Annotated in this window: 53 protein-coding genes, 1 tRNA gene, 1 other RNA gene and 2 pseudogenes (1 of these 57 only partly in view); 37 read left to right on the top strand and 20 right to left on the bottom strand. The window is 56.4% G+C overall.

The annotated features are described in order from the left end of the window. From FYJ44_RS15015 to metG, 5 genes and pseudogenes are all read left to right on the top strand, one after another. Positions 1-6 (top strand): annotated as a pseudogene (locus FYJ44_RS15015) (glycosyltransferase family protein) (its annotated part extends 603 nt beyond the left edge of the window); the annotation flags it as partial. 21 nt (positions 7-27) lie between these two features. After that, positions 28-930 (top strand): hypothetical protein, encoded by a 903-nt coding sequence (locus tag FYJ44_RS14635; protein ID WP_229772558.1) that lies wholly within the window; start codon positions 28-30, stop codon positions 928-930. 9 nt (positions 931-939) lie between these two features. Continuing rightward, entirely contained in the window at positions 940-1,566 is a 627-nt protein-coding gene (locus tag FYJ44_RS06400; RefSeq protein WP_154510327.1) for a hypothetical protein, read from the top strand. 159 nt (positions 1,567-1,725) lie between these two features. Continuing rightward, on the top strand, positions 1,726-2,817 hold the full coding sequence (locus FYJ44_RS06395) for a PSP1 domain-containing protein (protein WP_154510324.1): 1,092 nt from the start codon (positions 1,726-1,728) through the stop codon (positions 2,815-2,817). Between the two features lie 174 nt (positions 2,818-2,991). Continuing rightward, complete coding sequence (gene metG, locus FYJ44_RS06390; RefSeq protein ID WP_288229272.1) at positions 2,992-4,986, top strand: methionine--tRNA ligase; 1,995 nt, start codon at positions 2,992-2,994, stop codon at positions 4,984-4,986. 42 nt (positions 4,987-5,028) lie between these two features. Here the strand turns inward: metG and FYJ44_RS06385 are convergent, their stop codons facing one another. Next, on the bottom strand, positions 5,029-5,217 hold the full coding sequence (locus FYJ44_RS06385) for a hypothetical protein (protein ID WP_154510321.1): 189 nt from the start codon (positions 5,215-5,217) through the stop codon (positions 5,029-5,031). A 136-nt stretch (positions 5,218-5,353) separates the two neighbouring features. On the opposite strand from FYJ44_RS06385, the gene FYJ44_RS06380 reads away from it, so the two are divergent. From FYJ44_RS06380 to FYJ44_RS06340, 9 genes are all read left to right on the top strand, one after another. Beyond that, the gene (locus FYJ44_RS06380; RefSeq protein WP_154510319.1) at positions 5,354-6,151 is read left to right on the top strand and encodes an undecaprenyl-diphosphate phosphatase; all 798 of its coding nucleotides are present in this window, start codon (positions 5,354-5,356) and stop codon (positions 6,149-6,151) included. A gap of 77 nt (positions 6,152-6,228) precedes the next feature. Then, positions 6,229-6,305, top strand: a tRNA-Met gene (locus FYJ44_RS06375). A 377-nt stretch (positions 6,306-6,682) separates the two neighbouring features. After that, positions 6,683-6,997 (top strand): helix-turn-helix domain-containing protein, encoded by a 315-nt coding sequence (locus FYJ44_RS06370; protein WP_154510316.1) that lies wholly within the window; start codon positions 6,683-6,685, stop codon positions 6,995-6,997. Positions 6,998-7,175: 178 nt separating this feature from the next. Then, positions 7,176-8,357 (top strand): MFS transporter, encoded by a 1,182-nt coding sequence (locus FYJ44_RS06365; RefSeq protein ID WP_154510313.1) that lies wholly within the window; start codon positions 7,176-7,178, stop codon positions 8,355-8,357. Positions 8,358-8,688: 331 nt separating this feature from the next. After that, positions 8,689-10,155, top strand: a complete 1,467-nt coding sequence (locus FYJ44_RS06360; RefSeq protein WP_154510310.1) for a 30S ribosomal protein S1 — start codon at positions 8,689-8,691, stop codon at positions 10,153-10,155. Positions 10,156-10,169: 14 nt separating this feature from the next. After that, positions 10,170-11,603 carry a DegQ family serine endoprotease gene (locus FYJ44_RS06355; protein WP_154510307.1) on the top strand — a complete coding sequence of 478 codons (1,434 nt, stop codon included), beginning with the start codon at positions 10,170-10,172 and terminating at the stop codon, positions 11,601-11,603. Positions 11,604-11,662: 59 nt separating this feature from the next. Beyond that, positions 11,663-12,676, top strand: a complete 1,014-nt coding sequence (locus tag FYJ44_RS06350; protein WP_154510304.1) for a glycosyltransferase family protein — start codon at positions 11,663-11,665, stop codon at positions 12,674-12,676. 70 nt (positions 12,677-12,746) lie between these two features. After that, positions 12,747-14,393, top strand: coding sequence for a phosphoglucomutase (locus FYJ44_RS06345; RefSeq protein WP_154510301.1), 1,647 nt, complete (start codon positions 12,747-12,749; stop codon positions 14,391-14,393). Positions 14,394-14,399: 6 nt separating this feature from the next. Continuing rightward, positions 14,400-14,753 carry a hypothetical protein gene (locus FYJ44_RS06340; RefSeq protein WP_154510298.1) on the top strand — a complete coding sequence of 118 codons (354 nt, stop codon included), beginning with the start codon at positions 14,400-14,402 and terminating at the stop codon, positions 14,751-14,753. Positions 14,754-14,858: 105 nt separating this feature from the next. On the opposite strand, the gene FYJ44_RS06335 is transcribed toward FYJ44_RS06340, so the two are convergent. Continuing rightward, on the bottom strand, positions 14,859-15,596 hold the full coding sequence (locus FYJ44_RS06335) for a pseudouridine synthase (protein WP_288229601.1): 738 nt from the start codon (positions 15,594-15,596) through the stop codon (positions 14,859-14,861). A 431-nt stretch (positions 15,597-16,027) separates the two neighbouring features. Between FYJ44_RS06335 and rdgC the strand changes: the two genes are divergently transcribed. The 8 genes from rdgC (at position 16,028) to FYJ44_RS06295 (ending at position 23,416) form a co-directional block, all read left to right on the top strand. Continuing rightward, positions 16,028-16,651, top strand: a complete 624-nt coding sequence (rdgC, locus tag FYJ44_RS06330) for a recombination-associated protein RdgC (RefSeq protein ID WP_154510292.1) — start codon at positions 16,028-16,030, stop codon at positions 16,649-16,651. 16 nt (positions 16,652-16,667) lie between these two features. Beyond that, positions 16,668-17,195, top strand: coding sequence for a hypothetical protein (locus tag FYJ44_RS06325; protein WP_154510289.1), 528 nt, complete (start codon positions 16,668-16,670; stop codon positions 17,193-17,195). A gap of 16 nt (positions 17,196-17,211) precedes the next feature. Further along, entirely contained in the window at positions 17,212-18,246 is a 1,035-nt protein-coding gene (locus tag FYJ44_RS06320) for an ABC transporter permease (RefSeq protein WP_154510286.1), read from the top strand. A 23-nt stretch (positions 18,247-18,269) separates the two neighbouring features. After that, on the top strand, positions 18,270-19,094 hold the full coding sequence (locus FYJ44_RS06315) for an ABC transporter permease (protein WP_374042595.1): 825 nt from the start codon (positions 18,270-18,272) through the stop codon (positions 19,092-19,094). Between the two features lie 108 nt (positions 19,095-19,202). Further along, positions 19,203-20,798, top strand: a complete 1,596-nt coding sequence (locus tag FYJ44_RS06310; protein ID WP_154510280.1) for a DNA repair protein RecN — start codon at positions 19,203-19,205, stop codon at positions 20,796-20,798. A gap of 364 nt (positions 20,799-21,162) precedes the next feature. Then, a complete protein-coding gene (locus FYJ44_RS06305) occupies positions 21,163-21,702 on the top strand; it encodes a hypothetical protein (protein ID WP_288229448.1) in 540 nt (179 codons plus the stop codon). A 49-nt stretch (positions 21,703-21,751) separates the two neighbouring features. Further along, positions 21,752-22,130: a transfer-messenger RNA gene (gene ssrA, locus FYJ44_RS06300) on the top strand. A gap of 425 nt (positions 22,131-22,555) precedes the next feature. Then, positions 22,556-23,416 (top strand): hypothetical protein, encoded by an 861-nt coding sequence (locus tag FYJ44_RS06295; RefSeq protein WP_154510275.1) that lies wholly within the window; start codon positions 22,556-22,558, stop codon positions 23,414-23,416. 2 nt (positions 23,417-23,418) lie between these two features. Here FYJ44_RS06295 and FYJ44_RS06290 read toward each other — a convergent pair. Further along, positions 23,419-24,078 (bottom strand): annotated as a pseudogene (locus tag FYJ44_RS06290) (IS5 family transposase); the annotation flags it as partial. Between the two features lie 161 nt (positions 24,079-24,239). Here FYJ44_RS06290 and FYJ44_RS06285 point away from each other — a divergent pair. Next, a complete protein-coding gene (locus tag FYJ44_RS06285; protein ID WP_154510272.1) occupies positions 24,240-24,923 on the top strand; it encodes a hypothetical protein in 684 nt (227 codons plus the stop codon). A gap of 40 nt (positions 24,924-24,963) precedes the next feature. Here FYJ44_RS06285 and FYJ44_RS06280 read toward each other — a convergent pair whose 3' ends face one another. The 4 genes from FYJ44_RS06280 to FYJ44_RS06265 all read right to left on the bottom strand — a co-directional run bounded on the left by FYJ44_RS06280 (position 24,964) and on the right by FYJ44_RS06265 (position 28,286). After that, positions 24,964-25,311 carry a hypothetical protein gene (locus FYJ44_RS06280; RefSeq protein ID WP_154510269.1) on the bottom strand — a complete coding sequence of 116 codons (348 nt, stop codon included), beginning with the start codon at positions 25,309-25,311 and terminating at the stop codon, positions 24,964-24,966. Between the two features lie 234 nt (positions 25,312-25,545). Next, positions 25,546-26,097, bottom strand: a complete 552-nt coding sequence (locus tag FYJ44_RS06275) for a HEPN domain-containing protein (protein WP_154510267.1) — start codon at positions 26,095-26,097, stop codon at positions 25,546-25,548. Between the two features lie 9 nt (positions 26,098-26,106). Beyond that, entirely contained in the window at positions 26,107-27,267 is a 1,161-nt protein-coding gene (locus FYJ44_RS06270) for a GmrSD restriction endonuclease domain-containing protein (RefSeq protein WP_229772557.1), read from the bottom strand. Positions 27,268-27,710: 443 nt separating this feature from the next. After that, complete coding sequence (locus FYJ44_RS06265; protein ID WP_154510261.1) at positions 27,711-28,286, bottom strand: DNA-3-methyladenine glycosylase I; 576 nt, start codon at positions 28,284-28,286, stop codon at positions 27,711-27,713. A 420-nt stretch (positions 28,287-28,706) separates the two neighbouring features. Between FYJ44_RS06265 and FYJ44_RS06260 the strand changes: the two genes are divergently transcribed. After that, on the top strand, positions 28,707-29,147 hold the full coding sequence (locus FYJ44_RS06260) for an acyl-CoA thioesterase (protein WP_154510259.1): 441 nt from the start codon (positions 28,707-28,709) through the stop codon (positions 29,145-29,147). A gap of 150 nt (positions 29,148-29,297) precedes the next feature. Here the strand turns inward: FYJ44_RS06260 and pdxR are convergent, their stop codons facing one another. Next, a complete protein-coding gene (gene pdxR, locus FYJ44_RS06255) occupies positions 29,298-30,740 on the bottom strand; it encodes a MocR-like pyridoxine biosynthesis transcription factor PdxR (protein WP_154510256.1) in 1,443 nt (480 codons plus the stop codon). A gap of 162 nt (positions 30,741-30,902) precedes the next feature. On the opposite strand from pdxR, the gene FYJ44_RS06250 reads away from it, so the two are divergent. After that, complete coding sequence (locus tag FYJ44_RS06250) at positions 30,903-31,838, top strand: DMT family transporter (protein ID WP_154510253.1); 936 nt, start codon at positions 30,903-30,905, stop codon at positions 31,836-31,838. Positions 31,839-31,899: 61 nt separating this feature from the next. On the opposite strand, the gene FYJ44_RS06245 is transcribed toward FYJ44_RS06250, so the two are convergent. Continuing rightward, a complete protein-coding gene (locus tag FYJ44_RS06245) occupies positions 31,900-32,286 on the bottom strand; it encodes a carboxymuconolactone decarboxylase family protein (RefSeq protein ID WP_154510250.1) in 387 nt (128 codons plus the stop codon). Between the two features lie 148 nt (positions 32,287-32,434). On the opposite strand from FYJ44_RS06245, the gene FYJ44_RS06240 reads away from it, so the two are divergent. Further along, a complete protein-coding gene (locus FYJ44_RS06240) occupies positions 32,435-33,400 on the top strand; it encodes a LysR family transcriptional regulator (protein ID WP_229772556.1) in 966 nt (321 codons plus the stop codon). Positions 33,401-33,423: 23 nt separating this feature from the next. Here the strand turns inward: FYJ44_RS06240 and FYJ44_RS14845 are convergent, their stop codons facing one another. The 3 genes from FYJ44_RS14845 to FYJ44_RS14625 all read right to left on the bottom strand — a co-directional run bounded on the left by FYJ44_RS14845 (position 33,424) and on the right by FYJ44_RS14625 (position 34,526). Further along, positions 33,424-33,546, bottom strand: a complete 123-nt coding sequence (locus tag FYJ44_RS14845; RefSeq protein ID WP_268234066.1) for a hypothetical protein — start codon at positions 33,544-33,546, stop codon at positions 33,424-33,426. Positions 33,547-33,624: 78 nt separating this feature from the next. Beyond that, complete coding sequence (locus FYJ44_RS14630) at positions 33,625-34,281, bottom strand: Rossmann-fold NAD(P)-binding domain-containing protein (RefSeq protein ID WP_229772555.1); 657 nt, start codon at positions 34,279-34,281, stop codon at positions 33,625-33,627. Continuing rightward, the gene (locus FYJ44_RS14625) at positions 34,224-34,526 is read right to left on the bottom strand and encodes an NAD(P)-binding protein (RefSeq protein ID WP_229772554.1); all 303 of its coding nucleotides are present in this window, start codon (positions 34,524-34,526) and stop codon (positions 34,224-34,226) included. Before FYJ44_RS14625 ends, FYJ44_RS14630 begins: the two co-directional genes overlap by 58 nt. A 305-nt stretch (positions 34,527-34,831) precedes the next feature. On the opposite strand from FYJ44_RS14625, the gene FYJ44_RS06230 reads away from it, so the two are divergent. The 3 genes from FYJ44_RS06230 to FYJ44_RS06220 all read left to right on the top strand — a co-directional run bounded on the left by FYJ44_RS06230 (position 34,832) and on the right by FYJ44_RS06220 (position 39,315). Next, a complete protein-coding gene (locus FYJ44_RS06230) occupies positions 34,832-37,897 on the top strand; it encodes a bifunctional diguanylate cyclase/phosphodiesterase (protein ID WP_229772553.1) in 3,066 nt (1,021 codons plus the stop codon). 166 nt (positions 37,898-38,063) lie between these two features. Then, positions 38,064-38,273, top strand: a complete 210-nt coding sequence (gene rpmB, locus FYJ44_RS06225) for a 50S ribosomal protein L28 (protein WP_154510244.1) — start codon at positions 38,064-38,066, stop codon at positions 38,271-38,273. A 61-nt stretch (positions 38,274-38,334) separates the two neighbouring features. Beyond that, positions 38,335-39,315 carry a rhomboid family intramembrane serine protease gene (locus FYJ44_RS06220; RefSeq protein WP_154510241.1) on the top strand — a complete coding sequence of 327 codons (981 nt, stop codon included), beginning with the start codon at positions 38,335-38,337 and terminating at the stop codon, positions 39,313-39,315. A gap of 80 nt (positions 39,316-39,395) precedes the next feature. Here the strand turns inward: FYJ44_RS06220 and FYJ44_RS06215 are convergent, their stop codons facing one another. Further along, the gene (locus tag FYJ44_RS06215) at positions 39,396-40,733 is read right to left on the bottom strand and encodes a UDP-glucose dehydrogenase family protein (protein WP_154510238.1); all 1,338 of its coding nucleotides are present in this window, start codon (positions 40,731-40,733) and stop codon (positions 39,396-39,398) included. Positions 40,734-40,908: 175 nt separating this feature from the next. Between FYJ44_RS06215 and FYJ44_RS06210 the strand changes: the two genes are divergently transcribed. The 5 genes from FYJ44_RS06210 to FYJ44_RS06190 all read left to right on the top strand — a co-directional run bounded on the left by FYJ44_RS06210 (position 40,909) and on the right by FYJ44_RS06190 (position 45,942). Continuing rightward, entirely contained in the window at positions 40,909-41,280 is a 372-nt protein-coding gene (locus FYJ44_RS06210; protein ID WP_154510235.1) for a holo-[acyl-carrier-protein] synthase, read from the top strand. Beyond that, the gene (locus FYJ44_RS06205; protein WP_154510232.1) at positions 41,280-42,902 is read left to right on the top strand and encodes an NAD(P)H-hydrate dehydratase; all 1,623 of its coding nucleotides are present in this window, start codon (positions 41,280-41,282) and stop codon (positions 42,900-42,902) included. Before FYJ44_RS06210 ends, FYJ44_RS06205 begins: the two co-directional genes overlap by 1 nt. Next, positions 42,890-43,372, top strand: a complete 483-nt coding sequence (gene tsaE, locus FYJ44_RS06200) for a tRNA (adenosine(37)-N6)-threonylcarbamoyltransferase complex ATPase subunit type 1 TsaE (protein WP_288229492.1) — start codon at positions 42,890-42,892, stop codon at positions 43,370-43,372. The genes FYJ44_RS06205 and tsaE overlap by 13 nt, the downstream gene beginning before the upstream one ends. A gap of 57 nt (positions 43,373-43,429) precedes the next feature. Next, the gene (locus FYJ44_RS06195) at positions 43,430-44,653 is read left to right on the top strand and encodes an aspartate kinase (RefSeq protein ID WP_154510229.1); all 1,224 of its coding nucleotides are present in this window, start codon (positions 43,430-43,432) and stop codon (positions 44,651-44,653) included. 83 nt (positions 44,654-44,736) lie between these two features. Further along, positions 44,737-45,942, top strand: a complete 1,206-nt coding sequence (locus tag FYJ44_RS06190; protein WP_154510226.1) for a cyclic di-GMP phosphodiesterase — start codon at positions 44,737-44,739, stop codon at positions 45,940-45,942. 78 nt (positions 45,943-46,020) lie between these two features. Here the strand turns inward: FYJ44_RS06190 and FYJ44_RS06185 are convergent, their stop codons facing one another. Next, a complete protein-coding gene (locus FYJ44_RS06185; protein ID WP_154510223.1) occupies positions 46,021-46,671 on the bottom strand; it encodes an HAD-IA family hydrolase in 651 nt (216 codons plus the stop codon). A gap of 209 nt (positions 46,672-46,880) precedes the next feature. Between FYJ44_RS06185 and FYJ44_RS06180 the strand changes: the two genes are divergently transcribed. Continuing rightward, the gene (locus tag FYJ44_RS06180; RefSeq protein ID WP_154510220.1) at positions 46,881-48,035 is read left to right on the top strand and encodes a hypothetical protein; all 1,155 of its coding nucleotides are present in this window, start codon (positions 46,881-46,883) and stop codon (positions 48,033-48,035) included. Between the two features lie 70 nt (positions 48,036-48,105). Here FYJ44_RS06180 and FYJ44_RS06175 read toward each other — a convergent pair whose 3' ends face one another. Next, positions 48,106-49,908 (bottom strand): methyl-accepting chemotaxis protein, encoded by a 1,803-nt coding sequence (locus FYJ44_RS06175; RefSeq protein ID WP_229772552.1) that lies wholly within the window; start codon positions 49,906-49,908, stop codon positions 48,106-48,108. Between the two features lie 1,055 nt (positions 49,909-50,963). Further along, entirely contained in the window at positions 50,964-51,710 is a 747-nt protein-coding gene (locus FYJ44_RS06170) for a polysaccharide deacetylase family protein (RefSeq protein WP_288229498.1), read from the bottom strand. Positions 51,711-52,836: 1,126 nt separating this feature from the next. Here FYJ44_RS06170 and FYJ44_RS06165 point away from each other — a divergent pair. After that, positions 52,837-53,505, top strand: a complete 669-nt coding sequence (locus FYJ44_RS06165; protein WP_195840965.1) for a tyrosine-type recombinase/integrase — start codon at positions 52,837-52,839, stop codon at positions 53,503-53,505. On the opposite strand, the gene FYJ44_RS15010 is transcribed toward FYJ44_RS06165, so the two are convergent. Further along, complete coding sequence (locus tag FYJ44_RS15010; protein WP_154510647.1) at positions 53,441-53,650, bottom strand: helix-turn-helix domain-containing protein; 210 nt, start codon at positions 53,648-53,650, stop codon at positions 53,441-53,443. The two genes, FYJ44_RS06165 and FYJ44_RS15010, sit on opposite strands and share 65 nt — an antisense overlap. Positions 53,651-54,522: 872 nt before the next feature. Here FYJ44_RS15010 and FYJ44_RS06155 point away from each other — a divergent pair. After that, positions 54,523-54,759 (top strand): hypothetical protein, encoded by a 237-nt coding sequence (locus FYJ44_RS06155; RefSeq protein WP_154510211.1) that lies wholly within the window; start codon positions 54,523-54,525, stop codon positions 54,757-54,759. A 354-nt stretch (positions 54,760-55,113) separates the two neighbouring features. Here the strand turns inward: FYJ44_RS06155 and FYJ44_RS06150 are convergent, their stop codons facing one another. The 3 genes from FYJ44_RS06150 to FYJ44_RS14620 all read right to left on the bottom strand — a co-directional run. Continuing rightward, entirely contained in the window at positions 55,114-56,061 is a 948-nt protein-coding gene (locus tag FYJ44_RS06150) for a ketoacyl-ACP synthase III (RefSeq protein WP_154510209.1), read from the bottom strand. A gap of 44 nt (positions 56,062-56,105) precedes the next feature. Beyond that, positions 56,106-56,342 (bottom strand): acyl carrier protein, encoded by a 237-nt coding sequence (locus tag FYJ44_RS06145; RefSeq protein ID WP_154510206.1) that lies wholly within the window; start codon positions 56,340-56,342, stop codon positions 56,106-56,108. Between the two features lie 44 nt (positions 56,343-56,386). Continuing rightward, on the bottom strand, positions 56,387-56,739 hold a 353-nt coding region (locus FYJ44_RS14620), incomplete at its 5' end, for a hypothetical protein (RefSeq protein WP_229772551.1).

Genomic DNA, 56,739 nt, shown 5'->3' with positions numbered 1-56,739 from the left:
GGTCAGGCGGCGCAACGGAGAGTGCAGATGAACCACCTGCCGGAGCACCGTGCTTCCGAACTTATCCGTATATTCCGATCCTTCTCCGCGCGGACCTGCGCCCCCGGCGAATCGGAACGGATTTTCGCTCTGGCTTGCGTCCAGTGGGCGAGAGGCAATCCCGCATACCGAAAGCATCTGCCGTCATTGGCGGCGCTGCTTGAGCGTCAGGACATCCACCACGATGTCACGGCCATGCGCCTGCGCCTGCTCCTTGAGAGCGGTCGCATGGAAGACGCGCGGAATCTGCTTTCAGAGATTCTCGCACCTGAAAGCTGCGGGCCGGATTTTTCCCCTGACGCTGAAGCTTCTCTTGATATCCATACCGTCTGTGCCGTTGCGGCCCTTCGCCTGGGAGACTTGCCCGCGTTTCAGGCCTGCTGGCGGCGTCAGCACGGTAAAAAGACGGAGCTGCCCGCGCCCGCGAATCTTTTTCAGGGTTGTTTGGCCTGGGCGGATATGCTGGCGCGCGCAGGGCGTCTTTGTCAGCCGGGTTTTCAGTTCGATCCGGCGCGAGACTGTCCGGAAAGCGCCTTGGAGATGTTTCTCATGGCGGAGCAATGGATTCCGGATGAGGAAAACCGTCGGCTGTGGGTCCGGAAGATGACTGAATGCTGCGACAAAACCCCTCTTCTTTCTCTTGCGGTCAACTGCAATGCCCGCCGTAGTCTTGATGCTCCGGAAGACTGGCGGGCAAGTCTGGATTATGCCTTGGCTTGCCTGCGCAGCTTCCGCTTGGAGGAAGGCCTTGCTGAGGTTGAGGCGGCATACGGGCTGGCCCGTAACGCCGGACAGGAAGCTGAATTCCGTCTCGCGGCCGACCGGCAGGGCATTCGTTGCACGCGGTTCACAACACCAACGGGCCCGCGTTCTTTCCCGACTTTTTCATAAAAGGAATCCATGCTGCACATCAGCCATATCAAAACCTCCTCGCTGGCCGATTATGTCGAACCCCGCGCCCATGACACTATTATTGTCATGCCGACCACGGATATGAAACTGGCCCGGAGGGCCGCCGAGGTCATGAGCAGGCGCACGGATCGGGAAGGCCTCCTTGTCATTGCTGAAGATGACCTTCGTTTGGGATTCATCGCCACGGCCAACAGCGTTTATAATAAAACGCGGTCCGCCTGCTTCGGCTACGTGGCGCAGGACGCCTTCGCGGGCCAGTACTGGCTGGACTATGGCCTGCATGCATTAGAAAAAAGCCGGGCCGGACTCCTTGCGTTCAATGACGGAAGATTTTTCGGAAAGATCGCGGTGTTCGGGCTGGCAATGCGCCGTTGGCTGAAAAGCGTCTATGGCCAAGGTGTTTTTTACACGGGCTACCACTCGCATTTCGCGGATACGGAACTCTCCGTCATAGCCCTGGCAAGCGGCAACCTTGTATTCAACCCTAACGCCCTGCTGGTGGAGGTGGATTACGAAAAACACCTCCACGGCAATGACCCCGCTGATGAAAGTCTTTACAGAGAGCGGGCGGGGCAAGGCTTTGACGGAAGAATCGAGCCTTTTACTCCTGCCTGAGCCTTGCCGCCGTCTCCGGGTGGAATAGATTGGTAATGTCTTGCCTCCAAATGTGTCGAATGATGCGCTACGGCTGCCCTGTGTTGACAGCAAGGCCGATATGGCCGAAAAGTAATCCTTTGGGCAGACTTTTTTGACGCTTTTACCGCAGTGATGTTTATGTCTATATTCGGTGTTAAATTCCGCGCGCTCGGGCAGACGAACTATTTTTCCGGACCGCCGGAGCTCAGGCGCGGCGACCACGTCCTGATTGAGGCCGATCAGGGCCTGACCCTGGCTGAAGTGGTTTCCGGTCCGCTGGAGAGCCTGCCCGGCTCTGAAGAGCGGGACCTGCCTTCCATTCTGCGGCAGGCGGGGCCCGCGGAAGAAGACACCGGCCGGGAAAACGCGACTCTTGCCCGCGAGGCCACGTTTTTTTGCCGCCAGTGCATCCGCGATCGCCGTCTGGATATGAAGCTGGTGGACGTGGAAGTGTTTTTTGACCGCAGCAAGCTGATTTTTTACTTTACCGCGCCCGCGCGCATCGACTTCCGCGATCTGGTCAAGGATCTGGTGCGCGAATACCGTGCCCGTATCGAGCTGCGCCAGATCGGCGTGCGGCATGAGACCCAGATGGTGGGCGCAGTGGGCAATTGCGGCATGGTCTGCTGCTGTCGGCGCTATCTGCGCAAATTCGCGCCGGTGACCATCCGCATGGCCAAGGAACAGAACCTCTTTCTCAATCCCGCCAAAATTTCCGGCATCTGTGGCCGTCTGCTTTGCTGCCTTTCCTACGAGCAGGAAAATTACGATCATTTCCACCGCAACTGCCCGCGTCTGGGCAAAAAATACCAGACCGACCGGGGCGGCATGAAGGTGTTGCGGGCGAACATGTTTCGCAACTCCCTGTCCGTGCTCACGGAAAACAACGAGGAACTGGAGCTGAGCCTGGACGAATGGCAGGCTCTGGCGCCCCATCGTCCCGAGCCGCAGCAGCAGGGCGGTCAGCCCAAGCAGGCAGCCAAGCCCCGCCAGGGCGATGGCCTGCTGGTGGTTTCCGTAACGCCCGACACGGTGGAAGACCCCGGCCTGTTTGACGATCTCTTGCCCCCCGCCGAAAGCGGGCGGGCTGGGGAGGCGGAGCAGCCGCCTGCGGCCGGTTCGGCGGAAAACCGGGAGGAAAGAGGCGACGCGCCAAGTCCACCCGGCGAGCCCGGCAAAAGCCGCCGCAAGCGTCGGCGCAAGCCGTCACAACGCCCGGAAAACGGGTAGAAGTCATTTCATAACGGACTGCTATCGGCGGCCGAGAGCCTGCCACGGCGGCAACATCCGCCGTGAACGAGCCGAAAACATGGTTTTCGGCGAAGTGATCCTCATAAATCGCCCGAGGGCGATTTTGAAATGAGCTGTAGAGACTGAATTCAAGCCAACAGCACGGAGCCTTGTGTGAAAAGCTTTTTCATCACCACGCCCATTTACTACGTCAATGCCAATCCTCATCTGGGGCACGCCTACACCACGGTGGTGGCGGATTCTCTGGCCCGTTTTCACAAACTCCAGGGGGAGGACACGCTGTTTCTGACCGGCACGGACGAGCACGGCGACAAAATAGTGCAGGCCGCCGAAAAGCAGGGCCAGACCCCCAAGGAATTCGTGGACGCCGTCAGTGCCCGTTTTCAGGCGCTCTGGCCGCAACTGGGCGTTGCCAACGACCGTTTCGTGCGCACCACCGACGAGGCGCACAAGCGCGCGGTGCAGGACTTTCTGCAAAAAGTGTATGACGCCGGCGACATCTATTTCGGCGAGTTCGGTGGCCATTACTGCTACGGCTGCGAACGTTTCTACACCGAAAAAGAGCTGGAAAACGGCCTCTGCCCCCAGCATCTGACCAAGCCGGAATTCATCAGCGAAAAGAACTACTTCTTTCGCATGTCCAAGTATCTGCCCTGGCTGCGGGAGCATATCGCCCGGCATCCGGACTTCATCCGGCCCGAGCGCTACCGGACGGAAGTGCTGGCCATGCTGGAATCCGGCGCGCTGGAGGATCTCTGCATCTCGCGCCCCAAAACGCGCCTGACCTGGGGCATTGAGCTGCCGTTTGACAAGGATTACGTCTGCTACGTCTGGTTCGACGCCCTGATCAACTATATCAGCGCGCTGGGTTGGCCCGACGGGCCGGACTACGCCCGTTACTGGCCCGGCGAACATCTGGTGGCCAAGGATATCCTGAAACCGCACGCCGTGTTCTGGCCCACCATGCTCAAGGCCGCCGGTCTGCCGCTGTACAAGCACCTCAACGTGCACGGCTACTGGCTCTCACGGGACACCAAGATGTCAAAATCCCTGGGCAATGTGGTGGACCCCCTGGAAACGGGGCAGCGCTTCGGGCTGGATGCCTTCCGTTATTTTCTGCTGCGCGAGATGCACTTCGGTTCCGACGCCAGCTTCAGCGAAGAGGCGCTCATCGGCAGGATCAACGCCGATCTGGCCAACGATCTGGGTAATCTTTTCAGCCGGGTGCTTTCCATGACCGCCAAGTATTTCGGCAGCCGCGTGCCGCAGCCCACGCAGCAGGAGCCGGATGACGAGGCCATCGTGGAGCTCTGCGCCACAGCCATGCGCAATTTCTCCCAGTTGTTCGGCAACGTGCAGTTTGCCCAGGCCCTGGAATCCCTGTGGGAACTGGTGCGCGCCCTGAACAAGTACGTGGACAGCCAGGCCCCTTGGGCTTTGCACAAGCAGGGGAATATGGAGCGGCTTGCCACGGTCATGTATATTCTGCTGGCGGCTATGCGCAAAATCGCCATCTGCCTCTGGCCGGTCATGCCCGACGCCTCCCGTCAGATGCTGGAACAGTTGGGCCAGCCCACGGAAAAAAATCTGCCCCCGGTAACCGGCCTGGAAGAAGAAATCACCTGCTTCGGCGGGTTGGGCGCGGGCACGCATGTGGCGGCCGCGTCCAATCTTTTTCCGCGCATCGACGTGAAGAAAAAGACCGAGGCGGAGGACAAGAACGCCGCCGCGCCAAAGGTTCAGGAAAAACATAAAGAAAAAAAGGCGGACAAGTCCGCCGCTGCTGCGGAGGTTCCCGCGCCTTCCACGGAAGCGGGGCGGTCTGAAGTGGATTTTGACCACTTCAAGGCTCTGGATCTGCGGGTGGGCACGGTGCGTGTTGCGGAGCGGCACCCTAACGCGGATCGCATCCTCCGTCTGGAGATTGATTTCGGCGAAGGGCAGCCGCGCCAGATTCTTTCGGGACTGGCAGAATACTACGAACCCGAGAATCTGGTGGGCAGGCAGGTCTGCGCCGTGCTGAATCTCGCGCCGCGCAAAATCCGGGGGCTGATGTCCTACGGCATGGTGCTTACCGCCCAGGGCGGGGACGAACTCAGCCTGCTGGCTGTTGCCAAGCCCGTGCCTGACGGCAGTGAAATCGCGTAAGGTCTGCTGACGCCAAACGTTGACGAAAAAAAGAACGGAACCTCAGTTGAGCTTCTGCTCACTGCGTAAAAGACGCTCCAGGGCTTCCGCGTCCACAGGCGTGAGATTGAAGCGCATGCCCGCTTCGTCCAGCAGGCTGGGCAGGCTTTTGCCGGGGTCGTGTTTGCGTTCCTCCTGCAGATAGGCGAAAGCTCGACGCACAAGTTCACTCTTGGGCATAATGGTCGGCATCGGGGTAGTCCTCACTTTTTTTGTTACATAGCCACGGTACGGCTTTTTGGCAATGCCGCGCCGGCACTGCCGCAACGCGGACGGACAACGAAAAACAGCGGACACCGCGCCACGGCGGCCCGTCCGGAGGCCAGATATGGATAATCTGCTCACCGCTCTTATTCTGAGCATAGTGGAGGGACTGACCGAATTTCTGCCGGTTTCCTCCTCGGGCCACCTGATTCTTGTGGGCGACCTGCTCAACTTTGTGGGCGACCGGGCCGCCACGTTTGAAGTGGTCATCCAGCTCGGGGCCATCATGGCTGTGGTGGTGCTGTACTGGAAGCGCTTCTGGGGCCTGGTCCGGCCCCAGCCCTATGTGCGCTTCGCCGGCATGCGCGGCATCTGGCTGCTGATCCTTACTTCGCTGCCCGCCAGCGTGATGGGCCTGCTGTTCCACTCCATGATCAAGGAATATCTGTTCCGGCCCGCCACCGTGCTCATCGCCCTGGTGGTGGGAGCCGTGTGCATGATCCTGGTAGAGCGGCGCAAGCACAAGCCCACCTGCATCAGCCTAGACGATATGACGCCGCGTCTGGCACTGGGCATCGGCTGTTTTCAGTGTCTGGCCCTCTGGCCCGGCTTTTCGCGCTCGGCGTCCACCATCATGGGCGGCATGCTGCTGGGGGCAAAACGGCCGCTGGCGGCGGAATATTCTTTTATCGCGGCGGTACCCATCATGGTGGCGGCCACGGGTTTTGACATGCTCAAGAATCTCAGCCTGTTCACGGCGGCGGATATTCCCTTTTTCGCCGTGGGCATGGTGGGTTCCTTCATTTCGGCCCTGCTGGCGGTGAAGGCATTCGTGGCCCTGGTGGGGCGGATGACCCTGGTGCCCTTTGCCGTTTACCGCCTGCTGATCGCACCCTTTATCTATTATTTCATGGTTAATTGACGGGCGGCGCAAAAAGCGCTTGCCAAGCAGAGGCAAATTGTATAAACAAATCGACGCGTCGCCACCGGACGCAGTATGGCAAGGTAGCTCAGTTGGTCAGAGCATGCGGTTCATACCCGCAGTGTCGGGGGTTCAAATCCCTCCCTTGCTACCAGAAAAACAAACCCGGACGTTGTGAAAACGCCGGGTTTTTTCTTTTTCTGAAACGAAAATTTCCCATAACAAACCGCCACGCCAAGGCCCCCGCGTTGATTCAGCGCGGGACCTTGGCGTTCATGGGCGCTTTCAACGCCTTTCGGGCATATTCCCCGCAGGTGCTGACTACACCTTACCCAAGGTGGACCGCCGCCGACACGCGCGGGGTATGCTTGCTTCGGTAAGTATGGCTGTCTCTCTGCGTATGCTGTCGGGAGTGCGGTGAATACAAAACTTTCCTCCGGGAAGGGAATAAACCCGCCGTCCTTGGGCGGTAGTCAGCTCCCGGCAATTGCTCCTATCGGCGGTTGCCATCAGCAACGCCGGAGAGCTGACATGACCGAAGACCCTGCCCCCTATGGTTCCCTCCTGTATCAGGCAGACCCCGAAGCCCGCTGGAACCGCCTGCTTGAGGCCGCGGAATGCCATAACCAGTCTGAACTGGCGGCATTTCTGGGGCTGCGGCAATTCGTTGTTTCCGATGCCAGGCGGCGCGGCTCCATTCCGTCGGAGTGGCTGCTCACGCTGCTGCGCGAAAGGTGGATCAATCCTGCCTGGATACTCACCGGCGCAGGCGCGCGCTTTCTGCAAACCGTACCCGTTGCGGGCGGCAGCCTGTCGTGGAGCGGGGCAGGGGGCATGCGGGCCTGAAGCCTGTTCCACGGATGCGCTCATAGCTGAGATTGCGCGGCGGGCGCTCAAGCAACTGCGTTGACGGCTCCGGGGCGTCGTTCGAAAATTTTTCTTGCGGACCGGAATGCGCGCGGCTATGTTCGCCGCGTCATTACGCAGTCCGGATTATCTGCGCAACTCCCGCCTAGGAAAAAACATGCTTTCCCGCGCCCGCTACATCCTGCTCAACGCCTACCATATTCTTATTGACGGGCTTTTCGACGCTGTTCCCATTTTACTGGCCTTCATGGTGCTGTCCTTTGGCGCCGGGAAAGAGGCCGTGGGGCTGATTGTTTCCCTGGGCACAGCCGCGGGCACGGCGGCGGGGCTGGGCACGCTGTTTCTGGCCCGGAAGCTGGGCTTCATGCAAACCATCGCCCTGGTGACCGCCGTGTGCGGAGCCGGTTTCTGCGCGGGCACCTTCTCGGGCAATATCATTGCCGCCGGGCTGTGCTTCATTCTGGCCGTGACGGGGTACAACGTCTTTCACAATATCGCCTTTTCCTATCTCACCCTGCACACCGAAAGACGCCGCCTGGGCCGGGTTATGAGCGACTTCACGGCTATTGGCGATGTGGGCAGGATTCCCCTGGTGTCCCTGGCGGCCTTTGCCGCGGCCTATTCCTTCGCCGGATTTCCGGGCTGGCGGGCCGTCTGCCTGGTTTACGGCGCGGCGGCGCTTTTCGCCGCGCTCTGGCTTGTGCTCTCCTGCCGGGGCGAGCATCCGGAACAACAGGAAGAAGCCGCTCCAGGCAGAAGTTTTCCCTCTTTCGCCATGTTCAGAGAGAGGAATATCTCCCTGTCCATGCTGGCCAGCATTCTGAATGCGTTCAGCAATGACCGCATCTTCACCTTTCTGCCCCTGCTGCTCATCGCCAAGGGGATGGACCCCAAAATCATCGGCTCCTTCGCGCTGGGTTTCTCGGTGGGTTCTTTTCTCGGCAAGATGGCCTGCGGCCGCTTTGTGGACAATTTCGGCCCACGCAAGGTCTTTGTGGCCGCTGAATTGCTGCTGACGGTCCTGCTCTGCGCTTTGATCGCGGTGGACCAGCTTGCGCTTATCGTGGCCATCGCTTTGCTGCTCGGCATTGTGACCAAGGGCACGGTTCCGGTCATCCAGGCCATCATCACCGAGCCGGTGCGCGAGGCTTCGGCCTATGGCGACGTTTTTTCCATCAACTCTTTCCTGCGCGGCATAACCAACATGCTGACGCCGCTGCTTTTCGGCGTTATTGCCTCCACCTGGAGCATGGACAGCATCTATGCGATTATGGCCGTGGTGGCGGCCGTGGCCGTCATTCCGGTATTGATGATGCAACAACCTGATCTTGGGGGATAATCCGGCTTTTAGGTGGGGCTGTAAAAAATATTTCATGTATTGGATGAAGAATATTCGCCAAAAATCAAAATCCACGCCTGCGCCGCTGAGAAAACGGCCGGGCAGAATCAGGAATAATCAGGAATCCCCGGCATCGCTCTGCATAAAAATTATACAGCGTATAAATTTCGACCATTCTTCATAAGCCGCGCGGACGCCCCATACATGCCGGAAACCATATGCCGCGTCGCGCTCCACCCAAAAAGCGGTGTGCTCATTCATTGTCTTCTGTAAAAGGATAGGCTATGATTACCAACTTAAACAAAACGCCCAGTTTGGAGGAGCAGGAAATATGACTGAGGAAAAAACAGAAAGCCCCGCGCAGGAAGAAGGCACTGAAGATTTTGCCGCCATGCTGGCGGCCCACAGCGCTTCTTCCGGCCGTTTGCAGCCGGGCCAGAAGGTCAGCGGCACCGTCATTGCCATCACCGGAGACAGCGTCTTTGTGGATGTGGGCATCAAGGTGGACGGCATCATGGACCGCAAGGACATTCTGGATGCCGAGGGCAAGGAAAGCGCGGGGCCTGGCGACAGCGTGGAAGCTTGGGTCATTGCTGTTTCTCCGCAGGAAATCCGCCTTTCCCGCTCCATGAGCGGCAGCGGCGTGGCCGCGCTCGAAGAGGCGCGCGACGCCGCCCTGCCGGTGGACGGCCGCGTGACCGCCGTGTGCAAGGGCGGGTATACGGTGGAAGTGCTGGGCAAAACCGCCTTCTGTCCCGGCAGCCAGATGGACGCCGCGCCGAGCGACGCCGATTCCATGGTAGGCCGGGGCATGCAGTTCCTGATCATCCGCGTGGAAAACCGGGGCCGCAATATCGTGGTTTCGCGCCGCGCCCTGCTGGACCGCGAACGCCAGGAAAATCTGGACAAGCTGCTGGAAACCCTCAAGGAAGGCGACACCGTGGAAGGGCGGATCACCCGCCTGGCGCCCTTCGGCGCGTTCATGGAGCTGGCTCCGGCGGTGGAAGGCATGATCCACCTCTCCGAGCTGTCCTGGTCCCGCGTGGGTTCGGCGGACGAAGCCGTGTCCCCCGGCGATATGGTCCGGGTCAAGGTGCTCGGCATCAGCAAAAACGACAAAGGCCAGATCCGCATTTCCCTTTCGCGCAAGCAGGCCGAGGGCGACCCCTGGCAGGACGCGCCCGCGCGCCTGAACCCCGGTGACGTGGTGCAGGGCAGGGTGGTGCGCCTGGCGCCTTTCGGTGCGTTCGTAGAACTGTTGCCCGGCGTGGAAGGTTTGATCCATATTTCCGAAATGTCCTGGGCCAAACGGATCAACAAGCCTGAGGAAGTGCTCAGCGCGGGCGAAACGGTTTCCGTCAAGATCAAGGACGTCAACGCCGAAACGCGGCGTATCGCCCTGAGCCTGCGCGACGCCGAGGGCGACCCCTGGCAGGACGCGGCCCAGCGCTTTGCCGTGGGCTCCACGGTGACCGGCACGATTGAAAGCCGCACCCAGTACGGCCTGTTTGTGAGCCTGGCCCCCGGCATCACCGGGCTGCTGCCCGCCGGTGTGATCAAGAACGCCAAAAACGCGGCTCAGTTCAGCAAGCTGGACAAGGGCGACAGTGTGACCCTGATTGTTCAAAATCTGGACAGTACCGCCCGGCGCATCAGTCTGGCCCCGGAAGGTTCCGAAGCGGCCTCGGCCGCCGACGATAAAGCCTGGAAACAGCATGCCGCGGCCGGCGCCTCCTCTTCCGGCAACGGAATGGGCATTATGGCACAGGCTTTGCAGAAGGCTCTGCAAAACAAGTAATGAGGAGTGGTTCCATGATTCTAAAAAAATGCCTCGCCGCCCTGCTGGCCGTGACCTTTCTGGCCTCGGCCCAGCTTTCACAGGCGGCGGATTTGCCTGACTTCAGCGAGCTGGCGGCGAAAAGCGGCCCGGCTGTGGTCAATATCGGCACGGAACGCAAAACTTCCGGGGGCGGGCCTGAAGATTTCTTCGGCGAAATGTTCCGTAATATGCCCCCCGGTTTTGAAAAATTTTTTGATCAGTTCGGCGGCAGCAAGGGGCGTGGCGGAAAGCGTCCCCAGCAGAAGCAGAAGTCGCTGGGTTCCGGTTTTCTGGTGTCCGCTGACGGCTACATTGTGACCAACAATCATGTTGTGGCCGACGCCGACGTGATTCACGTCACCCTGGACGAAAATAACGGCAAGAGCGAGACGCTCAAGGCCAAGCTGATCGGCTCCGATGAGGAAACCGACCTGGCCCTGCTGAAAGTGGATGCCAAAAAATCCCTGCCGTTCCTGACCTTCGGCGATTCCGACGCGCTCAAGGTGGGCGAATGGCTGCTGGCCATCGGCAATCCTTTTGGTCTGGACCACACGGTGACTGCCGGTATTCTTTCGGCCAAGGGCCGTAATATCCGCTCCGGGCCGTTCGACAACTTCCTCCAGACCGACGCCTCCATCAACCCCGGCAACAGCGGCGGCCCGCTGCTGAACATGGCCGGTCAGGTGGTGGGCATCAACACGGCCATCATCGCCAGCGGCCAGGGCATCGGCTTTGCCATCCCCAGCAACATGGCCGCCAAAATCATTGACCAGATCAAGAGCGGCAAAAAGATCAGCCGCGGCTGGATCGGTGTGAGTATTCAGGACGTGGATGAAAACACCGCCAAGGCCTTGGGCATGAAAGAACCCAAGGGCGCCCTGGTGGGCAGCGTCATGGAAAACGAGCCCGCGGCCAAGGCCGGTATGAAGGACGGCGACATCATCATCGCCGTGGACAAGAAAGATATCGAAGACGCCTCGGCCCTGTTGCGCGCCATTGCCGACAAGGCTCCCGGCAGCGACGCCGTGCTGACCATCTGGCGCGACGGCAAGAACTTCGACCTTAAGGTCACCCTGGGCGAACGCAAGAGCGGCCAGAGCGACGGGCGGCCCGGCATGGGGCAGAAGCAGCAGGACGAAGGCTTGCTGGGCCTCTCGGTGCGTCCCCTCAAGGCTGAGGAACGCCGCGAGCTGAAGCTCAACAAGGACGAAGGCCTGATGATCGTGGATGTCGATCCCGACAAGCCCGCCGCCGAAGCCGATCTGCGTCCCGGCGACGTGATTCTCAAGGCCAATCTGAAGCCTGTGAACAGCGGTGAAGCTCTTTCCAAGATCGTCAAGGAAGAGGGCGTGAAGCGCGGGGCAGTCATGCTGCAGATTGAACGGCGCGGAGATGTCTATTTCCGCACCGTACCCCTCGGCAAGTAAACGCCGTTGCAACGATAACCAGGGCTGTCCCTCCGGGGACGGCCCTTTTACTATTGAAGATGAAGCTACGCATCCTTTCCGTGGGCGGTCAGTATCTGACGCAGTCCCTGCGTCAACTTGGTCATGCCGTGTTGTCGGTCTGCCCGGATCCGGAGGCGGATATTCCTCTGCCGCACCCGGAAACAGCGCGCAACCTGCTCGAACAGGCAGCGGGGCGGGGCTTTATCCCGGATATGCTGTTTTATGCCGATGACGGCAACCTGCCGCTGCTGATTAATCCCGAATCCGCGCCGTGCCCCTCGCTTTATTATTCCATTGATACCTACTGCAACCCCTGGCATCTGCCGTACGCGCGGGGTTTTGACCTGGTGCTGGCGGCCCAGAAGGACTTTCTGTCCCTGTTTGCCGATGAGGGCTTGCCCGCGCAGTGGTTTCCCCTGTTCTGCCGCTCTGTGGACGAGGCCGCGCCTTTTGACGCGCGGGATATTCCGGTGGCGTTTGTGGCCACGCTGGGGCATAAGAACAACCCCGGACGGGAGCCTTTTCTACGGAACTTCCGCGCCTTGCACCCCTTGGTGATGCGCTCGGGCGACTTCTTTCCCGTCTTCCGGCGCAGCCGCATCGTGCTCAATCAGACCGCCTTTTCCGAAGTCAATTTTCGCTGTTTTGAAGCCATGGGCTGCGGTTCGGCCCTGCTCATGGAGCAGTGTGGCAACGGCCTGGATGAATTGTTCACGCCGGATGAAAGCATTCTGCCCCCATACCCCAAAGATGATGCGGCCGAAGCCGCCCGCATCGCGTCCTCCTATCTCGCCCGGCCCCGGCAACTGGCGGAGATCGCTGAAAACGGACGCCGCCTTGTGGCCCAAAGGCATACAAGCCTAGTCCGGGCGCAACGCCTGACGGAGCACTGCCGTCAATTGCGCGCGGCTTCAGCACAACAGGCGCGCCTTGACCAAGCAGATCTGCGCCGGATTTTCGTCCGCACGGCTTTCGGCATGATCGCCAGTGAACTGCGTGGCCCGCACCTGGAGCGGCATCGGGCTTTTTTCCATAATCTGGCGACGCACTGAACGGCGACCCAAGGATTGCGGCGCGCTCTGTTCCGGCGTAGACTGGAACCATCTTCGCTGGAGGTTCTTTATGGCCGTCGTCCATTGTGATGCTGGGCATCTGCCCGCCCCTGAGAAGCTGGAACGTATCCCCGCGCTGATGAGCGCCTATTACACCGAATTCCCCAACCCCAAAATTCCGGCCCAGCGGGTATCGTTCGGCACTTCCGGGCATCGTGGCTCATCTGTGCTGCATACCTTCAACGAAGAACATATCTACGCCATCACCCAGGCCGTCTGCGACTACCGCAAGGCCAAGGGCATTGACGGCCCGCTTTTTCTGGGCGGGGACACGCACGCCCTGTCCGAGGCGGCTTTCCGTTCCGCCCTGGAAGTGCTGGTGGCCAACGGCGTCAGCGTGCGCATCGCCAAAGACGGGGCGTTTACCGCCACGCCCGCCGTTTCGCACGCCATTCTGCGCTGGAATGCCGGGCGAAGCGACGGTTTGGCCGACGGCATCATCATTACGCCGTCGCACAATCCGCCGCGCGACGGCGGCTTCAAATACAATCCTCCGCACGGCGGCCCGGCTGAAACCGAAGTCACCGGCTGGATTGAAAAAAGCGCCAATGCCTATCTGGACAGCGGCAACCGCAATGTTCAGCTCATGCACCTGCGCGCAGCCCAATCTTCTCCTCTGGTGGAGGAGTACGATTTTATCCGCGCCTATGTGGAAGACCTGCCCAAGGTGCTGGACATGAAAGCCATCGCCGCTTCGGGCCTCAGGCTGGGCGTGGATCCGCTGGGCGGGGCCAGCCTGCCGCTCTGGGATCCTATTGCCGAGGCCTATGGCATTGACCTGACTGTGGTCAACAAGAAGGTGGACCCCACCTTCCGCTTTGTGCCCTGCGACAAAGACGGCCTGATCCGCATGGATTGTTCCTCGCCCTATGCCATGAGCCGCCTGTTGGAGATACGCAACGACTTTGACCTGGCCTTCGCCTGCGATCCGGATTCCGACCGCCACGGCATTGTGACCCGCCAGGAACTGATGAATCCCAATCATTATCTGACGGTGGCGGCTTGGCATCTGTTCCGCACCCGAACGGACTGGCCGGCCGAGTGCGGCATCGGCAAAACCCTGGTGACCAGTGCCATGCTGGACAGAGTGGGGAAGGAACTCGGCCGTCCCGTGGTGGAAGTGCCCGTGGGCTTCAAATGGTTTGTGCCCTATCTGCTCAACCGGCGTTGCGGCTTGGGCTGCGAGGAAAGCGCCGGCGCTTCCTTTCTCTGTTTTGACGGCTCGCCCTGGAGCACGGACAAAGACGGCCCGCTGATGTGCCTGCTGGCCGCAGAGATCATGGCCAAGGAGCAGGCTTCGCCCAGCGAAATCTACCAAAGGCTGACCGACAGGCTCGGCGCGCCGGTCTACCAGCGCCTGGATGCGCCCGCTGACGACCGTACCCGGTCGCTGCTTAAGGCGCTGACGCCGGAAAGCGTGAATCTGCGAACCCTGGGCGGCTCGCCAGTGACCGCCGTGCAAACCCACGCGCCGGGCAATGACGCGCCCATCGGCGGGATCAAGGTCGTCAGCGAGGACGGCTGGTTTGCCGTGCGCCCTTCAGGCACGGAAGCCATCTGCAAGGTCTACACCGAGAGCTTCAAGGGCGAAGCCCAGCTCTGCGCCCTGCAAAAGGACGCCATAGACTTTCTGGAGCGCCTGCTGAAAGAGGAGTAGACCGAAATGCGGGAGAGTCGGCAGGAAGGCGGTGAGCCGCGGAAAAATTTTCGGGTGGGTCAGGCGCCGCGTTTTTTGTGGTTCGCCGTCTGCGTATTTTTCTGCGTCTTGAGCTTGGGCGAGATCTGGAACTCTTTCCATGATCCACAATACCAGTGGTTATTCGGCGGTGAGGGACCCGTTGCCGGTGTGCCGTGGTACCGGTCGCATTCCGCCTATGTCTGGTTCCTGGCCGGAGAATCCTGCTGGTATCTGGCGGGGATGGGCTTGAGCCTTGCCGCCAGAAAAAGGCCCGGCCTGTTCGTTTGCCATGTCATCCTCTCCGTACTCTGGATCATGTACCTGCAGCATCAATTCTAGAGCAGATTACCTTAAGATTAGGGCTACGGCGTCGCGGCGGGGAATCTCGCTTTACTCGACTCCGCGAGCAATTTTAAAGTTGCATTGCCTAATCTTGTAACCATATTACGCGGAAGAGGGCAGACCGGCGCTGCTTCTGAGAACGGCCACTTCCCGGGCCGTCAGTTGCCGCGCCTGTCCCGGCGTGAGTTCACCCAAATCCAGCGGCCCCTGAGCCACGCGGCGCAGACGCAGAATAGTCAGTCCCAGATCCCGGCACATGCGACGGATCTGACGGTTGACGCCCTGACACAGCACCATACGCAGCAAGGTGTTGTTGCCGCTGTTCGCCGTTTTTCGCTCCACATCCACGGGCAACAAATCCTGACCCTCGGCAAGGCGCATGCCCTGGCGCATGGCCGCCAGCGCCGTTTCCGGCACGGGACCACGCACCAGCACTTCATAGACCTTGGGCTGATGGTGACGGGGATGGGTCAGCCGCTGGGCCAATTCGCCGTCATTGGTCAGCAGCAGCAGGCCCTCCGAGAAATAATCCAGCCGTCCCACCGGATAAAGCCGCAGATGTCGAACCCCGGCCGGAAGGTATTCCATGACTGTGGGTCGTCCCTCAGGGTCGCTGACCGTGCAGACGGTCTGCACGGGCTTGTGCAGCAACAGATAGCAGTATTCCTGCGCCGCGGTGAGCTCCCGTCCGTTGACGGCGATGCAGTCGTCCGGCAGCACATGCCGGGCCGGATTCGCTTCCAGAACGCCGTTGACAAGGACCTGACCCGCAAGAATCAATTCGTCGGCCTTGCGCCGCGAGCACAATCCGGCGGCGGCAATGGCCTTGTTCAGGCGCACGCCGCCGGGCGCGTCGAGCTTGTCGGTATTTTGCCGTGGCGCGGTTGAGGCGTGGCGGATTTCAGCTTGGCTGTTGCCGGACTGGACGCGCCGTTGCGTGTGCGCCTGAAATTTTGTGCTGCGTGATCCTGATTTTCCTGGCATGGCGGCTCCTTATGGGTTGGAGGCATGGTGCTGGAAGAGAAGAGGCGCGTCAAGAGTGGCGTCTGAGCAGCCCTCGATTTGGGTTGAGAAAAACAAAAGTTTACATAATTATCATTATGGGACATTTATTCCCTCATGTAGCAGGCCGAAGAAAAGCTCACCCGAGTGCTGTTTGGAGGCGCAAACGGCGATCTTTCAAAACTCCCTCCCATGCGGGCGGGACTTGCCGACGCGGCAGCTCTGACGTACAACACAAGCGGTCTCGCGTTCCAATCCAAGGAGTTCTCATGGGCTTTGCCAACAGTACCTGCAGTTTTACCCGTTTCCGCATTCTGGATCCCGTGCCCGACGCGCTCTGGCCCCAGATCCCGGACAAGCTCAAGCAGTTCGCCTTCCGCGACATTGATGACATCCCCGAAATGCAGGCCCAGGGCTGGGTCTGCTTTGAGGATATGCTGGATTCTGAATGGGCCGTCGCTCCGCCGCAGAAAGGCGCTTACATCGTTTTTTCCCTGCGCCTGGATATGCGACGCATCCCGGCCGGTGTGGTCAAAAAGCATCTGGCCCTGGCCCTGCGCCAGGAAAAGGAACGCATGCGCGAGCAGAACAAGACTTTCATCTCGCGCGAACGCAAAAAAGAACTCAAGGAACAGGTCATGTTGCGCCTGCGCCAGCGTTTCCTGCCGGTGCCGGGTGAATTCAACGTGCTCTGGGCCACGGACAAAAACGAAGTCTGGTTCGCCTCCACCCAGAACAAGATGATTGACCTCTTCATGGAGGAATTTCTGAAAACCTTCGAGTTGCATCTGGAGCAACTGACGCCGTATACTCTGGCGGCCTCCATGCTGGATGAGGAAAGCCTCATCCGCCTGGACCAGCTTGAAGCAACCCAATTCGCGCCGCTTGCCTAGCGGGGAGATTTCTCTGATGAATATGCCTCTTTCCGGCGAATCCACGGACAGCATTCTGGGCCAGGAATTTCTGACCTGGCTCTGGTACCAGAGCGACACCGCGCCCGGCGCGTTCACGGACGGCGATGGCGCGCCCTTTGCCGTTTCCATGGAGCAGCGCATCGTGGTTCAGGGCGGCGAAGGCGACGCCAGGGAAACCGCTTCGGTTTCCGGTTCGCTCTCGCCCCTGCGTGAGGCGCGCTTCGGCCTGGGCATGGGCAAGAAGGTCAGCCGGGCGCTGATCCGCCTGGAAAAGGACGAACTGGCCTTCCAGCTCACCCTCAAGGCCGAAGATTTCGGCCTGGGCAGCCTCAAGACTCCCAAGCTGGACAAGAGCGACAGCGACGAGGATCCCGATGCCCTGCTGCTGGAAAAATTTTACCTGATGGAAGTCTGCGTGGATCTGCTGGACTCTCTGTATGCCCGCTTTCTCAAGCTGCGCCTTTCGCCGGAATGGCAGAAGGAAGTGGCGGACATGCGCCAGTGGCTGACGCGGACGGAGTAAACCGCCCTTCTCTCCCATGAGCACGCCCTCCCCCACCCGCAGCCGTCGGGGCCGCTTTACGGCCATCGCCCTGAGAGCCGCCAGAAAAACCCTCTGGATGTTGCTGGTGCTCTGGGGCATTACCCTGATCTCCTTCTGGGTCATCCATCTGGCCCCCGGTTCGCCCACGGACATGGAGACCACCCTGAATCCCCTGGCCGGCGAGGCGGCGCGCCAGCGTCTGGAAGCCCTCTACGGTCTGGACCGGCCTTTATACGTACAGTACGGAGACTGGCTGCTGCGCCTGCTCCATTTTGATTTCGGCAATTCCATGTCCGCCGACGCGCGGCCCGTGCTGGACAAGATTCTGGAACGCCTGCCCCTGACCGTCTCCATGAATGTGATTTCCCTGGTGCTGACGCTGCTCATCGCCATTCCCGTGGGCATCCTCTCGGCCTGCAGGCAGAATTCACTGCTGGACCGCGGCGTGACCGTACTGGTTTTTCTGGGCTTTGCCATGCCCTCTTTCTGGCTGGCCCTGCTGCTGATGCTGTTTTTCGGCATTGATCTCCAATGGCTGCCCATTTCCGGCCTGACTTCCATGGATTACGCCAGTCTGAGCCCCTGGGGGAAATTCTGCGATCTGGCCCGTCATCTGGCCCTGCCCATTCTGGTCTATACGGTCGGCGGTCTGGCGGGCATGTCACGCTATATGCGGGCCTGCATGCTGGAAGTGCTGCGTCAGGACTACATTCTCACAGCCAGGGCCAAAGGTCTGCCGCCAAGCCTGATTATCCGGCGGCACGCCCTGCGTAACGCCCTGCTGCCGGTCATTACCCTGCTGGGTCTTTCCGTGCCGGGACTCATCGGCGGCAGCGTGATCATCGAATCCATTTTCGCCCTGCCCGGCCTGGGCCAGCTGTTTTACGCGGCGGTCATGGCCCGCGACTACACCATGATCATGGGCAATCTGGTGCTGGGCGCGGTGCTCACCCTGGCGGGCAATCTGCTGGCCGACATCGGCTACGGCCTGGCCGACCCGCGCATCCGCGCCGACGGAGAGCGGAACTGATGTTTCCCGCTGCCGTCAGAGATATGCTGAGACGCCTTCTCGGGCACAACCTCATGCTTTCGCTGGGGCTGGGCATTGTGCTGATCATGTCCCTGGCTGCGGTCTGCGCTCCTCTGCTCGCGCCCTATCCGCCCACTGCCCTGCATCTGGACCATATTCTGGAGCCGCCCTCCTCCCGCTTCTGGCTGGGCACCGACCGCCTGGGCCGCGACGTTTTTTCCCGCCTGCTTTACGGGGGGCGCGTATCCCTCTGGGTGGGCTTCGTGGCCGTGGGCATCTCCATCAGCATCGGCACGGTGCTGGGCCTGGTCAGCGGCTATTTCAGACGTTGGGTGGATGAGGCCATCATGCGTCTGGTGGACATTATGCTCTGCTTCCCCTCGTTTTTCCTGATCCTGGCGGTCATTGCCTTTCTGGAGCCCGACCTTACCAATATTATGGTCGTTATCGGTCTGACCTCCTGGATGGGCGTGACCCGTCTGGTGCGCGCCGAAACCCTCAGCCTGCGTGAACGCGAATTTGTAGCCGCCGCCCGCCTGGCCGGAAGCCCCACCCGGCGCATTCTGTTCCGCCACATTCTGCCCAACGCCCTTGCGCCGGTGCTGATCACCGCCACACTGGGCGTGGCCGGGGCCATTCTGGTGGAATCAAGCCTGAGCTTTCTGGGGCTGGGCGTGCAGCCCCCCACGGCCAGTTGGGGTAATATGCTCATGGAAGGCAAAACAGTCATTGAAAGCGCGCCCTGGCTTTCGGTTTATCCGGGCCTGGCCATTCTGATCACCGTGCTGGGCTACAACCTTCTGGGCGAAAGCCTGCGCGACCTGCTGGACCCGCGCCTCAGACAATAGGCCTTTTGCCTTGGCCGGCCCGTTTTGCTAGAATGCCGCCATGCCGCGGCGTCACGCGGCCTAAACAACGGCGCACTATTAACCCATCGCTTCAAGTTGTGAACAACCATGCTGGAATATCTGCGCATCCGCAATCTGGCCCTGATCGAGGATATGGAGCTGGACTTTTCGCCGGGCATGAATGTGCTCACGGGCGAAACCGGCGCGGGCAAGAGCTTCATCCTCAAGGCGCTGGGCTTTCTGCTGGGTGACAAACTGAACGCGGAAATGGTGCGGCCGGGCGCGGAACGGGCCCAAGTGGAAGCGCTGTTCACCCTTGAGGAGCAGGATCTGGTGCTGCGGCGAGAACTGCTGGCCGAAAGCGGCCGCAGCCGTTTCTACGTCAATGACGCGCTGAGTTCGCAGGAGAGCCTGCGTGAGCTGCGCGCGCGCCTGGTCACCCACACCAGCCAGCACGGCCAGCAGCAACTTTTGCAGCCCGCCTTTCAAGCCCGGCTCATGGAAAGCGCCTTTCCGCAACCCGAACTGCTGGCAGAGCGCGACGCCCTGCTCGGCCAGTTGCAACAGGTTTCGGCCCAACGCAAAGCCCTGTTGGAAAAGCAGGCCAATCTGGCGGACAGGCGCGATCTGCTGGAAATGCAGCAGCAGGAAATAGATAAAGTATCACCTGAAGAAGGCGAGGAAGAGCACCTGGAGGAATTGCGGGCCAAAGTCCGCTCACAGGAGCATCTGCGGAAAAATTATGAAGACGCCCTGATCCTGCTGCACGGTGAGGACGGGCCGGGACTACTGGACATGCTAGGGCAGTTTGAGCGCCTCATCCACAGCATGAGCCAGGATGACGACGTGCTGACGCCCGAGGCGGAGGCCGTCGCCGCCCTGCGCCAGCAGCTGGTGCATCTGAGCAATCATCTGCGCCGCCCGCCCCTGCCCGACGAAGAGATGGACATGGACAATGTGGAGGAACGCCTCTTTGCCTTGGCCCAGCTCAAACGCAAACTGCGGCGGAGCCTGCCGGAAATTCTCGCTTTGCGCGGTGAAATTGAGGAAAACCTTTCTTTTCTGGATGTCTGCGCCCTGGATCTCTCGCGTCTTGCCAAAGAGGAAGCCGCGCTGGCGGAAAAACTGGCTGCTGTGGTCGAGCGTATCCGGCCCGTGCGCCGTGAGGCCGCGTCAGACTTTGCCCGCAGTCTGGAAGGCCAGCTGCGCGATCTGGGCTTTTCCGAACAGGTGCGGGTGATCCCCGATTTTGTTCCCCATGAACTCTGGCCGGGCGTCACGGACGAGCGCGTGCGCATTCTCTGGGCGCCGAACCCCGGCCAGCCGCCCCAGCCGCTGGACCGTATCGCGTCGGGCGGCGAACTGTCGCGTTTTTTGCTGGCCCTGACCAGCGTGCGCCAGGACGCGGAAAGCGCCATCTATATCTTTGATGAGGTGGACGCTGGCGTGGGTGGCCTCACCCTGAACAAACTGGCCGAAAAGCTCAACGCCCTGGCGGAACAACGTCAGATGCTGCTGATCACTCACTGGCCGCAACTGGCCGCGCGGGCGCGGAAACACTTTCAGATCAGCAAAGTGGTCCGCGAGGAAGCCACGTTTACGCTCTGCTCGCCCCTGGACGGCCCCGCCCGCCACGCGGAACTGGCCAGAATGGCGGGCGGCGGCCCCCAGGGCGAAGCCTTGGCGCGCAGCCTGGAGAACTGAGCGCTCTTCTCCTCCTGCCCTCATTTTTCCATCCACGTCCCCATACTGGCAAATTTTGCCGTACGGATAGCGCTTACACCGCCTTTGCGGCGGAAATCTCCTGTTCGCAGCGCGTCAAAAACGCGCCGCCACGGCTGAAACGCGCTCGGCTCGCGCCTTCTTTTTCCATCCGGTTACCATTTCTTTTGAATTTCTCTAGACTTTTAAGGGCGATAAAGAATCCAATCCCTGCTGGCACCCATTTTGCTAGAGGCAAGGCACGAACGCACAAAGGAAAAAATGGCCGTAAATGTTCAGGGCGATAAACCTACGGAACATCGCAACGGCGCGATATGCCGGAGACATCACTCCACTGGAGGAGTTCGTGAATAGCAACAGCCAGAACCACCTCGCCAGCATGGTCCATATGCAGTCCGGCACTTCCGCAGCTGTTACGGCGGCCGTGGAGTCCGACTCCGGCACTGAGGCGTCAACTTTCTTGGCGGGCAGAGCCTCCCGCGCCCTGCAAAACCTGGCCCGGGATGGAAATGAGCTTTCGCAGGCTCTGGAAGAACGCCTGGACAGCTTACAGGAATCCTTCATGGCCCTGCTGCACGGACAGATGGAAGCCGGTAAGCTGGATCTGGAAGAGCGTTTGCATTTGTACCTGTCGCCTGAAGGCCGTCTGGTGGTCGAGGGCAGCGACAACGACACGGAAAAGGTCTGCGAGATTATTTCCCGCAAACCGGCCCTGCAACGTCGTTTTCAGGAACTGGCCCGCCTGGCCCTGCTTTCGCACGGCGTGGAAGTGGCCTGTCAGGCGCACACCGCCTTGCAGGAACCGGAACAGGAGGCCGAGAATCCGCTGTTCAGCCGCTACCATATGTGTCTCAAAGGCCCGCTCTCGCATTTTTACGTCCGCTGAGCTTGCCAAGTGGGGCCAAGCGGCTTATCTATTTGTCTGACCCGGATATGGGGGCGCACTGGTTTCGACGTGGATGTAGAAGCCGGAGTGGCAGGCCGAGGCGCCGCTGGCCTCGTAAAAAAGCGGCAACACAGTAATTGCCAACAACGATTACGACTACGCTTACGCTGCCTAGGCAGTGAGGCAACTGACCGCATTGCCGGTCGCGCTGCTCGGGACCACGCCTGATAATCCCGTGCGGCGACATTTATCAGGCTGGCGGAAACCGGCGCTCGCCGGGGTTTTCCGTGAGAATTGCACCGGCGGGCTTGCCGCGTTGCGCTTGGTCAGGGGCCACCAGCGCGGCGAGATTCAATCCTGACCTAAGCCTGTAGATGCTTCGCGTGGAGTATTCGCGGACGGGGGTTCGATTCCCCCCGCCTCCACCATTTGATGGTCTGATAAAGACCAAGAAAGGCCAAAATCCATTGATAAACAAGGATCTTGGCCTTTTCTCTTGTCCGACCCCATCCGACTAAACCCCATTTCGTACTCAATTGACTTGAGTATCTTTTTGAGTATTCTGCTTTTGAGAGAAAAAGATACTCAAATTTTGAAAGGAAGGTGGGAGAATGGCAAAAGAACCCAAGGAAAAGAAAAGTCGTCTTGAGTTACCACGGCGACTTTGGTCATGGCACTCCGGCGCATGAACTACAAAATTAGAAAAGCGTATAATCGGCGTGATCCTTACGCCAGAATTCAGGAACGGCGGGCAATGTTGCAGACTTATGCAGATTTATTGAATTTCCTGAAAACAGCAAACAAAAACTTTAAATAAGATACGCCTAAAATGACGATTAGACTTGAAACCCTAATGCAGCTTTATGACACTGGCTATAAAGTATCGCCAATAGGATGCGACACACGTGCTAGTGCTTTAAGAACTCTTTTACTTGAGAAATATGTCGAAAAAATACTTTTACACGTCAATAGTATTATAAATTTGTTTCAAGAAATAAATCATAAAGAACAAAAATATGAGCTGCTTGATATATCTCTTATAGCATCTGCATCAAGAAATATCATGGAAACAACGAATATGTATTGCTATTTTTCTGAAAGGAAAATCTCACACGATGAACTAGAATTTAGGTACTACATAGCAACATTAAACGAAGACAGAAACAAGCACGCTATTCTAGAAAAAATTGGAGTTGTACTAACCGATAGCTGGGCATCACACATCCACAAAACAGGAAGATCTCAATACATCCAATCATTGGAATGGAACAGCTATTTTAAGGCGCTAAGCGATAAAGAAAAAGAACGCCTCCTTTCTGGTAAAAATCCAACACACAAAATATCTAGCCCAGGTATTTTGCCCCAAAACGTAGAGTCAGGAATATACAATCTATTATCAAACAGTGTTCATAGTCTTATGTTGGGCATGAATTCTGCTACGCTTGATAGCGTTCACATTTTTAGAGGTCTATTCAACCCTATATGGGTATTAAACATTTCTATAGAAATATGTATATTTTATTTTTCGCATGTTTTGCTCGATTACCTTGATATAAGAAAAAGACTATATAAGAAAGTTAGTAAACCAGAACTACAGGTTTTAAAAAGTTTGCATACAACATTTTTCATTGAAGAGTGGATAAAAACAATTCAAGATTTCTTTGAAGAGAAAGAAATTGATAAAGTTTTTAGTATGGACGGCGGCAAGAAATGATAATGAAGGAAGGCATTCTCCACCAAGTGCCGCGCCTTATAAAGCTCTTTGTCGTACTCACGCCGCTCTCTGCGATTCTTTTTCGGAGGAATGACCGGCATCATACCTTGGCTTTGCGCTTGATCAAGAATCGCGTCCGTGTCATATCCCTGTCCGCCAGCAAGCTCTCGGCTGTGAAGCCATCAATCAGGGCGACTGCCTGAGTACAATCTGCTGTTGTACCTTGTGTAATAAGCGCCCTGACTGGCATACCATGCGCATCCACGGCCAGATGCAATTTTGTGTTGAGCCCCCTTTTGTACGGCTCATATCCTGATTGCCGCCCTTTGCTCCAGCCGCATGAGGGTGGACTTTAAGTGGCTGGCGTCGATCATCAGCCATTCAAAATCCGGCTCGTCGATCAAAATTTCAAGCAATCGTTCCCATACACCATTGTCGCGCCAGCGGATAAAGCGCCGGTGTGTGTTGCTCCAGCCGCCGAAATCGGGCGGTAAGTCTCGCCAAGGTGCACCTGTGCGCATAATCCAGAAGACCGCATCTATAAAACGCCGATTGTCATGCGCTCTACCGCCCCAGCTGCCATCGCGGCCGGGCAAATGCGGTTCAAGCTTTCTCCAAACAGCGTCAGAAATGTCGTGTCGTCTATGTGCTGGCTGTGGCATAGTTCGCTTGTAGTTGCATACAAGCGAACTATGCCACAAAATTGAACCTTAAGCAATCTCGTGACTACACTATCTAGTACAGAGCCAAAGATAAAAGAGAGTACTCATAGCTCACCTCTTGGCACACTATGAGTACTCTTTTACAAACTTTTTGACAATTAATGAGTCCTGAACCTAATCTGGTATCACTGGCGAAAAAATACGAAGCCGAAGCCGTGGCAAAAAAGAGGCTCGCCATGCTGCCGGAACGTGAGGCCTTGCGCCGGGAAATTCCCTACACATCATGGCAGGACTTTTTGAAACTTGAGGCCGAGAAAGGCAACGAAACAGCCCTTGCCGTACTGCGCTCCCGCAAGGAAGTGGCCGAGCCGGAGCAGCCCCAGGAGCAGAAGCCGCCCGTCAAGAACTGGATGGAGCGTGGCAGCGAATACGCCATGAAAACGGCCATACGGGCCGAATACGCCGAAAAGGAACGGAAGCTACAGCAGCGTGATGCTATTTCCCATAAGGGCAAAAAACAGCTACAGGCGTTTCTCCATATGGAGCAGATCACAGCCGAAGCCCACGCCGAAGGCACGAAACTTGGTAAAATCAAGCGCCGCATAGACAACAACGGTATTGTGATTTTCACCCTGGAAAGCGGCGGCACCATCCGCGACACCGGCAAAGAGATTTTCTTTTCCAGCCATGACACCAGGGCGGAACGCGTAGCCCTGCTCTATGCTGCCAAGAAATGGGGTAAGCGACTAACTATTGAAAAAGGCCACATCATGTTCCAGCCGGAACGACACATCGAGAGAAAAGCGCCAGAGTTGGAAAAGAAGCGAAAAGGCCTATCGCGCTGATAAAGCGGCCCGGAAGTATTTCCGGGCCGCTGGTAGTTCACTAGGTGGTAACACCGATAGTTCTTTTACAAATGAGTTCCCAATCCACACTTGCGGAACAAGCAAGGCTAAGTCTGTCGAGTGGCTTTTGAAGTTTTTGGGCTAGCAGGAAATAGGTAAAGTCATCATCGTCATTGTTCTCTGCATAGCCGCGCATCAACTCAATTAGCAAATAGAAGTCCGTGTAGATTTCTCGCAGGGCGTGAGCAAATTTGTCCGTTTCATACTCGTCCAAAAGCTCTTGCTCTTCTTCGATGTTTTTTACCGGGATGTAATATTCACGGTACTGGTCACCGTCTTTGGGGTTGCCTGGGCCTGATGGGGATGATTGGGTGGGTAGTTCAGACATAAAAACTCCACGATTTAGTAGTATGGCATTTGAAATGAGAAATGCCGGGACTCAACTACGTTCGTGGAACGCTGCTCTTATTCCCCAGAAGGGTATTTTATTAGGAGCTATCGACCCGGCAATAGATGCTGTTGGATAAACCCAAAAGAAAACCCAGCATGGAAGCTGGGACAGGTATCCGCACGAATAGTAGAAAAAATTTATCTTAGGACTCTTGGGTAAGTCAAGGAGAGATTAATTTTGCATAGTAGGAGGTTTAGATTTTAATTCAAAATAGAATTGCAAGTATCTAATAAAAAATAAAGCCTTATCATTTAGAGCTTCAATTTCTTCAAAAGTTTTTGTTAGGCTATAGTCCAAATAATTTTCATGAACCATCATGTTTCTTTCGTTACCTATTTCAAGAAAGGCCTTTATAGCTTCTTTAAGTTCTGTTTTTGAATTTATATCATTAGTTACTAACTCTTTAAACTCTGTCCCAAAAAGACCAAGAAATTTATTTGCATTGCTTTTGTCCCAGTCGAAATATGTGTGATATTGTCGACTAATTCCTTTATTCTTTGCAAAATGGATTATTTTTTCATCACGAGATTTATTTATGAGTAAGTTTTCTATGCAATGGCAAATTCGATTTTCATGATAGCTTGCGCATGACAATAGAAATGATTTTTTGAGGTTTTCCTCAATCATATTTTGATATGAAAGTTCACCATTTATTAATAAAAAGTTTTTTAACCCACGATAGCTAGAAGTAAAATCTTTAAAGTGTTCTCGTAATTGTTCCATAGAACACTCCTAGTACAAATCAATTAACTTTTTAGCTCTTTGAATTCTTGCTGTTACACTATTCTTTGATGCAATGCTTGATTGTGTTGCATCAATAAATTCTTTGTCACTCTTAATAGCTTGAACAGAATCTTCATCAATTGTTTTATTGATGAATACCTTTTTCTTAAAATATGGCAAACATGTGGCAACAAAAACAGATTCAAAAAGAGAGATGTTAAATTTATTATTAGTACTGAAAAAATCCTTAGACGTTAAATTTTGACAACTAGCTAAAAAACTATCAAATAATAACCTTAAATATTGGTTCATAGAAGGATCAAACTTTTTACCAGCTTTTGAAAAGCTATTTAAAAACTTAGTCATTGGAGCTTTATATTCTTCATGCCAGAAGAGCATGGCGAACGAACGAACTAGTATTTCTATGTCTTTAAAATTGATATCCGTTTCTTTCTGTCTTATGAGTTCTCTCCATTTCGGAAGAGTGTTAATATCGAATAAAACAGCATAAAAATCAGAAAAATACATACTCATTCTAATTTCTTGAGGTTTAAGATTTTGCCCTCCTGTATTCAGGCGGTTAAAAACCTCGTACATTGATGAATCATCATCAGGCTCATTTTGCTTAATGACAACAGAGCGTATAGTCCTAAGAAATTCAAAGGTACGCTTTGCATCTCCTAATGTTTCATACTTTAATGCATTATATTTATTCTCTTCAGTTTGTACGGGAGAAGGCAATTTCAAGGAGAAGTTTTTAAAATATTTATCTTCTGAAAGTACTGCCGGATTAATAACATCTTTTCCGAGCAACAATTCTCTTAGTTTTCTTCTGCCTTCATCTGTTGGGAACCGTTGTTTCACAAAGAAATAAATAGAAAGCAATCTTTGTTGCCCATCAATGATGAGAAAATTATCCTTTCCTTGTTCATACAAAAAAATCTGTGGAATGGGCAGTCCGAGGATAATGGATTCAATGAGTTTTGAAGCTCTTTTTTCATCCCAAACATAATTTCTCTGAAATGGAGGAATCCTAATAACCCCATTATCCATAAGATTAAAAAGAGTTGTAATATTAAAATCGTTTGGTGTTGATGTTATGTCATATTCTCTTATGCTACTCTCTGCATCTTCTTCATAAGGTTCAATATCATACCATGTATCAGGCATAAGGAATTTCTCCATTTTTGTCGAAATATTTCCCCCTCGAGTGGCTATTTGGCAATATAACGTAGACCTACATTTGAGGCAAGAGATATGGAGGTCATTTGAGCGAAGTTCGGTATTCTTGGTTCGGACCTGAGTTCGATTCTTTATTGGAGAATTGAATTGAACAAAACCTTTAATCCATGCGGCTATCTTGGCAAATGGCACCTTAAAGACAAGCGGTAGATATTGGAATCAAGTATTTCAATAGGTTGTCTTTTTTGATTGGTGACCCCCGCCTCCACCAGCAAATCATCCGGTAGAATCCCGAAAGTCAAGCTATTCAGCGGACTTTCGGGATTTCTCTTTTTCAACACCACGCAGTATTGGATGGATAACCCACGAGTTTTTGGTATCATTTTTCCGAAGGTGCGCCATATGAAAAATAAGCAACAGCGGATACCAAGTTATGCCTTCTTCATCGCCTGATAAACAAAGCAATCCTTTATATGGTCATTCACCATACCCGTCGCTTGCATGAATGCATAGATAACCGTTGGGCCAACAAATTTAAATCCCATTTTTTTCAAATCCTTGCTGATTTGATCCGAGAGCGCTGTCGTGGCCGGTATATCTGCCATCTTCTCGCGACGATTCTCAATCGGCGTATAATCCACATATGCCCAGATGAACTTATCAAAGCTTCCGTGCTTTTTCTGTACTTCCAGAAATGCTTTGGCATTCGTTACGGCGGCATTCATTTTGAGGCGGTTTCTGATGATCCCTTCGTTTGCCAGCAGCTCCTGTATTTTTGCTTCGCCGTAACGAGCCACCTTGTCCGGATCAAATCCATCAAATGCCTTCCGGAACGCCTCTCTTTTTTTGAGTACCGTAATCCAGCTAAGCCCAGCCTGCATCCCCTCTAAAATCAGCATTTCAAAGAGCTTGTTGTCGTCATGTACAGGCCGCCCCCATTCATTGTCATGATAATCAATGTAGATGGGCAAGTCCCCCGCCCATGCGCATCTGATTTTTTCACACATAGCGTATATCCTTTTATGTAACTCAGTAGGCAACGCTTTTCACAAAAATCCATCTTGCACAAGGGAATACCAGCGGCAAATTCAGAATATTTCTTTCAGAAAAAATAACGCGAAATTTGACAATTTAAAATAAATTATTTCAGCATACTAATTCTTCTGTTGCATGGCTATCGCCTCTATCATCTCCTGTTTCAGTAAGTCTCACGGTGCTTCCTGAAAACCCGTAAGCTTTTTTGCGAACGCTCTTTCTGATCCGGCTCATGAAATCCTCACCTCCGCGCACGAATCATCACCGCAATGCGATGGTCTGCTTTGCCGTTGAAGAAGTCCGGGGCTTATGAAATACTGGCGTGGAGACAATACCGCCGGACCTGCGGCGGGCGGTCTTTCACGCCCGCGTGGTTTGGCCAGGAGAAAACAATGCGTATCTTTACACAAAAAATAACTGTCGGCGCTCAGGATATCGACATCCAGAACCGCGTGAGCAATCTGTGCTATGTGAACTGGATGCAGGATCTGGCCATACAGCACTCCACAGCCGTGGGCTGGGGTATGGAGCGCTACGAGGCTGTGGGTCAGAGCTGGGTGGTCAGGCAGCATACCATCACCTACAAGCGCCCGGCATTTCTGGGCGAGGTCATCACGGCGGCCACCTGGGTGGCCTCGTTCGCGCCCCGGCAGAGTCTGCGCCGCTATCTGTTCTGGCGCGGCGCGGATCAGGTTGTGCTGGCCGAGGCGGAAACCAACTGGGTCTATATTGATCTCGCAAGCGGCCGTCCCATCAGGCTGCCCGACGAAATGCGCGCCGCCTTCGAGATGGTGGAAGACGCCGGTGAAGTTCTACGGCTGTTGGGCGCATAGGACTTTCCTTGCTGCCGCCGCCCTTGCGTGGCTTTTCCACCGCGCTATCTCCCGCGCATGTTTGGCGGTCATGCTCTCTGGCAGGGATTGCCGCCTGTAGCCGGAAGAAATCCAGCAGCGCCGAGAAGCCCGGCGTGATTTCCGGGCTTCTTACGCGGAGGACAGACGCCAATGGGCGGCAAGCGCTTCTTTGAGCAGGGCCACGCCCTTGTCCAAATCCTCTTCGCTCAGATGCGAATAACCCAGAACAAGTTCATGGGCATGCGCGCCGTCGCGGCACAGGGAATAGTCTTCCACCGGCACGGCCCGGACGCCGCGCGCCCGAAGCGCGGCCAGAAGTTCCTCCGTAAAAACAACATCGGGAAAAGCCGCCACCAGGTGTAATCCGGCCGCCTGCCCCCTGACCTCAAAGCGGCTGCCAAAGTGCCGCGCCAAACTTTGCAGCAGGTGCGCCCTTTTCCGCTGATAGAGCTTTTTCATTTTCCGGATGTGCCTCTCCAAGCCGCCGCTGCTGATGAAAGCGGCCAGCGTGTACTGCGACAGGGCGTCCGTGTGCACATCCGTATACATTTTTTCCGGCTCCCAGGCTGCGCGCAGGGCGTCCGGCACAATGGCGAAGCCCAGGCGCAAGGCCGGGGCCATGATTTTGCTGAACGATCCCAGATAGATCACCGTTTCAGGCGCGAGCTCATACAGTGAGCTGACAGGAGCCCCTTCATAGCGAAATTCGCTGTCATAATCGTCCTCCACAATATGGCATCCGGCATCACGGGCAAAGCCGATCAAAGCCTGGCGCCGCTGCACCGGCAGGATACCGCCCAGAGGATACTGATGCGACGGTGTCACATAGGCAAAAGCCACACGTCCGGCCCGCTCCCGGCTTAATGTCCGCAACGCGGAGGTATCCAGCCCGCGTTCGTCGGCCCGCAGGCCTTCCACCGTGTATCCGGCTCTGACGACGACTTCCAGCAGGCCCCTATGGGCGGGATCTTCCACCAGCACAGCGCTGCTGTTGCGCCGCAAGAGCCGGGCCACAATCCGTAGCCCCTGGGTCGAGCCGGAGGTTATCATCACCCGTTCCGGCGGCACCCGAATGCCGCGCATACGGAAAAGATAGGCCGTAATGGCCTCACGCAACTCCCATATGCCGCCGGGACCGCAGTAGCGGAACGCGGCGGCGGGCAGGCTTCGGCAGACGTGCCGGTAAAGCCTGCCCCACTCCTCTTGCGGGAACTTGTCCAGGGCTGGAATGCCGGAACGGAAATTGACTTCATCCGGTCTGGAAACGTCGGCCCGCTGCCATTTTTGCCCCATAAAGCCGGCGGGGGTTCCAGACAGTGATGCGGTGGGGGCTATGCCCTGGGCGACCCTGGTCCCAGAGCCGGGCCGGGCTGCAAGATAGCCCTCGGCCAGAAGCTGCTCATACGCATCCAGCACGGTCTGCCGCGCTATGCCCAAATCTTTCGCCAGCCCCCTGCTGGAGGGCAGCTTTTCTTCCGCCTTCAGATCGCCGTGCAAGATGAGCGTTTTTATCCGCTCATATATCTGTCTGCGCAGGGGGATGCCCGTGTCGGCATCAAGTTCAAGCCACATATGCGTTCGCCAAAGTGGTATGTTAAAAATAAATAAAAAGTGGATCTTTTCCATCCAGTTCCGTCACCTTACCTTGGCGACACGGGGGAGGCAAGACCGCCATGACAAAAATACGCGCCGCCTTGTCCCGGTTTTCATCACACCTCTGCCGCGGACGAAACAATGAGAAACGTACAAACGCGCGCTTACGGCTTTCTCGCCCTGGCCATGATCATCGCGGGAAGCGCCGTGGTAGCCGGAAAGTGCATGGTCGCTGCCATGCCGGTCTTTCTCGCCGCCGAACTGGGCATATCCGTCAGCCTGCTGATTCTGCTGCCCCTGTCATTTCTGAGGCGGCACGGGCAGCCGAAACTGGACGGCAAAACGCATGTTGCGCTTTTTTTGCAGGCACTGTGCGGCATTGTTCTGTACCGGGCATTTATCTTCTGGGGCCTGCGGCACACCAGCGCGGCGGCCGGAGGACTTATCAGCAGCGCGGCCCCCGCGCTCATCGCGCTTTTGGCCTTTTTGCTGCTGCGCGAAAGGATGTCCGGCAAACGTGTCGCCAGCGTGCTCAGTGTTTCCATCGGCATTCTGGCCGTCAACCTGCATCCTTTTCTGAGCGGCGCCGTACAGGCGTCAGGCGCTATAAAAGGCAATTGCCTGATCCTGATGGCCGTTCTTTGCGAAGCCTGTTTCTCGGTCATGAGCAGAGCCGGTTGCGGCCGGGTGTCGGCATTGCGCGGGACAGCCCTGATGTCGTCCTATGCTTTCATCTGCCTGCTGCCGTGCGCCCTATATGAGGCCAGAGGATACGATTTTGCGGCCATGCGCCTTTCCACGGTGCTCTGCATCGGGTATTACGGAATTTTTGTATCCTTTCTGTCCTATGTTTTCTGGTTCAAAGGCATTGCCGTTGTTCCGGCGGGAGTCGCCGCCGCGTTTACGGGCTTTGTCCCGCTCAGCGGCGTGCTGCTTTCCGGCATGTTTTTACGCGAAGAAATCAGCGGAGCCCACTGGCTGGGCCTGCTGTTCGTTCTGCTTGGCGTCGGTCTGGCCTGCCTGCCGGAAGCCGCGCCGGCTTCCCGGAAGGCTGCGGCAACACAGTCAAAAATATGAACGCCAAAGGCGGGCGAACGTCGCTGTCCACCCGCCTTTACTCTTACCCGTTAAACACGCCTCACTTCTGTGGCACGGTATGCTCCCCAAAGACATCACGCGCGGCGAACAGACCGTTCAGGGCAGCCGGAAATCCCGCGTAAACGGCCATCTGCATAATGACCTCCACAATTTCCTCTCGCGTGCAGCCCACATGCAGGGCGGCCGCGATATGCACCCTGAGCTGCGGTCCCGCATTGCCCAGTGCGGTCAACGCCGCCACCGTCGCTATTTCCCGATTTTTCAGATCAAGTCCGGGCCGGGCGTAAATGTCTCCAAAGGGAAACTCCACAAGATAACGGGAAAAGTCAGGCGCGATGTTCCGCAGACTTTCCACCACAGCTTCACCACCCTTTCCGTCCACCTGACGCAGCACTTCAAGGCCTGTCTCATAACGCCGAGAATCCATATTTCCCCCTTTACTGTTCTCCAAAGCAAAGCACGGTCCGCCCAAAAGACAGAAACAAAGGACGCCGATCACCAGCAACAGATACGTATGCATGCAACCTCCTTTTTTCCTTTATAGGGAGGCCTGACGGCTTTTCATCATACTTTGTATGCGATACCTTCCAGGTATGACGAACGCCCTGCTCAACGCTTCCGACACGCACTTGCTGCACTGCTTTGCCGTGGTAGCCGAAGAAAAAAATCTGCATCGGGCGGCGGAACGCCTGCTGATGTCACAGCCGCCCCTGAGCCGCCAGATCAAAAAACTGGAAGAGCGTCTGGGGCTGACGCTTTTCATCCGGCATACCAGAGGATTGATTTTGACCGAAGACGGGGCGCGGGCTTTGGAGATCATCCGCCCGTTGCTGCGATTGCAGGAGAAAACCTTCACGCGGTTGGCGGCCCTGGCGAATCCCGGAGCAAAAGTCGTTGCCCTCGGCCTGACAACGGCTTTTGAGCAGGGTGTTTTTTCCGGTCTGGAAGCGCGTCTGCGCGGCCTGTACGCCTCACAACTGCGCCTGACGCGGGGAACCTCGCCCCGGCTGGCGCGTGACGTGCGCAAAGGCAGGCTGGACGCCGCTCTGGTGGCCCTGCCACTGGAAGCGCCCGGCCTTGTTCTTCGCCCCTTGCCGTATGACGAGCCGCTGCTGGCGGCCCTGCCGGAGCGTTGGCCCGAAGCCCGTTGCGGCGCACTGTCACTCCGGACCTTGAACGGCAAGCCTTTGTTCTGGTTCCGACGGGAGAGCAATCCGGCATTCTTTGATCGCATGCGGGGCGTTTTTGCCCATGCGGGTTTTGCGCCCGCCTTTCTGGAGGAACCGGCGGAGCACGACGTCCTGCTGGCCCGTATCGCTTCCGGCGAGGGTATGAGCCTGTTGCCCGCCTCATTCGCGGCCATCCGGAGGAAAGGCGTCGTTTTCACGCCACTGGCGGAAACCGCGCCGCTACAAATTCAACTTGGCCTGGCGACGCTTGCGGGCAGGGATGACGTTGCGGACACGCTTGTACGGGAGCTGGCAACGGCATTTCCGGCACACCGAAAGTCCGGCCTTAACGGACTTGGCGCGAAGACTTGAACCCCCACATCAGACGTTTCACATCAGGGATCAATGCGGTTCAGATGCCGCAGGCCCGAATGCATGATCAGTCGGCGCAGGAGGGGACGGTAAAGCACCTGCCGCTTGAGACACTTGCCCCAGAGCTCAAGGCGCAACGGCCGCATCAGACGGGCCTGCCAGCGGCAAGCCGCCTTGAAGTAGGCGTCGGATGCCGTTCTTTCGCCAGCCAGCTTCAGACTCTGCTAAACCAGCATGGCTGTACGAAAGGCATAGCTGAAGCCTTCGGCGGAGCTGGGACTGATATAGCCGCCGGCCTCACCCAGCAGGCAAGCGGCGCCGTCCGCCAGAACACCGGAGCCGGGCGGGCCGCCGGGACGGAGAATCAGCGTGGTTTCACGACTGCGGGCCTCCTGAAGATCATAGCCAAACGGCCTGATCTTTTCCTTGAAACGCAGAAACATTTCCCCCGCGCCCGCTACCGCCGGGATGGCCGCGCCGAGAAGATATTCCCCTCCCTTGGGCAGGCCCCAAGCGTAATAATCCGTGATTTCCGGGTCGAAAAAAGCCGCGAAATGCGGTTTACGCGAGGCAAGGGCGAAACGCTCCTGGATGGCGACATAACGGGCCGGGCACACGTGCGGAAAGAGCTTTCGCCGCACCACGGAATTGGCCCCGTCCGCGCCCACGATGAAACGGCAGCTCAGTTTCATGCCGTTCGCGCACACGACGCTGTACCCTCCAGCTTCATGATGCAGACTCTTTACCACAGTATGCGGGAATTTTCGTACCGTGTCGCCTACCGAAGCAAATAACCAGCGGTCAAAGGCTTCGCGGTCCAGATTCAGATAAAAGCGCTGATAATTCCGCTCCAGTCCGCTGGGCAGATCCAGCGTGCGCACCGCGAAAAGCTGCGGGTTACCAGAAGCCGCGATGGCAGCGCCATGTCCATAAGGGCCATGGCCTTCTGCGCATCGGGGGCCATCAGGCCGCCGCAACTCTTGATCCGGCCGGTTCCGGCATAAGTGCTGTCCAGAGCCCTGGCGTCCACCAGCGCAATGCGCAGCCCCGGCAACCTGGCGGCAAGACGGGCCAGGCACGATCCCGCCGGCCCCGCGCCGACGATAACAATATCGAACTCTTCCACAGCCGTCCCTCCCGACATTGTGCACTGATGAGGATGCGACCTCCTGCCCTCAAGCAGAGTATACTTAACTCCCTTTTGTCACTGGAGTGCGAGCGGCCCGGCCTGATATAAACTTTTCGATACATCACGATTTGAAATAAAATTTAAATTATTGCATGATATGTCAATAAAATAATTTTTAGTTTACCAGTGTTTCCGATATCTCAAGAAAATATTGCCATTTCATCATAAATACCCATTTTTTGCTTGACGGAATTGCGTCGGATCAGGAAGATAGTCTGGTTTAGAGCAGTAAAGGGGCTGATATGGACTATACGCGCACTGATGTCGACCTGACCGGCTTGATCGACGCCCTGACCAGCCGTTTGGACTACGGCAAGTCTTTGTACGACCTTCTGCCGACTCTGGCGGAAGTCCTGCGCACGTATCTGCCCCTCAGTGCTCTGGTCGTGCTGCGTCGGAGCAAGGATGATTTTCCCTTCAGCCCCGTGGCTTGGAGTTCCGCGCCAAACTTGACGGAGGAAGCTCTGTGCGCGGCCTTCGCCGGGCAAGACATCTTTGAACGTCTGCGCGCCCAGCAAACCCGGCCCGAGGTCATGTCGGACACACTGCAAACCCTTCTGTCCGCCGCCGGTCAACAAAAATTTCGGTGCCTTGCCTTGCCGCTGAAAGGGCAGGACGGTTACCTGCTGGGGTTTGCGATTTTCGGCAGTTCGCCTGCCGACAGACCGTGGGATGCCGGACAGCGCCGCCAGATGGACGTGTTCGCTGTGCTGCTGGGGCTCTTCATCGCCGGGCAGGCCTATTGTTCCCACCAGGCTTTTCACAACCGCATATTCAACGCCGCCATGGACCGGGTCAAGGTTGGCATTTACATCACCGACCCGCAGACGGACCGCATCCTCTACATGAACCAGTACATGAAGGAAATCTTTCATCTTGAGCAGCCTGAGGGCAAAATCTGCTGGCAGGTCTTGCAGAACGACAAGATACAGCGTTGCGAATTCTGCCCGGTGAGCCATCTGAGCGCCCACCCCGACGATCTGTCCGTCTATCGTTGGGAGGAGCACAACACGCTGACAGGCCGTTTTTTTGAAAATTATGACAGCCTGATGCGCTGGACCGACGGTTCGCTCGTTCATTTGCAGCAAACCATAGACATTACCGACAGCAAACGTCTGCGGCATGAAGCCACCATTGACGAGCTCACCGGGCTGCTGAACCGCCGAGCCGGTCTGGAAAGACTGACGCGGGCCGTTGGCGAAGCCCGGGAAAAGGGAACGTCGCTTATTGTGGCCCTTCTCGACATCAACAACCTCAAGGATATTAATGACGCGTTCGGGCACGCGGAGGGCGACGCGGCCCTCACTCTGGCGGCGCATGAAATCGGAGCCACTCTGCAGGGCGACGACTTCTGCTGCCGCTTGAGCGGCGATGAATTCGTAACTGTTTTTCATGAACTAGACCGCCACGCGGCGGCGCGTTGCCTGAAAAAGGTGCTGCGCAATCTGGAGGTGAAAAAAGAAGAGCTGCGGCTGTCCTATGAGTTGAGCTTCTGCTTCGGCTGCTTTGAGGTGCGCCCGGATATGCGCCTGGCCCTGCCCGCTATTCTCGCCAAAGCCGACGAAAGCATGTACGAGCAGAAAAAGCAGGCTCATATCAGATCGGCCGCCCTTCGCTTGCGCGAGGAAAACCTGCCCGCCGCGGAAGGCAGTCTACTGTGCAGCGCCGCCCAGCTTTACGACGCGCTCTGCCGCAGCACGGATTCCTATATCTACGTCTCCAAAGTGCCGTCGGGCGTCTTTCACTATTCCAAGGCCATGGTGCGCGATTTCGGCCTGCCGGGCGAAATTGTGCCCAATGCCGCCGCTGTCTGGGGAGAGCGGGTCCATCCGGACGACAAGGCGGCCTTTCTTGAATCCAATCAGATCATCGCCGACGGCAGATCCGACAGCCACTGTGTGGAGTACCGGGTAAAGAACCGCGAGGGGCAATGGGTCTGGGTGCGCTGCCGCGGCTATCTGGAGCGCGACGAAACCGGCGAGCCGACGCTTTTCGCCGGTTTTATCACCAATCTGGGACAGAGAAACAAGATCGACCATATCACCGGTCTGTACAATAAGATAAAATTTGAAGAGGACGTCACCGCCGCGCTGCAAAACCGTCCATCCACGCCGCTGCATCTCATGCTGCTGGGAGTGGATAACTTCACGCATGTAAATGAACTGTACAACAGGGTCTTCGGCGACGAGGTCTTGCGGATCATCGCGCAGAAGCTCCAGATCATTCTGCCTGAAACCGCCTCGCTGTACCGGCTGGACGGCGATGTATTCGCCATTGTCCGCTATGGAGATGGAGATGCGGACGACGCGCTGGCATCCTACAACTCCGTGGCCGAAAGTTTCCGCTATCAGCAGGAATACGACGGCAAGAAATACTTCTGCCCGCTTTCCGCCGGCTATGCAGGCTATCCCCAGGACGCCTCCAATCACGAAGAACTGTTGCAGGCCGCCCTCTGCGCTCTGGCCAGTTCCAAAAAAAACGGGCGCAACCGGATTACTTTTTTCAACAAGCAACTCGACAACAATCAGAAACGCTCCCTGGATCTCACGGAACTGCTGCGTGAAAGTATTGAACGTCAGTTCGAAGGCTTTGAGCTTTTCTACCAGCCCCAAGTGACCGCGGAAGGCGGCCGACTGGTAGGCGCCGAGGCTCTGGCACGCTGGAGCTGCCCAAAATACGGCCCCGTCTCGCCAGTCGAATTCATCCCGCTTATGGAGCAAAGCGGCTTGATCGTGCCGTTCGGGCAATGGGTTTTCAAAGAAGCCATGCGCCAGTGCAAGGAATGGACGCAGTGGCGGCCGGATTTCGTCATCAGCGTCAACCTTTCCTATTTGCAGGTCATTTCCGACGACATGATGCCTTTCATCGAGGCCACACTGGCAAAGACCGGCCTCAATCCCGGCAATGTGGTGGTGGAATTCACGGAAAGCTGCATGATACGCGAAAATACCCTGCTGCTGGAGATATTCAAAAAAATCCGCAGCCTGGGCATCCGTATCGCCATGGATGATTTCGGAACCGGCTATTCCTCGCTGAGCATGCTGAAAACCTCGCCCGCCGACACCGTCAAAATCGACCGCGTCTTTGTGCGCGACATTCTCAACAGCCGTTTTGACGCCACCTTCATCCGCTTTGTGGTGGCCCTCTGCCATGACGTGGACATCAAAGTTTGTCTGGAAGGCGTGGAGAAGGAAGAAGAGTTGCGACTGGTCCGATCGATGCAACTGGACTATATTCAGGGTTACTTCTTCGGCCGCCCCATGCCCGCCGCCGATTTTCAGCAGCGTTTTTTAAGCGGCGGCGCATAATGGCGGATATGGTTTCTTTTTAGGAAAAGTCTTGCCTTTTTTCGTCCCATGGGCTATCTAATCTTTTCGCGCGGTCATGCCCGCTTAAGAATGCTGTCGCCACAGCGCCGGGCCACGGTTTTGCCGCATTTGAAGTGAACTGTTTTTTGCATATACGGAGGATTGTATGAGCAAGGAATGCGATTTCTGCGGCAAAAAGCCCCAGGTTGGCAATCTCGTGAGCCATTCCAATATCAAGACCAAGCGCCGCTTTAACCCCAATCTTCAGCGCGTGCGTCACCAGTTTCCTGACGGCAGTGTTCGCACTCTGACCGTCTGCACCCGTTGTCTGCGTTCGGGTGCCGTGACCAAGCCCGTCGCGCGCAAACAGGGCTAGTTTCTCTCTTTTTTTTGTCATAGCAGGCCCCGTCAGTCCGCTGCCGGGGCTTTTTTTATCCATGTCGCACGCTTTTTTTCCCACATTCCATCCTCACGCCGGAAGCCGCTGGACCGTCCGGCGCAGGCCGGGCAGTCTGCCGCCGTTCTGGCGCAACATCACCGGCCCCACGGGGCTGGCGGACTATATGCAACGCCGCGACTGGCGGCTGGTGCTCAGCGCCTGCCGCATACCGCATATCCTGAACACATTTCGGGGGCGCGAATATATCTATGTCCCCCCCCTGCTGGAACAGGTTGCACTCAGTGAACTGACGGATTTCGACGGCGAACGGCGGCGGGCCGCTTCTCCTCCTTCGCCGCCACCGCCCGTATATCCATACGGCGGCCTGACGGCATTTTTTCTGTTGCCGCTGATCATCTGGCACGGTCTGCGCATGGGCTGGTGGCCCCCCGTGCCGGACTTCCTGCCGCCGCCGCAGACATGGTTCAATGCGGGCGTTCTGGACAACGTCCTGGTGCGCGTCTACGGGCAGTTTTACCGTCTCGCCACGGCCCTGACCCTGCATGCCGATCTGCGCCACCTCTGGGGCAATATAGCCTTCGGCGCTCTTTTTCTGACGCTGCTAGCACGGCTTACCGGCGTTGGGCGGGCCGTCTGGCTGACGCTGATCGGCGGCATTCTGGGCAACGGCCTGACGGTTTTATTCCGCCCCCGGGCCGTCACCAGTCTTGGCTTTTCCACAGCCTTGTTCGCGGCTGTAGGCGTTCTGGCCGGCATGATGGCCGGTCGGCAGACGCAAAGGCGCAAGGCCATCCTGCCCATTGCGGCGGGCGCGGCCTTGCTGGCCATGCTGGGAACGGAAGGGGAAAATACTGATTACGCGGCCCATGTGGCCGGTCTGCTCTGCGGACTGGCGCTGGGGTTGGGTGAAAGCTGGCGCATGCGGCGCGGCTGGCCCGCCCTGCCGCAGATCCCGGCCGGAATGCTGGCTCTGGCAGTGCCGACGCTGGCCTGGTGGTGGGCTTTCAACGCTCAGTAGGCGTTGCGAAAAAATGGACGGAACGAGGCCGGCCGGGGCCGAAGATACGGCTCCGGCCGGCGTTTTTTGACCGGAAGAAGCTATACCCCCGTGGGGCGGCCGATGCAGAAGTAGGCAAAGCCGCGTTCGGCCATGGCTGACGGCGAATAGAGATTGCGCCCGTCAAACAGCAGAGGCGCGGTCAGCAGGGTTTTGATACGCGCAAAATCCGGGTTGCGGAACTGATTCCACTCCGTCACCACCAGCAGCGCCTGAGCCCCCCGGCAGAGAGCGTACTGATCGTCCAGAATCTCCACCAGTTCATTGCCCTTGAAAATACGGCGCGCGTTGTCGGCGGCCACGGGATCAAACGCGCGGATCTTCATGCCCGCGGCGGTAAGCGCATTGATGATGTCGATGGAAGCGGCCTCACGCATGTCGTCGGTGTTGGCCTTGAAAGCCAGGCCCCAGAGCGCCAGCGTCTTACCTTTGACGCCGCCCTGCGGTTCGAAATACTCCTGAATGCGTTCGGCCATATGCTTTTTCTGCCGGGCGTTGACCGCCTCCACGGCATTGAGCAGCATGGGCTCCACTCCGGCGCTTTCCGCCGTCTGGATCAGGGCCTTGACGTCCTTGGGAAAGCAGGAACCGCCGTAACCCACGCCCGGATAAATGAACTGATAGCCGATGCGCGAATCCGAACCGATGCCCGTGCGCACGTCGCGCACGTCGGCCCCCACCCTTTCGCAGATGGTGGCAATTTCATTGATGAAGGAAATCTTGGTGGCCAACATGCAGTTGGCCGCGTACTTGGTCATTTCCGCGCTGCGCACACCCATCACAATGAGTTTTTCCCTGGTGCGGGCAAAGGGGGAATACAGCTCGCGCATGATGGAAGCCGCCCGTTCGGAATCCGTGCCCAGAACCACCCGGTCCGGCTTCATGAAGTCCGAAATGGCGTCGCCTTCCTTGAGAAATTCAGGGTTGGACACCACGTCCACGTTCAGATCCAGGCCGCGTGCGGCCAGCTCTTCCTTGATGATGCCGCGCACCATGTCGGCGGTGCCCACGGGCACAGTGGATTTATCCACCACCACCAGCTCATTCCGCATATAACGGCCGATTTCATGAGCCACCTGACGCACGTAGCTCAGATCGCAGGAACCGTCCGGCTGCGGCGGCGTGCCCACGCAGATGAAGGCGCAGTCCGCGCCGGCGATGCCTTCTTCAAGGCTGGTGGTGAAGGACAGCCGGCCGTCAGCGCGACTGCGCCGCACCATGGGTTCCAGGCCGGGCTCAAAGATATGCACGGAACCGGCGTTGAGTTTTTCCACCACAGCGGGGTTCACATCCACGCAAATCACCGTATTGCCCATTTCCGCGAAGCAGGCCGCGCTGACCAGTCCCACATAGCCTGTACCGACGATGCACAATTTCATGGTATGCTGTTCTCCCTGCGTTCTTCGACCCTCAACAGGCTTGACGCCCCGGCCTAGAACGGGTCAGAATAGTGTTCTCGAATATGTCAGTATACGTTATTTTTCGCCAATGGGCAACCATCAGGCGGCCAGGACAGACGGGACGGTCAACGGCTCTCCCGCGGAGGAACGGAGCATGATCGTCGGACTGGGCATAGACATTGCCGAGATGGCACGCCTTGCCAAGGTGTATGAAAAATTTGGACGCCGCTTTCTGGAAAAATTTCTTACGCCGACGGAGCTGGCATCCCTGCCTGCCCAGCCCCTGCCCTATATCGCCGGACGCTTCGCCGCCAAGGAAGCGGCGGTCAAGGCGCTGGGCACGGGTTTCAGCCGGGGCGTCGGCCCCCGGCAGATCGAAACGGGCCGCAACGCGCTCGGTGAACCGCAGCTTCGCTTTCTGGATCAGGCTCTGGCCCGGGCCCAACGTCTGGGCGTGCGGCACAGCCGCCTTTCCATCAGCCATGAACGCAGCGTAGCCGTGGCTGTCGTCATTCTGGAGACATAATGCGCAGCCTTGCCGAATTCTTAGAACTCCTCCCTCCCCTGCCACTGCCCGCTGAAATGCGGGCCTGGGACGCGGCGGCCGTGAAATTGGGCCTGCCGGAAGTCCTGCTGATGGAAAACGCGGCCAGAGCGGCCTTTGACGTACTGCGCGCCTACCGCCCGCATCTGGCCGGACAGACGGTATGGCTGTTCATGGGCAGCGGCAACAACGGCGGCGATGCCGCCTGTCTGGCCCGCCATCTGCTGGATGCAGGCGCGCGGCCGCTGGTGCTGCACACAAAAGCGCTGGGCGCGTACAAGGGCGTCACGGCCAAGCATCTTCGCATAGCCCGGTCCGTCGGCGTGCCCTTTGCCCCGCTGGCCCGGCACGACTGGCAAGAACCGCCGGACATTCTGGTGGACGGACTGCTGGGCACCGGCTTCAACGGCGAACTGCGTCCCACCCTGCGGACAATCGTTGAGCGCATCAACCAGCTGGTGCCTTCCCGCTTTGTCCTGGCCCTGGATATCCCCTCCGGACTCAACGGCACAAGCGGCCGGCCGTCGCCCGTGGCGGTACGGGCCACGGCCACTGTCAGTTTTGCGGCGGCAAAACCCGGCCTGATTCTGCCCTGGGCCCGTCCCTGGACCGGCCGCCTGCATGTCCGCGCCATCGGCATCCCGGCTGTAACGCGTGACGCGTGCCCGTGCGGCGCGTATCTTCTTGACGGGCGTTGCCTGCGCGCTCTGCCCGGCCTGCCGGAGAACAGCTATAAAAACAGCTTTGGGCATGCGCTGGTACTGGGCGGCGCGCCGGGGCTCAGCGGCGCTGCCCACCTGGCGGCACGGGCGGCCTTGCGCGCGGGCGCGGGCCTCGTGACGGCGGCAGCTCCGGCAGCCGCGCTGGCGGACATCAAAAGCGGCTGGCCGGAAATCATGACTTTGGCCCTGACCGGGCCCGGCGCGCACCAGTGGCCTGACAGCGTGTCCGAAGCGTTGCAAGAGCTTTGCGCGCGCTGCACGGCTCTGGTGGCGGGACCCGGCATGGGACGCGGCGAGGACGCGGCCCGCTTTCTGGAGGCCCTGCTGAATCTGTCGCAGCGCCCGCCCACGGTTTTTGACGCCGACGCCCTGATGCTGCTGGCACGCCGCCCCGCCCTGCTGGAGCAGCTGACGGAACGCGACATTCTGACGCCCCATCCCGGCGAAGCGGCGGCCCTGCTGGCCTGCTCCACAAGCGAAATCCAGGCCGCCAGACCAGCCGCGCTGGCCAGGCTGTGTTCCCGCTGCGCGGGCGTTGTTGTGTTGAAAGGCGCGGGCACACTGGTCGGACAGTCAGGCGCGCCACTGCTGGTCAGTCCCTATGACGTGCCGCAACTGGCTATGGGCGGTTCAGGCGACGTGTTGGCGGGCTGCCTGGGCGGGCTGTTGGCGCGCGGCGACGGCGCGGATCTGCCCAGCCTCGGCGTGGCGGGCGTGGGAGTGGCGCTGCACGCTCTGGCGGGCCGCCTCTGCGCCGCCACCTGGCCGGAACGCGGCAACAGGGCCTCCGAACTGGCCGATGCCCTGCCCAAGGTCCGGACAGGCCTCACGTACGCCACAACGGATCAGATCCGCCAGGAGGTGCTGCCGTGGCCGGAATAGTGTTGCGCAATCTTGAGGAAACGCGCCGTATGGGCCGCTGGCTGGCCGCCCATCTGCCGGGCTCCGGCGTGCGCGCGCTGCTGCTGCGCGGCCCTCTGGGCAGCGGCAAGACCACCCTGACCAGCGTACTGGTCCAGGCTTTACCCGGCGGCGACGAGGCGGAAGTGGCGAGCCCTTCTTTTACCCTGTGCAACCATTATCCCACCACGCCGCCGATACTGCACTGCGATTTGTACCGCAGCCCGGGCGGCCTGCCTGACGAAATCCTGGACGGTCTGGAAAATCCCGCCATTCTGACCGTGGTGGAATGGGCTGAATACCTTCCCCCGGCTGATCTGCCGGAAGAAATTCTGGACATCTCGCTACAAGCGTGCGAAGAAAGTCGCTTGATAACACTGCAAGCACGCGGGCCCGGCGCTACGGCCCTGCTGCAAAGCCTGTGTGCGCAGTGGCCGGAAAGCGACGGATGAGTCCCGATGCGCAGGCTGGCTGCGCACTATGACAAATCGCGGACAATGGATACAGGCATGAAAATTCTCGTACAGAAATTCGGCGGCACTTCAGTGGCGACGCTGGAGAGTATGAAACAAGTGCGTGAAAAGGTGCTGGACGGCCTCAAACGCGGCAACAAGGTCATTGCCGTGCTGTCGGCCCGTGCCGGGGAAACCAACAAACTGCTGGCCCTGGCCGATGAATGGTCGCCCACGCCTGACAAGGCGGAATGCGACGTGCTGGTTTCCACCGGCGAGCAGGTTTCCATCAGCCTTTTCACCATGCTGCTCAAAGATATCGGCATTCGTGCCCGTTCGCTGCTGGGCGGACAGATTCCCGTCACCACGGACGACGATTTCGGCCGCGCGCGTATTTTGTCCATTGACAGCAAGGTGCTGCGCGCCCATCTCGACCAGCACGACGTGCTGGTGGTAGCCGGTTTTCAGGGCTGCACCGAAGACGGGCGCATCACTACGCTCGGACGCGGAGGGTCGGACACCTCGGCTGTGGCCCTTGCCGCCGCCTTGGATTCAGCAGAGTGCGAGATATATACGGATGTTGACGGCGTCTACACCACAGATCCCAACATCTGCTCCACAGCCCGCAAAATGGACCGCGTGGCCTATGAAGAAATGCTGGAAATGGCCAGCATGGGGGCCAAAGTCCTGCATATCCGCTCCGTGGAATTCGCCAAAAAATATAAAGTCCCTGTGCGTGTGCGCTCCACGTTCAGCGATGACCCCGGCACTCTTGTCACTCAGGAGGACTCCAGCATGGAAGCTGTTCTCGTTTCCGGCATTGCTTACGACAAAGACCAGGCCCGCGTGACTCTGCGCGATCTGCCCGACGTGCCCGGGATGGCCGCGTCCGTCTTCGGCCCCCTTTCCGAAAAGGGCGTTCTGGTGGACATGATCGTCCAAAACACCAGCCAGGACGGCCACACCGACATGACCTTCACCATCTCCCGCAAGGATCTGCCGCAGACGCTGGAGCTCATGACCGAAGTGGCCCGGAAAACCGGCGCCTCGGAAGTACTGCACGACGTGAGCGTGGCCAAGGTTTCGGCCATCGGCGTGGGCATGCGCAATCATTCCGGCGTGGCCGCGCGGGCCTTCGCGGCTCTTACCCAGGAAGGCATCAATATTTTGATGATCAGCACCTCGGAAATCAAGATCACCATCCTGATTCAGGAAAAGTACGTTGAACTTGCCGTGCGTATTCTGCACGACACCTTCGGCCTGGACTGGGACATCGGCTAGCTGTTGTTCCCATGACATTAGAACAGCCAACGGGCTGATAACTATCTGAGTAATGTCCACACTCAGAAAAGTCTGTTTTTTCAATGCCTCCTATTAAAATAGCTGTCGCAGATCTTCAGCCCGGCATGTACGTCGTTGATACGGGCATATCCTGGCTCAAAGCGCCCATGTTGTACGCCGAACAAGGGTTGATAGCGTCTGAAGAAAAAATAGCCGAGATTATCGGGCAGGGATATACTGAGGCGTATTACGACCCGGAGCAGTCGCACGTATGTCCCAAGCAGGAAATGTCCCTCGACGGCGCGGGGGATGCGCCCCGGAAAGATGAAGCGCGCGCGCCTCTGGCTGAAGAGCTGGTACAGGCGCGGACTGTGTATGCCGACTCGTTCAGACATGTAAAAAAGTTCATGCGCTCCATTCAGAGCGGCCCTGTGGATATTGCTGCTTCAGAGCCTTATGTGGAAGGCATCATCAGCAGCCTCAGCCGCAATGCGGATGCCCTGATTTCCCTGTCAAAGCTGAAGACGTATGATGAATATACCTATGTTCACTCCGTCAATGTGACCATATTTGCAGTAGCCTTTGCCCGTTATCTCGGGTTTGACGATTCAAAGCTGCATCTGGTGGGTATGGCCGGTCTGTTTCATGACATCGGCAAGGAACTGATCCCTCCCGAGATTTTGAACGCACCACGTCGGTTGACGGATGCGGAATTCGAGATCATGCGCTCTCATGCCCTGCTCGGCTATGAGGAACTAAAAAAAGTAGAGGGCATTGCCTCTGAAATCCTCGCCGGCGTCGTCCAGCACCACGAGAAACACAACGGCACCGGTTATCCCCGGCGGCTTGTGGGCAGACAAATCAGCATATACGCGCACATTCTTTCCGTAGCCGACTGTTACGACGCGCTTTCGGCCAGAAGAGTCTATAAGGATCCTCTGCCGCCCAGCAAAGCTCTGGGGATTATGTACGGCATGCGGGGAGAGGCCTGGAAACCGGATTTTGTGGAAAACTTCATCAAAATGCTGGGCATTTATCCGGTGGGCACACTTGTGGAGCTTTCCACGGGGCATCGGGGCGTGGTTTCCCGGTCCAATCACAATTTTCCGGCGCAGCCTTGTGTCATTGTCGCCCAAAGTCCAGAGGGGCAACCTCTCGCTCCGCGCACAATGGATCTGGCGGCGCAGCGCAATGTCAGCATTACGCGTACGCTCAAGGATGATGAAGCGGCAGGTTTCGACGTGCTAGCATTGCTCGGCGATCAAAACGCCGAAGCAGCTCTTGTCTGAGCTCAGCCTTTTCAAAATGCCCCACGCTGTCCGCCTGAACAAGTCCTTGAACGCATAGCGGTTCGGGGGTAATCCGTTCTAAAGCTCCCCGAGCAACAAACGCCGCAAATCCGGCACAGTCGCGCAAAGATAGTCCGCGCGGGCTTCCGCCAATTCCTCACGCGAGCCATATCCGTACAAGACGCCGGCGCAGGCCATGCCCACCGCATGCGCGCCCTGCACATCATATTTACGGTCTCCCACCATCAGACAGGACCGCATATCCTCAATGCCCCACTGCGCGCAGGCATAGCGCAAGACATCCGTCTTGTTGTTGCGGGCGCCGTGCAGCTCAGCCCCGGCCACAAGAGAAAAAAAGCCGTTGATCCGAAAATGCTCCAGAACCCGGCGGGCAAACGGCTCGGGCTTGGATGTGGCCACACAGAGCCGACGTCCTTGCCCCTGAAGCTCACGCAATAAGTCCGCTATGCCGTCATAGAGGCTGTTTTCAAAAATACCTTTAACATTGTAATATTCCCGGTATTTCTGGATAGCCAGATCCACGCGCGCCGCATCGTTGTCGAAAAAAGGCGCGAAGGAATCCCGCAGCGGCGGTCCGATAAAGGGGATCAGTTGTTCAGACGGCACATGCATATGAAAAAAATTCAGCGCATGTTCCACGGAACGGATGATGCCGGGCTTGGAATCCGTCAACGTGCCGTCCAGATCAAAGAAAATATGCGTCGACATGAAAATCCTTCAGGCAAAAGATAAAAAACGGCCGTGCCGTTGTGATATTGTAAAGATCCGGCGTAAGCCAGTCAATGCGGGGCCGCCCTGAATGCGCGCTTTTACCGCGTGGACAAAGCCGCGCCCCAAAGCTATCTTCAAAAACGCGGAAGCTGCATATTGCCAGGCGGCATGTCCGCTAGCCCCGTGGCGCTGATGCAGGAGGAAGTATGGACCGACGCGCCTTTTTGTGGATGACTCTGACGGCTCTGGCCGGAACGGGTTGCGTATCCCGCTCCCAGTCCGGATCTCTCCTGCCGCCCGTGGATGCCGACATGACATACAGCCCCGGCTCCCCGGCGGAAGCCAAAGCTATCTTCAAGGAATTCACAGGCACCGCCTGGAATGCAGCTGTTCCCGAAAGCGGGAAGGAAAACCGCTGGGTGAGCAATACCCCGGGAAACACGCCAGAGAATGCCGAGTCCCCACCCTCTGTGGCGGACGAAAGCGAAAAATCCGCCAGAACCGCTCCACAGGCCGAGCAACCCGCCGGAGCGAGGGAAAAAGCTGCACCAACCACGCGGAAAGAACATAATGGCCAACGCCCGCCACCAGCTTCCGGCCCAACGGCGAAGCGGAAAAAAGAATCCGAATCCGCCTCTCTTCCGGCCACACCGCGCGCCCGCGTGGGAGACGCCCGCCGGGCGGTGAACGGCGTCATCACCATCCACCCCGGCGAGGTTGTGCAGTTTGAGGCTCAGGGCTACTGTCTCGACCCGGACCGGCCCGCCCCTTCCGAGGGCGAACCCATGCGTTTTATTCCTATGGCCAGCTTGATCAATTTCCGCCTGCGTCGCCTCTTTTACAAAGTTCTGCACATGGCCGGCAGACAAAACACGAGCTACGCCGCCGACTTTCAGAATGTCGTCTGGGCCATCCGCACGGCGGACGCCAAACAGAACTCCTGGGGAGACGAATTGGGCGGCGCTGAAAAACTCCTGCTCAATGTCGCCATGCCCGGTGGGGCGGCCCTTTTGCAGCAAGTGCGCCGTACCGCCACCGGCAGAACGGAAGGCGGCCGGGGCCTCGCGCCGCTGGTGCCCGGCGTGAATTTCTCCGCTGACAGCCGTTTGCATCTGGAGCAGCTTTTCCGCCAGACGCCTCGCGGAGCCATCCCCCACAGTGACGCCCAGTTTTCCATGCTTTCCAGCGGGGTGGCCGGGCGGGCCGAAAATCTCGGAAGGCTGCGGGTACGCTGGCAGATTGCCAACAGCTCGGAGAAGGACTTTACCTTTGATGCCGCTCAGTGGGCTCTGGACCCGCAACGTAAGGTTCAGCGTGAAGCGCTTCCACCCCCGTCCTCAGGCCTGGTGGTTAAAGCCTGAGTCAGACTCTCATGATGCAACAAAGCCCCGTCCGGGGCTTTGTTGCATCATGAGAAGAGTTGCGTACCTGTTATGAAAGCGGAATACTGGCTGCCGCATTTTTCTTGATTTGTTCCGTACTGAGGGAGAGCGGCTGAATCCATTGCAGACCGCAATACTGGTCATCCTTCCAGACAAGCATGGCCCGCTCATGCAAATGCCAGGGCGCCTGCTCCAGCACGATATCCACCTGCTCGTCCTGCTCCGCCCGTACGGGGTCCAGATACTGCACACAGATGCCGGTGGTGCTGATATTGACCACAAAAAGACGTACCTTCCGGCCCTTGTGTTCGAGAAAGCCTTCCGTAGGACTTTCCAATGAAATACGTTCGGCCCGGCGTTTGTCGTCACGCATAGAGTCAATAATGCGTCTGAGTTGCTGAGAGAGTTCGCCCAATTCCGTCACCTGCTGGGTGCTCTCCTCCATGTTGGCGGCGGATTCCTGCGCGTTTGAGCTCAGACTTTTCATCCGTTCTCTGATGCTGTCTGTAATGGAGCTCTGGGTTTCAGCGGCGGACGCGATGGCGTGAATTTCAGCAGCCGTCTTGCGGGCCATGTCCAGAATGCGGTTGAGAATCGCCCCGAACTGGCTGATGAATTCCTTTGACTCCGTGGAGAGTTCCACAGCCTGACTGGTGGAGCGCGAACTTGTCTGCGCGCTGGACTGGATGGATTTGACCGCCTGGGCCACCTCTCCGGTGGCCTGCATGGTCTTTTCCGCCAGCTTGCGCACCTCATCCGCCACCACGGCAAAGCCCCGACCGGCTTCTCCGGCTCGTGCCGCCTCAATGGCCGCGTTCAGGGCGAGCAGATTGGTCTGGTCCGCGATATCCTCAATGAGCGTAATCACATGGCTGACATTGGTGGAATGCTCGTTCAACTTATCCATATTGCCCGCCAGAGCATGAATCTGCGCCGTAAGCCGCCCGACGCCCTCAATGGCCTGCTCCACCATGGCCGCGCCCCGCCCTGCTTCTTCCTCCGAGGCTTGAGCGTTGAGCGTGGCATCCGCCGCCCGTTCGGCAATATGCGTCATGGTCGCGTTCATGTCCTCGACCTCACCGGAGGTCTGTTTGGAGGCTTCGTCCTGCTCGCGGGCGATACCGGAAGTTGTGGCAAGCTGGGCAATGACAGTCTCAAAGACCTGAGACTGGCGCTGGGCAACAGCCTGCGCTTCACTGGCGGATTCGGCGATGGTGTCATGCAAAGACGCAATGCGCTGACGGTTGTTGTATTCCTCGGTAATATCAAAGACCATGTCGATATAACCGACATGCTCGCCCGCACGGTCATTCAGCGGAACCACCATGGCTTTGAGCGTGCCCATGCCCGGTTGATGGAAAACCACATCCTTGATGCCTCGCAAGTAGCACTCCAAAGCACAGTGCTCTGTATTACAGACAACAGCCCCCCAATTGGAACACTGCTTGCCCAACAAATCCCCGCAGAGCATACCGAACTGCTTTTCCGCCGCCGTGTTGACAAAGGTGAAATTGCGATCTTTATCCAGCGTCGCCAGCGGATTGGGCAGTGAATTGAGAATGTCCCTGTACTGCGACGATTGATCCAGCACGATATCCAGAGCCCGATTCAGCGCTGTGGCCATATCGCCCAATTCGCCCCCGGCCTTCTCATGCCAGCGGACTTCAAAGTCTCCGGAAGCCAGCTTCTCAGCAAACACCCTGCCGCGCTGAATTGGTTTTTCGATATTCATTCCCACCAGAAACCCCAGAATCAACACACAGACGCTAAATGTGGCGCCCCAGCCCCAGAGCTGTACACCCCCGTCAGCCGGGCCTGTGGACGGCGTTTGCGGCAAACCGGATGTCGCCATACATATGATTATGAAAATGAATGCAACACAGACCACATTACAAGCCAGAAGCTTGTAATGAACTCGTAAAGACCGCCACATGATTTTACCCCTCTCTATGGTGCATGTAAGGCGCCGGAGAAACATGCAGCACCATTCTCCGGCATGGACAGTGAACCCCTTCCCACTACAAACCCGCTATCCGGGCAGCATCGCGCGACAGTAGCGCGACCGGATGCGGATATTGTCTATATTGAAACCAGATCATATCCGGTTTTATTTTTCATTCAGAACCGCCAGCGTGGACGAAGCGTAATGTATTCAAGAGGATATTGACAGGGGCCATACCTGCCAAGACATCCCGACCAACCTCAAAACAGCGTATCGAACTAGGGGTTGGTCGAAAACAGCCTTCAAATTAAACATATCTTTTTACTAAAATTATCCTGAATCATGTACTTTGCCAAGCTTATCGGCAGCAAGAATAATTATTATAGGTCACTCAGTTCACTAAAATAACACTATGAAAAGATGGTTTGAAGTTTTTCATTTTCGACTGCCCCGCGAACAGTCTGCAAAAAATGGATTTGGGAACTAAATCTTAAGTTATCGACAAAAATATTCTGTTATCTATGCGAGATAGCTTGCTATGATGATAATTATGAAACAATACGCCCTGAGAAGACGGCGACATGGGCATACATGATGGCGATAGATTTACCATTGCGCCAAGCGATATGCGAGACAGCCCTGTCTAACAGGCATAATTCACCAGAAGTGGAGCTGACAACGGCATGACGCGCGTGATGCCCCGCCAGAAGCACAGATCAGGTGATTACCATGGATATAGTCCATGAGGAACGGGGCAGCAGCGCCAGGATGGCGCGCGCCAAACAGGCCTGGATATACCAGCGCCACTGTCGGGTCCGGTTCCGCAATGGTTCAAAGACGCGCGCAAGGCCGATAAAGGAAAAAAGAGATAGTGGAGAAACGAGGAGGCTATGCCGCCGTGGGAATGGCGCAATATGTTGGGAGCAAACGCCGAAAAGGATCAGACGTCCGGTTTACGCAAACAGCTAATCCATCTTTCTGTGCATGGACGCCCGCCTGCCTGTGCCGTCCACGCCAAAACGCGCGTCCAACGCCTTATTGTCGCCGGGTTTGTTGAAATAACCGTCCCGCGTACTCAAGGGCTCCCCCAAGGCCAACAAGGTACCTGCCGTCACAAAATGATATCCTTTGCGGCGCAGTTCGCGCACCACGCCTTTCAGCAGCGACGCCGTGCCCGTGGGCACACGGTTGGCATGAAAGAGAAGAATGGAGCCGGGCCGTACGCGGCGCGCCACATCCACGGCCAACTCCGGGCGGCTGTTATCCGCCATGGTCTCGGCCACCACATCCCACTGGATGACCCGCAAACCCAACCGGGCCAGGAGCGTCAGGGCCTGATCCGAGCAACGCCCGTACGGCAGCCGGAACAATTCGGGCACGGGCGGCATGTTCGGCGCGGGCATACCCGCAGCTTCTGCCCGCCGGAGGATGTCCTCGCGCAACGTCTCATATTCCGTCTGGGTCCAGAGCGCCTGATCACGCATGCTTTGCTGGTCCATAATGCCGAAATTGCCGTGTGACCAAGCATGGTTGCCGATTTCGAATCCAGGTTCGGCCATCAGTTGCTTGGCCCGTTCCGCGTGGGTGCGCATCCATTTGCCGCCCATAAAAAGAGTGGCCGGAATATGCTCGCGCCGCAAAAAATTGATGACGTCCGCGTCATATCCCGTGGTGACGGTGGCCAGTTCGCAGAGGTCAAATGTCAGAGCCACGGCCTTCAAGTCACCCGGCAATCTCACCCGGCGGATGGTCCCCTCTTCCTGCGAGGTCAAGGGCGGGAGTTGTGTGAACGGTACACGCCGTTGCGGCGGCGCGCTGTTGTTGGGAAGAGCACGGCGCAGATCTTCGGGCCTGGCCTGCCAGGCACGTTCCTCATCCTGCTCGGTCGTTGCGGCGACGGTACGGGATCCCGGCTGGCTCCATGCCGATGAAGAAGGCGGGCAGCAGGTGACCGCCAGACACAAAACAAAGCAGAAAAGCCGGGTTCCGGCTGATACCAACATGGCGCTTTCATCCTCGATAGCTTAACGGCATAACCTAAACGCAAAAAAACAGGCAGCCGCAACAATGTAATTGCCTGCGTTTCCGGCTGGTGCGCCCGGCAGGAATCGAATCTGCGGCCTACAGCTTAGGAGCCCATTCTGGGCGAAAGATACGCTTGCATCTCCTTGTATCTCTGTGTACAAAATCCTGTGAATATAAAGCCTTACGAGATGGTGACGGATATGGAGAGATTGCGCGAGAATCGCAATCAGGTCGCAAAATCCGATTTTAGGTCGCAATGAGGTGCAAGATGAGCCATCGAAAATCCACCAAATATCCTGGTGTTCAAGTCCGTGAAAGCGCAGATCGGAGATACAGAGGACGCCCTGATATGTGCGACACCATAGACTATCGTGACACAACGGGCAAGCGAGTCCGCAAGGATGTAGGATGAGCGAGTGAGGGATTCTCTGCTGCGCTTGCATCCGAGATGAGGGCACGCCTTGTAAACGAAGCCAAGACCAATGCTGCGATGGGGGAAGCGGCTTTGCCCCGTGCCACGAATATCACCTTGGGGCAGGCATGGGAGCACTATTTGCGTGACTGGCTTGAGGCGAATGGGAAAACAACCGGCCCGGATTTGAGTTTGATACGCGGACATCTCAAACCTCTCTGCGCACTGCCCTTGCAACAAATAACAGCACACCGGCTTGATCAGCTCATGGGTGAAATGCGTGCCGCAGGGAAATCCGCCCAGACCATAAGGCACGCTGTCGGGCTTGTGCGCAGGGTCATGCGGCGTATGCGTATGTGGCAGCTCTACAGAGGGCCGATGCCTTTTGAAGAGGTCTGACCTTGCCCAGGACCAACAATGCGCGAGAGCGTTTCCTTACGCCTCAAGAGGCCAGAGCTCTGCTCGATGAATTGAAGAGACGGAGCCATCAGACATGGCTGATGGCACTGGTGAGTATGCATTGCGGCCTGCGCTTTGGCGAGATTGCCCGCCTGCGCCGGGCTGATGTGCGCTTTGAGAGCAATACCCTCTATATTGCTGAATCCAAAAGCGGACGCTCGCGATACGCGGTCATGACAGATGAAGTGGTCATGACTCTGTGCGATTTGCCCAAAGGCCCAATGAGTGCTCTGCTTTTCCCAGCGAGAGATGGTGGTGTCATGAGGGCTGCGTCTGAATCCTTCAACCGTGCTGTGGATAAACTTGGGCTGAATAATTCCGGTGAAGTCATCAGAAAGGCAGATGGACGGGAAACGCATCTGAAAATTCAGGACAGACGGCAGCGTGTTGTCTTCCATACCTTGCGGCATACCTATGCCTCTTGGCTGCCCTGTGGTGGGCAGGCGCAGCTCACCATTGCAGACAGGCTGGGCCATCATTCGCTGAAAATGACCAAGCGCTACACCCATCTTATGGATGCAACCCGCAATATCACGGCCAAAACCATCAGCGCGACATTCCATCAAAACGTCCCTGAATCTCCTGAGAGTCTACCGTCAGAATGCGATTAGTAGCTTGCCAAATATCAAGGTCAGCTTTTGAATAACGCACTGCCCGGCCCGACTTATGATAAACCGGGCCTATTTTTTGACACCGCCAACTGCGCAGTGTGTTGGGCGAGACGCCAAGGTATCGTGCGGCTTCGTTCTCAGGCATGCTTCCAGTCGAGGTTTGAGTAATACCTTTCAATGCCTGACTGACGCCATCACGAACAGCGCTCGCAACCAGATAGTGTAGCTGCTCTGGGCTGACAACAATAACTTGACTCATACTGCACATTAGGTCTTGATTAATGACATATCATCAAGGGTCAATATTTTGCCAACAGCGTTGATAGCATAAAGAAATAAGCTGACGAGTAGATATGCAATTGTTTTGTTCTTTTATTTTTCAGTTCTTATTACAATGCCAAGCTCTTCGGCAATTTCTGCATTGCTGTAGCCCTTAAAAAAAGATCAAAAATCTTCGTCTCTGCAGGTGTAAGGTTCTGCATGGCTTTTTTCCTACGAAAAGGTATTTCCTACTTCGTACCACGTTGAAGAAAAGCTGGGCAGTGGCCTTTTTACTAGGTTTGCAAAATTTTTTGTTTTTTCTTGGAGCGAAAAAAATGTTGGAATTTTAAGAAGTTATACGCAAAAAGGCCAGCAACCCGCGATTTTGCCCTCACTGCGAGGGTAAATCGCGAGCGTTGGCGCTCTGGCGGGGTACCCCTCTTCAATTGCAGGGGGTCAGCGTTGAGAATAGTATAGTCTGTGGGAGACCTGAGGGGCTTGCAAATAACCGCAAATAACTGCGGGAAGGCATCAGTTGCACCCACGTGGCATTATAAGGAGAGAGGGACAGGATCAAGGAAGAAAGCCATGGCCGGACATGGCCTTTGCCCTCAATCATTGTGGACGCTTACAAATATTATATCATTATAAAGGCTTATTCACAGAAAATGGACATCAAAAGTCACAGCTCATAATTGCTACACATTCAGAAGGAGTATTTGCGAAGCTTTAAAAGATAAAAATACAAAAGTAATTGTGCTTAAAATTGATCAAAAAGGGAATATTTCTTTAGGAAATTCTGTTACTCCATTAGTTCTAAATAATAAATCAAGTGCAGAAATTAATTATCAGGCATTTAGAACAGCATCGACAGATTATCATAATGCTCTGTATGGCTATATTGAAGCTGAAAACTTGAAAAATAAATATGCAAGCACGCAAGAAAAAATAACTTATACCAGACTGAATAAAAATGGAGAAGAAACAGAATAATATATATGTTTATCAGAAAAAAATTAGGCATATAATACATCATCCGGAAAATAAAAATAATAGCTACAGTGATAGTGATATTAAGCAATATATTGAGAATATGCGTACATATATTGGGACGAAAATAAAATATTATATTAATTTAGAACAGCCGTGACTTTCATAATAACAATGATGTGTCTAACGCCATGCGAGTATATTGTCGATTTAATATGACAGAATGACTAGGCATAGTTCAAAAATCGTATCGGTTCGGCTCGAAAGCCAGGCGATGGGCATCCAAATGTCTGCCTAATGCCGTGCGATACCCTGCTTTTGCGCTACCCCTGAACGGATACGAATTTCTTTATATCTTCAAAGCTCAGTATGGAATAGAACACTAGCTCCCCATGACAGGCCGACACCAAAGCCTGAAATCAGAATGTTTTTGAAATTACTATCAAGGCGAGAGAGCGCAATTGGGATAGTAGAAGAAACACAATTGCCTATATCTTGAAGGAGGAAGGGAACAGTAGCATTGGGCAGAGATAGCCTTTGCCCAATAGTATCAACAATAAATTTTGAGGCATGATGCAATAGCAGGCAATCTATATCTTCTTTATCCAGTTTGTTATTCTCTACGCATTGTTTAATTATGTCAGGTATTGTACTCAAAGAAAAATTGAATATATCACGACCTTTCATATCAAGAATGCCATTTGACAAGAGACATAAAGAATCTGCTCGGCTACCATCTGTGCCAAAGCAGGATTTTCCTAATTTATATTTAGGTGAATTAGATAATAAAGTGCAAGTGGCTGCATCTCCAAAAAGAAGCTGTGTATTAGCATCATTATAATTCAGGATAGAAGAATAAGGGTCTGCCGTAAATAAAAGACCATTGTTAATATTGTTTAGTTGCATAAAAGCACAGGCTATGCTCAACGCATAAACATAGCCAGAACATCCAAGCCCAATATCAAAAGCAGCAATATTTGTAGAAAGACCTAATTCGTTTTGTAATAAAGCTGAGATGTGGGGAAGAGCATGACCGCCATCAGGGTTTTGCGTAACGACTATCAGTAATTCACAACTTTCGGGTCTAAAACTATGCTTTTTAGTTAAATCGTTAAAGGCATCTTTGCATAAAGATTGCAGGCTTTGCTCTTGCCCCATGCGGCGCAGTGTGAGAAAGCCAATTTTATCTCTTATAAAATCTTCTGACTTACTATAAGAGGCTGCCGCTTGTATATTATCAATGCAGTGGCTTCCAAGGGCGTAGCCTATATTTTCAATCCCATAAGCCAGCATATTATGCAGCATATTTCACGAACCTGTTTTTGCAATATGCTTTTTGAATGAACAGCCTAGCCACGAATATGATCCAAGATATCCTGAACACTTAAAAGTTGCGCAGTTCCCTCATCTTCATTCATCTCAAGCTTGACTTGAAAACGCTCCTCAACAAGAAAATAGACATTCATCAAATCAAGGGAATCTAGGCCCTCCGCTGTAAGTGGGGTATCAGGCATGATTTCTCGTTTCGCCAGCTTCGGCTTGACATCTCTAATAATTTCAATAATATCTTGAGAAGTTACAGACATATTTCACTCCTTGATAGTGCAGTTGGCTTATTTGGGGATGAGAATCAAGCCCTGTCTGACGGCGTTTGTTTGGCTATATTACGATACATTATTTGCCCACAGTGGACATCATTTCTATAAATGGCCAGTCGAAACATAGCATTGCCTATCAGATTAATCAGGCTCAACTTCAAAGTACAGGGCTTTGAAATAAGGTTATGTATATCAAGCTGCGTTACAAACCAGCCAGACTGCTTACCTGTGATGTGAATTGCCAAATGTTTACCTAGGTGTAATGTTCCAATAGGTTGTTCACCCTGCCTCAAGCCGGTAAAGCTGGAGTTGACAGACAACAGTAAACCGAGCCGAGGACAGGGTGAACAGCCATAAGAATGCCAAATTGACTGCACGCGGTCGA

The sequence above is a fragment of the Desulfovibrio porci genome, assembly GCF_009696265.1.
GTDB lineage: Bacteria > Desulfobacterota > Desulfovibrionia > Desulfovibrionales > Desulfovibrionaceae > Desulfovibrio > Desulfovibrio porci.
The sequence above is the reverse complement of the archived record's forward strand: the minus strand, read 5'-3'. Positions and strand labels throughout refer to the sequence as shown.

Bases quoted from the DNA above. Each gene is read 5' to 3' on its own strand.
- FYJ44_RS14635 (WP_229772558.1), top strand. From the start codon at position 28: ATGAACCACCTGCCGGAGCACCGTGCTTCCGAACTTATCCGTATATTC.
- FYJ44_RS06400 (WP_154510327.1), top strand. From the start codon at position 940: ATGCTGCACATCAGCCATATCAAAACCTCCTCGCTGGCCGATTATGTC.
- FYJ44_RS06395 (WP_154510324.1), top strand. From the start codon at position 1,726: ATGTCTATATTCGGTGTTAAATTCCGCGCGCTCGGGCAGACGAACTAT.
- FYJ44_RS06385 (WP_154510321.1), bottom strand. From the start codon at position 5,217: ATGCCGACCATTATGCCCAAGAGTGAACTTGTGCGTCGAGCTTTCGCC.
- FYJ44_RS06380 (WP_154510319.1), top strand. From the start codon at position 5,354: ATGGATAATCTGCTCACCGCTCTTATTCTGAGCATAGTGGAGGGACTG.
- FYJ44_RS06370 (WP_154510316.1), top strand. From the start codon at position 6,683: ATGACCGAAGACCCTGCCCCCTATGGTTCCCTCCTGTATCAGGCAGAC.
- FYJ44_RS06365 (WP_154510313.1), top strand. From the start codon at position 7,176: ATGCTTTCCCGCGCCCGCTACATCCTGCTCAACGCCTACCATATTCTT.
- FYJ44_RS06360 (WP_154510310.1), top strand. From the start codon at position 8,689: ATGACTGAGGAAAAAACAGAAAGCCCCGCGCAGGAAGAAGGCACTGAA.
- FYJ44_RS06355 (WP_154510307.1), top strand. From the start codon at position 10,170: ATGATTCTAAAAAAATGCCTCGCCGCCCTGCTGGCCGTGACCTTTCTG.
- FYJ44_RS06350 (WP_154510304.1), top strand. From the start codon at position 11,663: ATGAAGCTACGCATCCTTTCCGTGGGCGGTCAGTATCTGACGCAGTCC.
- FYJ44_RS06345 (WP_154510301.1), top strand. From the start codon at position 12,747: ATGGCCGTCGTCCATTGTGATGCTGGGCATCTGCCCGCCCCTGAGAAG.
- FYJ44_RS06340 (WP_154510298.1), top strand. From the start codon at position 14,400: ATGCGGGAGAGTCGGCAGGAAGGCGGTGAGCCGCGGAAAAATTTTCGG.
- rdgC (WP_154510292.1), top strand. From the start codon at position 16,028: ATGGGCTTTGCCAACAGTACCTGCAGTTTTACCCGTTTCCGCATTCTG.
- FYJ44_RS06325 (WP_154510289.1), top strand. From the start codon at position 16,668: ATGAATATGCCTCTTTCCGGCGAATCCACGGACAGCATTCTGGGCCAG.
- FYJ44_RS06320 (WP_154510286.1), top strand. From the start codon at position 17,212: ATGAGCACGCCCTCCCCCACCCGCAGCCGTCGGGGCCGCTTTACGGCC.
- FYJ44_RS06315 (WP_374042595.1), top strand. From the start codon at position 18,270: ATGCTGAGACGCCTTCTCGGGCACAACCTCATGCTTTCGCTGGGGCTG.
- FYJ44_RS06310 (WP_154510280.1), top strand. From the start codon at position 19,203: ATGCTGGAATATCTGCGCATCCGCAATCTGGCCCTGATCGAGGATATG.
- FYJ44_RS06295 (WP_154510275.1), top strand. From the start codon at position 22,556: ATGCAGCTTTATGACACTGGCTATAAAGTATCGCCAATAGGATGCGAC.
- FYJ44_RS06285 (WP_154510272.1), top strand. From the start codon at position 24,240: ATGAGTCCTGAACCTAATCTGGTATCACTGGCGAAAAAATACGAAGCC.
- FYJ44_RS06280 (WP_154510269.1), bottom strand. From the start codon at position 25,311: ATGTCTGAACTACCCACCCAATCATCCCCATCAGGCCCAGGCAACCCC.
- FYJ44_RS06275 (WP_154510267.1), bottom strand. From the start codon at position 26,097: ATGGAACAATTACGAGAACACTTTAAAGATTTTACTTCTAGCTATCGT.
- FYJ44_RS06270 (WP_229772557.1), bottom strand. From the start codon at position 27,267: ATGCCTGATACATGGTATGATATTGAACCTTATGAAGAAGATGCAGAG.
- FYJ44_RS06265 (WP_154510261.1), bottom strand. From the start codon at position 28,286: ATGTGTGAAAAAATCAGATGCGCATGGGCGGGGGACTTGCCCATCTAC.
- FYJ44_RS06260 (WP_154510259.1), top strand. From the start codon at position 28,707: ATGCGTATCTTTACACAAAAAATAACTGTCGGCGCTCAGGATATCGAC.
- pdxR (WP_154510256.1), bottom strand. From the start codon at position 30,740: ATGTGGCTTGAACTTGATGCCGACACGGGCATCCCCCTGCGCAGACAG.
- FYJ44_RS06250 (WP_154510253.1), top strand. From the start codon at position 30,903: ATGAGAAACGTACAAACGCGCGCTTACGGCTTTCTCGCCCTGGCCATG.
- FYJ44_RS06245 (WP_154510250.1), bottom strand. From the start codon at position 32,286: ATGGATTCTCGGCGTTATGAGACAGGCCTTGAAGTGCTGCGTCAGGTG.
- FYJ44_RS06240 (WP_229772556.1), top strand. From the start codon at position 32,435: ATGCGATACCTTCCAGGTATGACGAACGCCCTGCTCAACGCTTCCGAC.
- FYJ44_RS14845 (WP_268234066.1), bottom strand. From the start codon at position 33,546: ATGCGGCCGTTGCGCCTTGAGCTCTGGGGCAAGTGTCTCAAGCGGCAG.
- FYJ44_RS06230 (WP_229772553.1), top strand. From the start codon at position 34,832: ATGGACTATACGCGCACTGATGTCGACCTGACCGGCTTGATCGACGCC.
- rpmB (WP_154510244.1), top strand. From the start codon at position 38,064: ATGAGCAAGGAATGCGATTTCTGCGGCAAAAAGCCCCAGGTTGGCAAT.
- FYJ44_RS06220 (WP_154510241.1), top strand. From the start codon at position 38,335: ATGTCGCACGCTTTTTTTCCCACATTCCATCCTCACGCCGGAAGCCGC.
- FYJ44_RS06215 (WP_154510238.1), bottom strand. From the start codon at position 40,733: ATGAAATTGTGCATCGTCGGTACAGGCTATGTGGGACTGGTCAGCGCG.
- FYJ44_RS06210 (WP_154510235.1), top strand. From the start codon at position 40,909: ATGATCGTCGGACTGGGCATAGACATTGCCGAGATGGCACGCCTTGCC.
- FYJ44_RS06205 (WP_154510232.1), top strand. From the start codon at position 41,280: ATGCGCAGCCTTGCCGAATTCTTAGAACTCCTCCCTCCCCTGCCACTG.
- FYJ44_RS06195 (WP_154510229.1), top strand. From the start codon at position 43,430: ATGAAAATTCTCGTACAGAAATTCGGCGGCACTTCAGTGGCGACGCTG.
- FYJ44_RS06190 (WP_154510226.1), top strand. From the start codon at position 44,737: ATGCCTCCTATTAAAATAGCTGTCGCAGATCTTCAGCCCGGCATGTAC.
- FYJ44_RS06185 (WP_154510223.1), bottom strand. From the start codon at position 46,671: ATGTCGACGCATATTTTCTTTGATCTGGACGGCACGTTGACGGATTCC.
- FYJ44_RS06180 (WP_154510220.1), top strand. From the start codon at position 46,881: ATGGACCGACGCGCCTTTTTGTGGATGACTCTGACGGCTCTGGCCGGA.
- FYJ44_RS06175 (WP_229772552.1), bottom strand. From the start codon at position 49,908: ATGGCGACATCCGGTTTGCCGCAAACGCCGTCCACAGGCCCGGCTGAC.
- FYJ44_RS15010 (WP_154510647.1), bottom strand. From the start codon at position 53,650: ATGCCTGAGAACGAAGCCGCACGATACCTTGGCGTCTCGCCCAACACA.
- FYJ44_RS06150 (WP_154510209.1), bottom strand. From the start codon at position 56,061: ATGCTGCATAATATGCTGGCTTATGGGATTGAAAATATAGGCTACGCC.
- FYJ44_RS06145 (WP_154510206.1), bottom strand. From the start codon at position 56,342: ATGTCTGTAACTTCTCAAGATATTATTGAAATTATTAGAGATGTCAAG.